General features: G+C 72.3%; 51 protein-coding genes, 2 tRNA genes and 1 pseudogene (1 of these 54 running past the window's edge). 13 read left to right on the top strand and 41 right to left on the bottom strand.

The window, feature by feature from the left end; translation table 11 throughout:
- Positions 1 to 101, top strand: partial view of a 6,7-dimethyl-8-ribityllumazine synthase gene (gene ribH, locus QT381_RS11480; protein ID WP_289249081.1) — the end only. 373 nt of this gene lie to the left of the window's left edge; the window shows 101 of its 474 coding nt (coding positions 374-474); its start codon lies beyond the left edge, outside the window; the stop codon is at positions 99 to 101.
- Positions 102 to 419: 318 nt separating this feature from the next.
- The gene (locus tag QT381_RS11475; protein ID WP_289249080.1) at positions 420 to 1,814 is read left to right on the top strand and encodes an MFS transporter; all 1,395 of its coding nucleotides are present in this window, start codon (positions 420 to 422) and stop codon (positions 1,812 to 1,814) included.
- 450 nt (positions 1,815 to 2,264) lie between these two features.
- On the opposite strand, the gene QT381_RS11470 is transcribed toward QT381_RS11475, so the two are convergent.
- The 7 genes from QT381_RS11470 to QT381_RS11440 all read right to left on the bottom strand — a co-directional run bounded on the left by QT381_RS11470 (position 2,265) and on the right by QT381_RS11440 (position 9,286).
- Complete coding sequence (locus tag QT381_RS11470; RefSeq protein ID WP_289249079.1) at positions 2,265 to 2,867, bottom strand: alkylhydroperoxidase domain protein; 603 nt, start codon at positions 2,865 to 2,867, stop codon at positions 2,265 to 2,267.
- Positions 2,868 to 3,080: 213 nt separating this feature from the next.
- Positions 3,081 to 3,677, bottom strand: coding sequence for a CMD domain protein (locus QT381_RS11465; protein ID WP_289249078.1), 597 nt, complete (start codon positions 3,675 to 3,677; stop codon positions 3,081 to 3,083).
- On the bottom strand, positions 3,670 to 4,710 hold the full coding sequence (locus tag QT381_RS11460; RefSeq protein ID WP_289249077.1) for a putative FMN-dependent luciferase-like monooxygenase: 1,041 nt from the start codon (positions 4,708 to 4,710) through the stop codon (positions 3,670 to 3,672). Before QT381_RS11460 ends, QT381_RS11465 begins: the two co-directional genes overlap by 8 nt.
- Positions 4,707 to 5,444, bottom strand: a complete 738-nt coding sequence (locus QT381_RS11455) for an ABC transporter ATP-binding protein (RefSeq protein ID WP_289249076.1) — start codon at positions 5,442 to 5,444, stop codon at positions 4,707 to 4,709. Before QT381_RS11455 ends, QT381_RS11460 begins: the two co-directional genes overlap by 4 nt.
- Complete coding sequence (locus QT381_RS11450) at positions 5,441 to 6,316, bottom strand: ABC transporter ATP-binding protein (protein WP_289249075.1); 876 nt, start codon at positions 6,314 to 6,316, stop codon at positions 5,441 to 5,443. Before QT381_RS11450 ends, QT381_RS11455 begins: the two co-directional genes overlap by 4 nt.
- A complete protein-coding gene (locus tag QT381_RS11445) occupies positions 6,313 to 8,115 on the bottom strand; it encodes an ABC transporter permease (RefSeq protein ID WP_289249074.1) in 1,803 nt (600 codons plus the stop codon). The genes QT381_RS11450 and QT381_RS11445 overlap by 4 nt, the downstream gene beginning before the upstream one ends.
- Before the next feature lie 4 nt (positions 8,116 to 8,119).
- Positions 8,120 to 9,286, bottom strand: a complete 1,167-nt coding sequence (locus tag QT381_RS11440; RefSeq protein WP_289249073.1) for an ABC transporter substrate-binding protein — start codon at positions 9,284 to 9,286, stop codon at positions 8,120 to 8,122.
- Positions 9,287 to 9,472: 186 nt separating this feature from the next.
- Here QT381_RS11440 and QT381_RS11435 point away from each other — a divergent pair, with 186 nt between their 5' ends.
- The 3 genes from QT381_RS11435 to QT381_RS11425 all read left to right on the top strand — a co-directional run bounded on the left by QT381_RS11435 (position 9,473) and on the right by QT381_RS11425 (position 12,559).
- Positions 9,473 to 9,685: a hypothetical protein gene (locus QT381_RS11435; protein ID WP_289249072.1), complete on the top strand. Its 213-nt coding sequence runs from the start codon at positions 9,473 to 9,475 to the stop codon at positions 9,683 to 9,685.
- Between the two features lie 137 nt (positions 9,686 to 9,822).
- A complete protein-coding gene (locus QT381_RS11430; protein WP_289249071.1) occupies positions 9,823 to 11,820 on the top strand; it encodes an ABC transporter ATP-binding protein in 1,998 nt (665 codons plus the stop codon).
- A 349-nt stretch (positions 11,821 to 12,169) separates the two neighbouring features.
- Entirely contained in the window at positions 12,170 to 12,559 is a 390-nt protein-coding gene (locus QT381_RS11425) for a RidA family protein (RefSeq protein WP_289249070.1), read from the top strand.
- A gap of 109 nt (positions 12,560 to 12,668) precedes the next feature.
- Here the strand turns inward: QT381_RS11425 and QT381_RS11420 are convergent, their stop codons facing one another.
- Entirely contained in the window at positions 12,669 to 13,127 is a 459-nt protein-coding gene (locus QT381_RS11420; RefSeq protein WP_289249069.1) for an Lrp/AsnC family transcriptional regulator, read from the bottom strand.
- A 93-nt stretch (positions 13,128 to 13,220) separates the two neighbouring features.
- Here QT381_RS11420 and QT381_RS11415 point away from each other — a divergent pair, with 93 nt between their 5' ends.
- Positions 13,221 to 13,649: a rhodanese-like domain-containing protein gene (locus QT381_RS11415; protein WP_289249068.1), complete on the top strand. Its 429-nt coding sequence runs from the start codon at positions 13,221 to 13,223 to the stop codon at positions 13,647 to 13,649.
- Between the two features lie 147 nt (positions 13,650 to 13,796).
- Here the strand turns inward: QT381_RS11415 and QT381_RS11410 are convergent, their stop codons facing one another.
- The gene (locus QT381_RS11410) at positions 13,797 to 15,053 is read right to left on the bottom strand and encodes a D-alanyl-D-alanine carboxypeptidase/D-alanyl-D-alanine-endopeptidase (protein ID WP_289249067.1); all 1,257 of its coding nucleotides are present in this window, start codon (positions 15,051 to 15,053) and stop codon (positions 13,797 to 13,799) included.
- A gap of 205 nt (positions 15,054 to 15,258) precedes the next feature.
- On the opposite strand from QT381_RS11410, the gene QT381_RS11405 reads away from it, so the two are divergent.
- The gene (locus QT381_RS11405) at positions 15,259 to 15,648 is read left to right on the top strand and encodes a DUF6855 family protein (protein ID WP_289249066.1); all 390 of its coding nucleotides are present in this window, start codon (positions 15,259 to 15,261) and stop codon (positions 15,646 to 15,648) included.
- Positions 15,649 to 15,785: 137 nt separating this feature from the next.
- Here QT381_RS11405 and QT381_RS11400 read toward each other — a convergent pair whose 3' ends face one another.
- From QT381_RS11400 to QT381_RS11375, 6 genes are all read right to left on the bottom strand, one after another.
- Positions 15,786 to 16,586, bottom strand: coding sequence for a TrmH family RNA methyltransferase (locus QT381_RS11400; protein WP_289249065.1), 801 nt, complete (start codon positions 16,584 to 16,586; stop codon positions 15,786 to 15,788).
- Positions 16,587 to 16,845: 259 nt separating this feature from the next.
- Positions 16,846 to 17,421, bottom strand: coding sequence for an isochorismatase family protein (locus tag QT381_RS11395; protein WP_289249064.1), 576 nt, complete (start codon positions 17,419 to 17,421; stop codon positions 16,846 to 16,848).
- A gap of 234 nt (positions 17,422 to 17,655) precedes the next feature.
- Complete coding sequence (locus QT381_RS11390; RefSeq protein ID WP_289249063.1) at positions 17,656 to 19,062, bottom strand: D-alanyl-D-alanine carboxypeptidase; 1,407 nt, start codon at positions 19,060 to 19,062, stop codon at positions 17,656 to 17,658.
- 129 nt (positions 19,063 to 19,191) lie between these two features.
- The gene (locus tag QT381_RS11385; protein ID WP_289249062.1) at positions 19,192 to 20,181 is read right to left on the bottom strand and encodes a Gfo/Idh/MocA family protein; all 990 of its coding nucleotides are present in this window, start codon (positions 20,179 to 20,181) and stop codon (positions 19,192 to 19,194) included.
- 131 nt (positions 20,182 to 20,312) lie between these two features.
- A complete protein-coding gene (locus QT381_RS11380; RefSeq protein WP_289249061.1) occupies positions 20,313 to 20,912 on the bottom strand; it encodes a CueP family metal-binding protein in 600 nt (199 codons plus the stop codon).
- Positions 20,913 to 21,014: 102 nt separating this feature from the next.
- Positions 21,015 to 21,090 (bottom strand) — tRNA-Thr (locus tag QT381_RS11375).
- Between the two features lie 231 nt (positions 21,091 to 21,321).
- Between QT381_RS11375 and QT381_RS11370 the strand changes: the two genes are divergently transcribed.
- Positions 21,322 to 24,183, top strand: coding sequence for a nidogen-like domain-containing protein (locus QT381_RS11370; protein WP_289249060.1), 2,862 nt, complete (start codon positions 21,322 to 21,324; stop codon positions 24,181 to 24,183).
- A gap of 11 nt (positions 24,184 to 24,194) precedes the next feature.
- On the opposite strand, the gene QT381_RS11365 is transcribed toward QT381_RS11370, so the two are convergent.
- The 10 genes from QT381_RS11365 to QT381_RS11320 form a co-directional block, all read right to left on the bottom strand.
- A complete protein-coding gene (locus QT381_RS11365) occupies positions 24,195 to 25,727 on the bottom strand; it encodes an alpha/beta hydrolase (RefSeq protein ID WP_289249059.1) in 1,533 nt (510 codons plus the stop codon).
- A gap of 49 nt (positions 25,728 to 25,776) precedes the next feature.
- Positions 25,777 to 27,393, bottom strand: a complete 1,617-nt coding sequence (locus QT381_RS11360) for an alpha/beta hydrolase (RefSeq protein ID WP_289249058.1) — start codon at positions 27,391 to 27,393, stop codon at positions 25,777 to 25,779.
- A gap of 28 nt (positions 27,394 to 27,421) precedes the next feature.
- Positions 27,422 to 28,603, bottom strand: coding sequence for a DNA polymerase III subunit delta' (locus QT381_RS11355; protein ID WP_289249057.1), 1,182 nt, complete (start codon positions 28,601 to 28,603; stop codon positions 27,422 to 27,424).
- A gap of 10 nt (positions 28,604 to 28,613) precedes the next feature.
- Positions 28,614 to 29,237: a dTMP kinase gene (gene tmk, locus QT381_RS11350; RefSeq protein ID WP_289249056.1), complete on the bottom strand. Its 624-nt coding sequence runs from the start codon at positions 29,235 to 29,237 to the stop codon at positions 28,614 to 28,616.
- Positions 29,238 to 29,239: 2 nt separating this feature from the next.
- Positions 29,240 to 31,969: a type I DNA topoisomerase gene (topA, locus tag QT381_RS11345; protein ID WP_289249055.1), complete on the bottom strand. Its 2,730-nt coding sequence runs from the start codon at positions 31,967 to 31,969 to the stop codon at positions 29,240 to 29,242.
- Between the two features lie 125 nt (positions 31,970 to 32,094).
- Entirely contained in the window at positions 32,095 to 32,391 is a 297-nt protein-coding gene (locus tag QT381_RS11340; RefSeq protein WP_289249054.1) for a helicase, read from the bottom strand.
- Positions 32,392 to 32,504: 113 nt separating this feature from the next.
- Positions 32,505 to 32,864, bottom strand: a complete 360-nt coding sequence (locus QT381_RS11335) for a TadE family type IV pilus minor pilin (protein ID WP_289249053.1) — start codon at positions 32,862 to 32,864, stop codon at positions 32,505 to 32,507.
- A 3-nt stretch (positions 32,865 to 32,867) separates the two neighbouring features.
- Positions 32,868 to 33,056, bottom strand: a complete 189-nt coding sequence (locus QT381_RS11330; RefSeq protein ID WP_289249052.1) for a DUF4244 domain-containing protein — start codon at positions 33,054 to 33,056, stop codon at positions 32,868 to 32,870.
- 94 nt (positions 33,057 to 33,150) lie between these two features.
- The gene (locus tag QT381_RS11325) at positions 33,151 to 34,113 is read right to left on the bottom strand and encodes a type II secretion system F family protein (RefSeq protein WP_289249051.1); all 963 of its coding nucleotides are present in this window, start codon (positions 34,111 to 34,113) and stop codon (positions 33,151 to 33,153) included.
- Entirely contained in the window at positions 34,110 to 35,216 is a 1,107-nt protein-coding gene (locus QT381_RS11320; RefSeq protein WP_289249050.1) for a TadA family conjugal transfer-associated ATPase, read from the bottom strand. The genes QT381_RS11325 and QT381_RS11320 overlap by 4 nt, the downstream gene beginning before the upstream one ends.
- 421 nt (positions 35,217 to 35,637) lie before the next feature.
- Between QT381_RS11320 and acs the strand changes: the two genes are divergently transcribed.
- Positions 35,638 to 37,653, top strand: a complete 2,016-nt coding sequence (gene acs / locus QT381_RS11315) for an acetate--CoA ligase (RefSeq protein WP_289249049.1) — start codon at positions 35,638 to 35,640, stop codon at positions 37,651 to 37,653.
- Positions 37,654 to 37,912: 259 nt separating this feature from the next.
- Complete coding sequence (locus QT381_RS11310; protein ID WP_289249048.1) at positions 37,913 to 40,561, top strand: transglycosylase domain-containing protein; 2,649 nt, start codon at positions 37,913 to 37,915, stop codon at positions 40,559 to 40,561.
- Positions 40,562 to 40,965: 404 nt separating this feature from the next.
- Here the strand turns inward: QT381_RS11310 and QT381_RS11305 are convergent, their stop codons facing one another.
- Both QT381_RS11305 and sp36 read right to left on the bottom strand, forming a co-directional pair.
- On the bottom strand, positions 40,966 to 41,424 hold the full coding sequence (locus QT381_RS11305) for a RidA family protein (protein ID WP_289249047.1): 459 nt from the start codon (positions 41,422 to 41,424) through the stop codon (positions 40,966 to 40,968).
- The gene (sp36, locus tag QT381_RS11300; protein ID WP_289249046.1) at positions 41,421 to 41,594 is read right to left on the bottom strand and encodes a Sp36 family protein; all 174 of its coding nucleotides are present in this window, start codon (positions 41,592 to 41,594) and stop codon (positions 41,421 to 41,423) included. The genes QT381_RS11305 and sp36 overlap by 4 nt, the downstream gene beginning before the upstream one ends.
- Before the next feature lie 67 nt (positions 41,595 to 41,661).
- On the opposite strand from sp36, the gene QT381_RS11295 reads away from it, so the two are divergent.
- The 3 genes from QT381_RS11295 (at position 41,662) to QT381_RS11285 (ending at position 45,368) form a co-directional block, all read left to right on the top strand.
- Entirely contained in the window at positions 41,662 to 44,304 is a 2,643-nt protein-coding gene (locus tag QT381_RS11295) for a transglycosylase domain-containing protein (RefSeq protein ID WP_289249045.1), read from the top strand.
- Entirely contained in the window at positions 44,304 to 45,269 is a 966-nt protein-coding gene (locus QT381_RS11290) for a metallophosphoesterase (RefSeq protein WP_289249044.1), read from the top strand. Before QT381_RS11295 ends, QT381_RS11290 begins: the two co-directional genes overlap by 1 nt.
- Before the next feature lie 25 nt (positions 45,270 to 45,294).
- A tRNA-Pro gene (locus tag QT381_RS11285) sits at positions 45,295 to 45,368 on the top strand.
- A gap of 107 nt (positions 45,369 to 45,475) precedes the next feature.
- On the opposite strand, the gene QT381_RS11280 is transcribed toward QT381_RS11285, so the two are convergent.
- The 14 genes and pseudogenes from QT381_RS11280 to QT381_RS11215 all read right to left on the bottom strand — a co-directional run.
- Complete coding sequence (locus QT381_RS11280) at positions 45,476 to 45,919, bottom strand: MarR family transcriptional regulator (protein ID WP_289249043.1); 444 nt, start codon at positions 45,917 to 45,919, stop codon at positions 45,476 to 45,478.
- A 66-nt stretch (positions 45,920 to 45,985) separates the two neighbouring features.
- Positions 45,986 to 46,183: a hypothetical protein gene (locus QT381_RS11275; RefSeq protein WP_289249042.1), complete on the bottom strand. Its 198-nt coding sequence runs from the start codon at positions 46,181 to 46,183 to the stop codon at positions 45,986 to 45,988.
- A complete protein-coding gene (locus QT381_RS11270) occupies positions 46,180 to 46,440 on the bottom strand; it encodes a hypothetical protein (RefSeq protein WP_289249041.1) in 261 nt (86 codons plus the stop codon). Before QT381_RS11270 ends, QT381_RS11275 begins: the two co-directional genes overlap by 4 nt.
- 107 nt (positions 46,441 to 46,547) lie before the next feature.
- Positions 46,548 to 47,213 (bottom strand): thymidine kinase, encoded by a 666-nt coding sequence (locus QT381_RS11265; RefSeq protein ID WP_289249040.1) that lies wholly within the window; start codon positions 47,211 to 47,213, stop codon positions 46,548 to 46,550.
- Positions 47,213 to 47,872, bottom strand: a complete 660-nt coding sequence (locus QT381_RS11260) for a response regulator transcription factor (protein ID WP_289249039.1) — start codon at positions 47,870 to 47,872, stop codon at positions 47,213 to 47,215. The genes QT381_RS11265 and QT381_RS11260 overlap by 1 nt, the downstream gene beginning before the upstream one ends.
- Positions 47,862 to 49,016, bottom strand: a complete 1,155-nt coding sequence (locus QT381_RS11255; RefSeq protein WP_289249038.1) for a hypothetical protein — start codon at positions 49,014 to 49,016, stop codon at positions 47,862 to 47,864. Before QT381_RS11255 ends, QT381_RS11260 begins: the two co-directional genes overlap by 11 nt.
- Entirely contained in the window at positions 49,013 to 50,188 is a 1,176-nt protein-coding gene (locus tag QT381_RS11250) for a sensor histidine kinase (protein ID WP_289249037.1), read from the bottom strand. Before QT381_RS11250 ends, QT381_RS11255 begins: the two co-directional genes overlap by 4 nt.
- A gap of 95 nt (positions 50,189 to 50,283) precedes the next feature.
- Complete coding sequence (locus QT381_RS11245; protein WP_289249036.1) at positions 50,284 to 51,813, bottom strand: malate:quinone oxidoreductase; 1,530 nt, start codon at positions 51,811 to 51,813, stop codon at positions 50,284 to 50,286.
- 3 nt (positions 51,814 to 51,816) lie between these two features.
- Positions 51,817 to 52,389, bottom strand: coding sequence for an SGNH/GDSL hydrolase family protein (locus tag QT381_RS11240; protein ID WP_289249035.1), 573 nt, complete (start codon positions 52,387 to 52,389; stop codon positions 51,817 to 51,819).
- 5 nt (positions 52,390 to 52,394) lie between these two features.
- Positions 52,395 to 53,144, bottom strand: a complete 750-nt coding sequence (locus tag QT381_RS11235) for an SGNH/GDSL hydrolase family protein (protein ID WP_289249034.1) — start codon at positions 53,142 to 53,144, stop codon at positions 52,395 to 52,397.
- A 41-nt stretch (positions 53,145 to 53,185) separates the two neighbouring features.
- Entirely contained in the window at positions 53,186 to 54,250 is a 1,065-nt protein-coding gene (locus QT381_RS11230) for an aspartate-semialdehyde dehydrogenase (RefSeq protein WP_289249033.1), read from the bottom strand.
- 115 nt (positions 54,251 to 54,365) lie between these two features.
- Positions 54,366 to 55,631, bottom strand: coding sequence for an aspartate kinase (locus tag QT381_RS11225; protein WP_289249032.1), 1,266 nt, complete (start codon positions 55,629 to 55,631; stop codon positions 54,366 to 54,368).
- A 148-nt stretch (positions 55,632 to 55,779) separates the two neighbouring features.
- Positions 55,780 to 56,382 carry a recombination mediator RecR gene (gene recR / locus QT381_RS11220; protein ID WP_289249031.1) on the bottom strand — a complete coding sequence of 201 codons (603 nt, stop codon included), beginning with the start codon at positions 56,380 to 56,382 and terminating at the stop codon, positions 55,780 to 55,782.
- A gap of 14 nt (positions 56,383 to 56,396) precedes the next feature.
- Positions 56,397 to 57,671, bottom strand: a pseudogene (locus QT381_RS11215) (hypothetical protein); the annotation flags it as partial.

Raw genomic sequence — 57,671 nt, 5'->3', positions numbered from 1 at the left:
TCGACCGGGCCGGCTACCCGGACTCGACGGAGGACAAGGGGGCCGAGGCCGCCTACGCCGCGGTCGCGACGGCTGTGTCGCTGCGCGGCATCCGCGGCTGACCCGAAAACGAAGGAGAACCGTGCCGAGGGCGCGGTATCCACCCCGTTTCTCGCGCGACCACCCGGGTTCTCCTTCGTTTTCGGGAACGCCGCGAGTCCGCCCCGCTCCGGGCGCGACCCGGGGCGGACTCGCCCGGCCCCGCGCATCCGGCGGTCGGCGGATTGGTTAACATCTGCGTAACATAGGTGGGTGCACCCGGCCACGAACCGGGGCACGTCGGCCCCAGCGCGGTGGCACCCCGCGCATCCGCCGGCCCTCCACCTCGGGCTTTCGCGGATCTCGCGCCCATCGTTCCCCGTCTCCTCCGGAGTTCTCCCATGTCCGCTGCGGTCGCATCCGCACCCCCTTCCCCCGTCAACCCGCGCTCGCGCGTGCTCATCGCGAGCCTCATCGGCACGTCGATCGAGTTCTACGACTTCTACGTCTACGCGACGGCGGCCGTGCTCGTGTTCCCGAGCCTGTTCTTCCCGAACCAGGACGCGACGACCGCGCTCCTCGCCTCGTTCGCGTCGTTCGGCGCCGCGTTCGTCGGTCGCCCGCTCGGCTCGATCGTGTTCGGCCACTTCGGAGACCGCGTCGGCCGCAAGACGACCCTCATCGCGGCGCTGCTCACGATGGGCATCGCGACGTTCCTGATCGGATGCCTGCCGGGTGCCGCGACGCCGGGCTGGACGTTCCTCGCACCGGCGCTGCTCACCGTGTTCCGCTTCGCGCAGGGCATCGGCCTCGGCGGCGAGTGGAGCGGGGCGGCCCTGCTCGCCACCGAGAACGCCCCGGCCGGCAAGCGCGCGATCTTCGGCACCTTCCCGCAGCTCGGCGCGCCGATCGGCTTCATCATCGCGAACGGCCTGTTCCTCGTGCTCAACCTGACGATGAGCGCGGAGGCGTTCGCCGGGTGGGGCTGGCGCATCCCGTTCCTGGCGAGCGCGCTGCTCGTGATCGTCGGCCTGTACGTGCGCTTCCGCCTCATCGAGGCGCCCGCGTTCACCGCCGTCAAGGAGCAGGGCGCCATCGCGCGGATGCCGCTGGGTCGCGTGTTCCGCACGAGCTGGCGGCAGCTCATCCTGGGCACGTTCATCATGCTCGCGACCTACGTGCTCTTCTACCTCATGACGACGTTCACCCTCACGTTCGGCACGACCGCCGCGTCGGTCGAGACGGCGCAGGCCGCGGCGGATGCCGCCGGCAAGCCCTTCAACGCGGCCGCCTTCGTGCCCGGGCTCGGCTACACGCGCACCGAGTTCCTCGTCATGCTCATCATCGGGGTCGTGTTCTTCGGCATCTTCACGCTCCTCGCCGGTCCGCTCGCCGAGCGCTTCGGACGCCGCGCCATGCTCTCGGTCGTGACCGCGGGCATCGTCGTGTTCGGCCTGCTGTTCGTGCCCCTCGCCGGCGGCGGCATCGTCGGCGTGATGGCGTGGCTCATCCTGGGCTTCACGCTCATGGGGCTCACCTTCGGCCCGATGGGCGCGACGCTGCCCGAGCTGTTCGCGACCAACGTGCGCTACACGGGTTCCGGCATCAGCTACAACGTGTCGAGCATCATCGGCGCCGCGGTCGCGCCGTTCATCGCGGTGGCGCTCTGGCAGGCGGCGCACGGCAGCGTGTTCTTCGTCGGCCTCTACGCCTCGGTCGCCGCGGTGATCACCCTCATCGCGCTGCGCCTGTCGAAGGAGACCCGCGACTCGGACTACGCGACGATCGTCGAGTGACCCGACCCGGGGCGCCCGTTCAGCGCGGGCGCCCGGTGCAGAACTCCGGAGAAGCTGACGTCACGGGGCCGACCGCCGCCGTGGATTCCGCGGATTCGTGCCGATCTCGCGAGTCGCCGACCCGCGTTTCTCCGGAGTTCTGAACGCGGAAGACGGTGAGCGCGCGGTTCTCCTTCGTTTTCTGCAGCGTCGACCACGCCCGGGAGCGCGAACGGCGGGCCACCCGCGGCGCCGGCCGCGGCGCCGTTCAGAACTCCGGTGGAATCGACGCGACGCCGCGGCCCGCCCGCGGAACGACAGCTGCCGCGGCCAGGTCGGTGCGCGACCTACAGGAGTTCTGAACGAGAACCGACCGACAGAACCCGCACCGAGCCCACAGCGCGCGCTCCTTCGTTTTCGGGGACGGAACAGCGAGACCGCGCCAGCGCGACCCGGGCCGGCGCGACCGGCTCAACGGCGGGGCGGCAGCGGCTCCCCGATCGAGAGCATGAGGCGGTTGGCCCAGTTGAAGAAGCCCGCGGACTGGATGACGTCGACGATCGCCTGGTCGTCGAGCCCGGCGGCGCGCAGCGCCTCGACGTGGGCGGGTCCGAAGAACGACGGCGTCGCCGTGAGCGCCGCCGACGCCTCGATGATCGCGGTCCAGCGCTCGTCCTGCTCGGCGTCGATGCCCTCGTCGAGCAGGCGCTGCACGTCATCGCGCCGGCCGGACTGCTCGATCGCGAAGCGGGCGTGCACCGACGCGCAGAACAGGCACCCGTTGGTGCGACTCGCGGCGGCGGCGGCGAGCTCGCGCTCGGCGCGGTCGAGCCCGCCCTCGTCGTTTGTGAAGATGTCGATGTCGGCCCGGGTGCGGGCGCCGAGCACGATCGGGTCGCGCACGAGCACGCGAAAGTACGGATCGGTGACGTCGCGCCCCTCGAGCGCGTGACGGTCCTCGGCGGTGAGGTCATCGACGGGCTTCGGCTCGAGCCAGGGGCGCCAGCCCAGCCGCTCGGCCGTGAACGCGTTCGGGCGCACGACGCCCGGGTAGCGCACGATCTGGTCGGTCATGTCAGTTCTCCTCCGCAAACACCGCGAACACCGCGAACACCGCGAACACGGTGAAGCCCCCGACGAGCCCGGGGCGGCGCACGATCTGGTCGCTCATGTCAGTCCTCCTCCGCGTGCGCCGCGAACACCGCGAACACCGCGAACACCGCGAACACCGCGAGCACGGTGAAGCCCCCGACGAGCCCGGGGCGGCGCACGATCTGGTCGGTCATGTCAGTCCTCCTCCGCGTGCGCCGCGAGCACGGTGAAGCCCGCGACGAGCCTCAGTTGGAAGTGGACGAACGCGATGAGCTGCGAGAGCGTCACGATCCCGTCGGTCGTCCAGCCCGCGTCGAGCAGGGCCTGCAGGGCGTCCGGCGAGGCGTCGCGCGGCCGGTAGGTGACGAGGTGCGCGTGCTCGAGGGCGGCGGCCAGGCGCGGGCCGCCCGCCGCGGCGATCCCGGCGGGCGCGCTCCACTCCGGCGCCGCCTCGTCCTCGACGCTGAGCGGGCCGGGCGGGTAGCTGCCGACGGGACCGGTCGTCGTCGCGGCGGGCAGCGCCGCGTCGATCGCCGCGAGGACGTCCGGGTCCAGGCCGGCGAGCAGGCCGCGGTAGTGCTCGGCGAGGCGCGCGGCGCCGCTGAGCGCGGCGACCCAGTAGGCGACGGCGATCCGTTCCGCCGCGCTCGCCCGCCCGAGGTCGCGCGGGTCGGCGATGAGCGCGTCGTAGCTGGCCTGCACGTCGCGGCGAGCGGTGGGGCGCCGCGAGCGCAGCACGTCGAGCGGGCTGCCCGGCGCGATGCCGGCGAGGTCGTCGATGAGGTCAGACACGGGAATCCTCCTTCGGAGCATGGGCGGCCGGCGTCCAGCCGAGCGCGGGCGCGACGCGCGTCGCGATGAGCTCGAGCGAGCGCAGCAGCACGTCGTGCGGCGGGTCGACCGGATGCGATTGGAACACCAGGTCGGTCGCCCCGAGCAGCACGCTGTCGTGGCTCAGCTCCTCGACGACCCGTTCGGGCGTGCCGACGTGGAGGTCGAACAGCGCCCGCAGCTCGTCGGTCGTCGCCCCGGACGGCACGTCGACGCCGAGGGCGCGGGCGGCCGGGATCGAGCGCTCGATCCCGCGCTGCACGAGCCGCTCCGCGGTCGCCTCGTCGTCGACGACGACGAGGTTGCGCGAGCCGAACACGCGCGGCGGCACGCCCGCGGGCAGGGCCGCTCGGTGGGCGTCGACGAGCGGGCGCTGGGTCGCGGAGAGCGCGCCGGGGCCGGCCGGGGCATCCGCGTCGTGCGGCTGCGTCTTGGACAGCATGAGACCGGATGCCGCGGCGCCGATGCGCCCGGCACCGGCCGCCGAGAAGGTCGCCTCCCAGATCGTGTCGAGCAGGCCGGGTGCCGCGGGGTACAGGCCGCCGCCGTCGCTCGTGAGCACGTCGCCGCGCAGCGCGGCCCGCAGCTGTGCGGCGTGCCGGGCGTAGATCACCGGGCGGTCGGCGGGGTCGTGCCCGAACGGGCCGAACGAGCTCGGCGTGCCCCCGCTGCCGATGCCGAGCTCGAACCGCCCGCCGGAGAGCAGGGAGAGCACCGCGGCATCCTCCGCGACCCGCAGCGGGGCCTCGAGCGGCAGCGTGACGATGCTCGTGCCGAGCACGATCCGGCTGGTGCGGGCGGCCGCGGTCGCGAGCAGCACGAGCGGCGACGGCAGGCCGCCCTCGTCGCCGTGGAAGTGGTGCTGCGCCACCCACGCGGTGTCGAAGCCGACGGCCTCGGCGTGGGCGATCTGCTCGATCGCGAGCCGGTAGCGCTCGGCGGGCGCGACCTCGTCGAGCACGCGGGTGAAGAATCCGAGTCGTTGACGGGTCACGGGGTCCCGCTCCTTCCGAGATAGGCCTCCTGGATGCGCGGGTCGTCGAGCAGGTCGCGCGCCGAGCCGGCGACCGTGATCTCGCCCGTCGCGAGCACGTAGCCGCGGCTGGCGATCGACAGGGCGAGCTCCGCCTGCTGCTCGACGAGCAGCACCGCGACACCGAGCTCGCGGTTGATGCGGGCGATTTCGTCGAGCACCTGGTCGACGAGCTTCGGCGACAGGCCCATCGTCGGCTCGTCCATGCAGACCAGGCGCGGCCGGCTCATGAGCGCCCGCGCGAACGCGAGCATCTGCTGCTCGCCGCCGGAGAGCGTCCCGGCCTCCTGACGACGACGCTCGGCGAGGCGCGGGAAGTGCTCCCGCATCCGCTCGAGGTCCTCGGCGATGCCGGCCCGGTCGTGGCGCGTGTAGGCGCCGGCGATGAGGTTCTCGTCGACGGTCATCTGCGGGAACACCCGGCGCGCCTCGGGAACGGATGCGATGCCCGCCCGGACGCGCGCCGCCGTCGGCCGCGTGGTCACGTCGTGCCCCGCGAGGCTGATCGTGCCGGAGCGAACCCGGTTGAGCCCGAGGATCGTCTTCATGGTCGTCGACTTGCCCGAGGCGTTGCCGCCGAGCAGTGAGACGATCTCGCCCGCGCCCACGTCGATGGACACCCCGCGCAGCGCGTGGAAGTGGCCGTAGTAGACGTCGACGGAGTCGAGCCGCAGCAGCGGCTCCGCGGCCGTCATGACGCCTCCTCTTCGCCGCCGAGGCCGCGCCGGCGGCCCAGGTAGGCCTCGATGACGACCGGGTCGCGCCGCACGGCCTGCGGGTCGCCCTCGGCGATGATGCGCCCGCCGTCCATCACGATGACCCGGTCGGACACGGTCAGGACGAGGTCGAGCTTGTGCTCGACGAGCAGGATCGACTGTCCCTCGGCCTTGAGCTCGAGCAGCTGCTGCAGCACCTCGGCGGTCTCCGACTGGTTCATGCCGGCGGTCGGCTCGTCGAGCACGAGCAGCCGCGGGGCCGGCGCGAGCGCCCGTGCGATCTCGGTGCGGCGCCGGTTCGCGTAGCTGAGCGAGTAGGCGGGCTCGTCGCGTCGCGGCCCGAGGCGCGCCTCGAAGCGGTCGATCTCGGTGGCGATCGTCGCGTCGATCTCCCGTCGCTCGCGGCGCGCCGCCGGTGTGCCGACGATCGCGACGACGAGCTCGCCGAGCAGCGGGATCCAGCGCACCAGGAAGCGCGAGCCGATCCGCCGGAACGGGCGCGTGGCCCGCAGCGTGGAGTGGATGCCGACCTCGATGTTGTCCGCGACGGAGAGCGTCGCGAACACCCGCCCGTTCTGGAACGTGCGGGCGATGCCGTGCTCGGCGATGCGCACCGGGTCGGCGCCGTCGATGCGCACGCCGTCGAGCTCGATCGTGCCGCCGTGCGCCGGGATGGTGCCCGTGACGAGGTTGAGCGTCGTCGTCTTGCCCGAGCCGTTCGGGCCGATGATCGACACCACCTCGCCCGGCGCGACGGCGAACGAGATGCCGTCGACGGCCGTGAGGCCCGCGAATCGGCGGGTGAGGCCCGCGACCGCGAGGAGCGGGGCATCCGTTGCGATCGCGGTCATGCGTTCCTCACCAGCACCCCTCCGGGACGGAACCGCACCACGAGGATGAGCACGAGCCCGTAGACGATGATGCGCAGCTCGGGCGTGAAGCGCAGCAGCTCCATGGCGCCGATGAGCACGATCGAGCCGACGACCGCGCCGTACGGCAGGCTCACCCCGCCGAGGATGACGATCGTGACGACGAGCAGCGACATGAGCATCGTGAAGATGCTCGTGTCGATATAGGTGTACTGGTGCGCGAGCAGCGAGCCGCCCACCCCCGCGAAGAACGCGGAGATCGCGAACGCGAGCGCCTTGTAGTCGCGCACCCGCACGCCGGCGGCGAGCGCCGCGACCTCGTCCGAGCCGACCGCGGAGATCACCCGCCCGAGGTGCGAGCGACGGATGCGCCCGGTCACCACGAGCGTGAGGATGAGCACGACGACGTCGATGAGGTAGTACGCGAGGGGCGTGTTGAGCGCGATGCCGCCGATCGAGGGCACCGGGATGCCGTAGACCCCGTTCGGGTAGACGAGCTGGATGACCGCGACGATCGCCACCCCGAGCCCGAGCGTCGCGATCGAGATGTAGTGTCCGCGCACCCCCCAGATCGGCGAGGCGAGCACCGAGGCGACGATCGCCGCGACGAGCCCGGACAGCGGTAGGGCGACCCAGAACGGCAGGTGCACGACGAGCGTCAGCACGGCCGACGCGTAGGCGCCGATCGCGATCGGGCCGGCCTGGCCGAGCGCCACGACGCCGGCCTGTCCCGCGGTGACGGTGAAGCCCGCGGCGATGATCGCGTAGACGAGCACCTGGGTGCCGGTCGTGAGCACGTAGCGGTTCCCGAAGATCGGCACGAGCACCGCGATCACGACGGCGCCCGCGATCCACCCCCAGCGCGGGATGCGGAACGGCCGCCCCTTGCCGAGGAACGTGCCGGTGAGCGGCTCGGTCGAGAGCAGCGGCACACGCCCGAGCAGGCCGCCGGGACGGATGATGAGCACGAGCAGGAGCACCACGAACACGATGATCTGCCGGGCGGTGTCGCCGAAAAGGTAGATGCCGAACGCCTCGAGCGTGCCGAGCAGGAAGCCGCCGATGACCGCGCCGACGAGCGAGCCGAGCCCGCCGAGCGTCGCCGCGACGAACGCGGTCATGCCGATGTTGAGGCCCGACGTGGGGTTCACGACGCCGATGTAGATGGAGAAGAACACGCCGGCGAGCCCGCCGAGCGCGGAGGCGACCACGAACGACACGTGCTGCACGCGCGCCACGGGGATGCCGACCTGGAGGGCCGCCTCCGCATCCTGCGCCGTCGCACGGATGCCGCGGCCGAGCTTGCCGTACTTGAGGAACAGGGTCATGCCGATCATCACGGCGGCCGTGATGCCGAGCATGACGAGGTCGGACGTGCCGAAGCGCATCGCGCCGATCCGGAGGTTCGTGGTCGGCAGCACGGCCGGGAACACCCGGAACTGCGCGCCGAAGGCGAGCTGCGACGCGTTGTCGAGGATCTGCGAGACCGCGTACGTCGACAGCATCGCCGCGAGCGGCAGGAACCGCGCGAGCGGGCGAACGACCGCGAGGTTGATCACGAGCCCGAGCGCGGCGCACACGACGAGCACGAGCGGCAGGGCGAGCCAGAACGACATGCCGAGCCGCACGATGAAGAACCAGGCGAGCATCGCGCCGAGCCCGAAGAACGAGAACTGCGCGAAGTTGACGACGTTCATGACGCCGAAGACGAGCGAGATGCCGACCGCTCCGAGGGCGTAGACGTTCCCCCGGAGCAGGCCGGCGATCAGAGTGTCGAGCACGGAATCAGCCCTGGTACTCGGCCCACTTCCCGTCGGTGAGGATCGTGGGCGTGAGCTTCGGCGAGGCGACCCGGCGGGTCGTCGGGTCGAACGTGATCGTGCCGTAGACGAGGCTCGGCACGTCCTTGAGCTTCTGGAAGCCCTCGAGGATGCCCGCCCGCGTGATGCCGCCGACCTTCGCGGCCTCGACCGCGACGTGCAGCGCGTCGTAGGCGCCCGCCTCGAACAGGGTCACGCCGGTCTCGTCCGGGTACTTCTTGGTGAACGCCGAGACGAAGGCCTGCACCGCCGGGTCGGTGCTGTCGGCGACGAACTCGCTGCCGATGATCGAGCCCTCGGCATCCGGGTTCGTGTTGAACGACTCCTCGTCCTGGCCGCCGTAGAAGGTGCCGTCGTAGCCGATCGCGCGCAGTTGCGTGACGATCTTCGAGGCGTCCGGGCCGTAGCCGATCTCGACGAACGCGTCGGGGTCACCCGCGACGGCCTTGGTGAGCGAGGGGCGGTAGTCGTCGGAGGTCGCGTCGACGCCCTCCGCGTCGGTGATCGTGAGCCCGATCTTGTCGGCCTCCGCCTTGAACGCGTTGTAGGCCGGGATGCCCCAGTCCGAGGTGTTGAGGTAGGCGACGCCGACCGAGTCGACGCCCTGGTCCTTGATGTAGTCGGCGGTCCAGGTGTAGTTCGCGTCGGTCGTGATCGCGGTCGACCACTGGTACTCGGAGCCCTTCGCGGTGAAGTCGGGGTTCGAGTTGTTGTAGCCGTACTGCACGAGCTTGCCGGCCGTGTAGATCGGGCTCGCGGGGATGGACGCCGACGACGAGTAGTCGCCGAACGCGAGGATGACCTGCGGGTCGTCGACGAACTTCTGGGCGACCGTGACCGACTGCTTCGGGTCGGACTGGGAGTCCTCGTACTTGAGGGCGACCGGGTGGCCGTCGATGCCGCCGTCCGCGTTGACCTCCTCGACCGCGAGGTCGAAGGCCTCCTTGAACTGCTTGCCGTACTCCGCGTAGTCGCCCGTGGTCGCGGACGAGACGCCGAAGTAGACGGTGCTGCCGTCGGAGGCGGCGTCGCTCGGGGTGCCGCCGTCACCGGCCAGGCTGCAGCCGGCGAGGGCGGCGGTGACGGTGATCGCCAGTGCGGCGATCGGCGCGATGCGGGCGGGACGGATCATGGCGGGGACTCTTTCTCCGACTGTGCGACAGCCGGGGCTGCGATGCCGGGCGCCCGCCGAGCGAGGCGCCGCGGGCTTGCAGCGAGAATAGGAAAGTCCGGCGCCGGGCGGCGACTCGTGTGACGCTCGATGACGGCCTGTCAATGCGGGTTGACACTGCGGCATCCGTCAACTACGGTTGAACACATGACGGATGCGATGCGAACCCTGACCGCGGAGGCCGGCGACGAGAACCCGCTCGCCGCCCTGCACGCGGTGGCCCGGATGCGCGCGGAGCTCGACCGGCACGAGGCGGCGCTCGTGCGGAAGGCCCGCAACCTCGGCATGAGCTGGCCGATCATCGCGACCGCGCTCGGCGTCACCCGCCAGGCCGTGCACAAGCGCTACGGCAAGGCCTGACGCCGCGCGCGCCGCGAGCGCCGCGAGCGCCTGACGCCGCGCCCCGGCGATCGCCCCGAGCCGGCGCGAGCCGACCGCGTGATGACTCCTCGCGGAGTACGGATGCCGTGCCCCGCCCCAGCAGACTGGATACCGCTATGAGCTCCGCCGCGTCATCCTCCCGCACCTCCCCACGCCGGGCGAGTGCCGCATCCGCCGACCGCCGCACGCCACCCGGGCGCCGCACGCCACCCGCCGGCCGTCGGTCGCCATTCGGCCGCCGTACGCCGCAGGAGGGTCCGCGCGCGAGCTTCCGCCAGCTGCTGCCGTTCCTCCTCGAGCACCGGACGGCGCTCGTCGTCGCGCTCGTGCTGAGCCTTGTCTCGGCGGGCATGTCGCTGCTGCAGCCCGTGCTCGTGTCGAGGGTCATCGCCGACGTGCAGTCCGGCGCCGGTCTCGGCGGGCTGGTCTGGGCGCTCGTCGCGCTCGTCGCCGTCGGCGGCGTGATCAGCGGCGTGCAGCACTACGTGCTCCAGCGCGCGGGCACGAGCGTCGTCTACTCCGCCCGGCGGCGGCTCGTGACACGGATGCTGCACCTGCCGATCGTCGAGTACGACACGCGCCGCACGGGCGACCTGGTCTCGCGCGTCGGCAGCGACACGACGCTGCTCTACGCGGTCATGACCCAGGGGCTCACGGATGCGCTCGGCTCGGTCGTGCTGTTCGTCGGGGCGCTCGTCGCGATGCTCATCCTCGACCCGGTGCTGCTCGGGCTCACCGTGCTCGTGATCGCGATCACCGTCGCGGTCGTGCTCGTGCTCTCCGGGCGCGTGCGCCGGGCGAGCGCCGAACAGCAGGCGCGCGTCGGCGACCTCGCGTCATCCGTGGAACGCGCGCTCGGCGCCATCCGCACCGTGCGCGCCGCGAACGCGACCGACCGCGAGGTCGCGAGCATCGACGCGGATGCCGAGCGCGCCTTCCGCGCGGGCGTCAAGGTCGCGAGCGCCTCGGCCGTCATCGTGCCGCTGTCGTTCATCGCGATGCAGGTGTCGTTCCTCGTCGTGCTCGGCGTCGGCGGCTACCGCGTCGCGAGCGGCGCGATCACGATCGCGAGCCTCGTGGCGTTCATCCTGTTCCTGTTCATGATGATCATGCCGCTCGGCCAGGCGATCGGCGCCCTCAACTCGGTCAACCAGGCGCTCGGCGCGGTCGGCCGCATCCAGGAGATCATCGAGCTGCCGAGCGAGACGGAGGGCGACGCGGCCGCGCAGCCGACGATCGAGACGCCCGCAACGGGGCCGACGGATGCGGCGATCGCGTTCGACGACGTCGCTTTCGCCTATCCCGTGCCCGCCGGTGCGGATGCCGCGGGCGCCGAGCTCTCCCGCAGCGAGCGGGCCGCGATGCTGCGCGAGCTCGGCGCGGAGGCCGGGAGCGAGGGGCCTCCCGAGGTCGTTCCGGCCGGACAGCGGGACGACGGCGTGCTGCACGGCGTCTCGTTCACGGTGCCGCGCGGGCAGCGTGTCGCACTCGTCGGCCCGTCCGGTGCGGGCAAGTCGACGATCCTCGCGCTCATCGAGCGCTTCTACGATCCGACCGCGGGCGCGGTGCGGCTCGGCGGGATCGACATCCGTTCGATCCCCCGGGACGAACTGCGGGCGCAGATCGGCTACGTCGAGCAGGACGCGCCCGTGCTCGCCGGCACGATCCGCGACAACCTGCTGCTCTCAGCGCCCCAGGCCACGGACGAGCAGTGCCTCGCGGTGCTCGCCGCGGTGAACCTCACGGGCGTCGTGTCGCGGTCGGGGCTCGGCCTGGACGCGCAGGTCGGCGAGGACGGCATCATGCTCTCCGGCGGCGAGCGCCAGCGGCTCGCGATCGCGCGGACGCTGCTCGCGGCTCCCCCGATCCTGCTGCTCGACGAGTCGACGTCGTCGCTCGACGGGGTCAACGAGCAGCTCATGCGCGAGGCGATCGACGCGGTCGCGAGCGATCGCACGCTGCTCGTGATCGCGCACCGCCTCTCGACCGTCGTCGACTCCGACCGCATCGTCGTGCTCGAGGCCGGCCGCGTGGTCGGTGTCGGCACGCACTCGGAGCTCGTGCGCTCTACCCCGCTCTACGCGGAGCTCGCGAAGCACCAGCTCCTGGTCTGACCCTGCGCGCCCTCCCGCCCTCCCGCGCTCGCGCCCTCCCGCCCTCCCGCTCTCCCGAAAACGAAGGAGTTCGGGGCAGCGGGCGTCCGTCGGGGGCGTTTTCGGGCCGAACGGATGCCGTTCTCCTTCGTTTTCGGGGAACCGCGCCGGGGTCGCGTCGGGGTCGCGGGGTCGCGGCCGGCCGACCAAGTTCGGCCGGTCGCGTTCGGCCGGTCGCGCTCGGCGGGACGCGGCGTGCGGCGTGCGGCGTGCGGCGCGCGGCGCGCGATCGTCGGGGGCGGGGAGCAGACTCGGCGGCATCAGCCGTCCGCCGCCCCGGCGGGTGGCGCCGAGCGAACGGATGCCGCCCATGACCGCCCTGCCCACCCCGATCGATCCGCCCGAGCTGTTCACGAGCCCCGCGTTCCCGCAGGGCATGATCGCGCCGGCCGGCCGCACGCTCTACGTCGGCGGCCAGAACGGCGTCGACGAGACCGGCGCCCTGGTCGAGGGCGGACTCGGCGCCCAGACCGAGCGCGCCCTGCGGAACGTGCTCGCCGTGCTCGCCGCCGCCGATGCCGCCCCCGAGCACGTCGTCAAGCTCACGATCTACCTCGACCCGGGCGTCGATCCGACCGAGGCGTATGCCGCGAGCCGCGCCGTGTGGACCGCGCGCACGTGCGTCACGGTCCTCGGCGTCGCGCCGTCGAACCCGGGCGCCCTCGTCGAGATCGAGGCGATCGCGGCGCTGCCGGACTGACCCGGGGTCGGGCCGGCGCGAACTGCCGGACTGACCCGGGGTCAGGCCGGCGCGAGGTGCCGGACTGACCCGCGGTCAGGCCGGCGCGAGGTGCCGGACTGACCCGCGGTCAGGCCGGCGCGAGGTGCCGCGACGGGACCGGACTCGAGTACACGACGCTCGTCGTGATGCCGCCGAGAGTCGCGAGCCGACCGGTGATGCGCTCGAGGTCGCGCATCGAGCGCGCGTGCACCTTGATGATGAAGCAGTCCACGCCCGTGACGTGGTGGGCCTCGACGATCTCGGGCGTCGTCGTGACCAGGTCGTGGAACGGCTTGTAGTTGCCCGAGGGGTACGCGAGCCGCACGAACGCGGTGACCGCGTAGCCGAGCGCCTCGGGATCGACGGTGATCGAGTAGCCCGTGATGACGCCCGCATCCGTCAGCCGTCGCACGCGCTCGGCGGTCGCGCTCGCCGACAGCGAGACCTCCCGGGCGAGCTGGGCGACGCTCATCCGTCCGTCCGTCTGGAGCTGCGCGATGATCGCGTGATCGGTGGCATCGAGATCGAGGCGCGGATTCGACGGCATGAGCGTCAGGTTACCGCGCGTTCGGCGGCGCAACCCGCACGATGCCGGGCAATGCCCCTTCTGCCCGTGGCGCGCGCCCGCTTCGATGGAGGCATGCACACGACCCTCAGCGCGGCCGACTTCTTCGCCGCCAAGCTCGCCTACGAGACCGACCCGTCCGACCTCGCCGCGGCTCGCGCCACCGGGGTCGCGCCCCTCGTGATCGACGTGCGGGCCCACGACGCCTGGCGTCAGGGCCGCATCCCGGGCGCGATCCACGTGCCGAACGCCGAGCTGGCGTCGCGCGCGGCGGAGGTCGTCCCCGACCTCGACGCCGAGATCGTCGTCTACTGCTGGGGTCCCGGATGCAACGGCAGCACCCGCGCGGCCCTCACGCTCGCGACCCTCGGCTATCGCAGCGTGCGCGAGCTCATCGGCGGTTTCGAGTACTGGGCGCGCGAGGGGCTCGCGGTCGTGACGGATGCCGGCCGCACCCGCCGGCCGCCCGACCCGCTCACGGCACCGGTCGCATCCGTCGCCTGACCGCCGACGTCCGGCCGCATCCGTCGCCTGACCGCCGGCGTCCCGACCCGGGGCGCCCGAAAACGAAGGAGATCCGAGCGGATCGGCGCCGAAACGGCCGGATCCGCGCACCGGACGCCCCGAACTCCTTCGTTTTCGGGAACCGCGTCAGGACAGCGCCGCACCGCAGCGATAGACCCCCGCGACGAGCGCGTCCAGCGCCCGCTTCGCGGCGGGACGCACCCGCGGGCCGATCGCGTAGAACGCGAACGCCTGCGTCGAGCCGTCGCGGGCGTGCACGATCCCCGCGAGGGAGTACTCCGTGTCGAGCCATCCGGTCTTCGCGAGCACGCGCCCGCGGGCGATCGCGGACGAGCCGGTGAACCGGGAGGCGAGGCCGCCCGTGCGCCCGGCGATCGAGAGCCCGCGATACACGGCGCGCAGGCGAGGCGGGCCGGCGCGGAGCTCCCGCAGCAACCGCGTCACGAAACGCGGCGAGACCGCGTTCCTCGTGCTGAGCCCCGACCCGTCGTAGACGCGCACGTCATCCGTCGGCAGTCCGTACCGCGCGAGCGACGCGGTCACGACGTGGTCGAGCGAGCGCCGCGAGCCGTCCCCGCCCGCGGCGAGCGAGGTCAGTCGCGCGAGGGACTCGGCGATCGTCCCGTCGCTCGCGCGCAGCATGAAGCGCACGAGGGCGCCGACGGGCGCCGACCGCACGACGCCGAGTCGCCGCGCTCCGGCGGGAGCCGTGCCCCGCACGACGGTCGCGTTCGGCACCCCGAGCGCCCGGGCGAACCAGCGGCCGGCCCGGGTGTCCGGATGCGTGCCGCGCGGGCTCACGCTCGCACGCGGATCGTTCCGGTCGCCGTCGACCTGCAGCGCGCTCGTCTCGCCGAGGTAGCCGATGCGCCGCTCGCTGGGCTTCCAGGTTCGGTCCCACGCGTCGGCGTCGCCCCACAGGGTCGCGTCGACGACGACCTTCCGGATGCGCTGGCCGCGCATCGCCTGCCGCACCTGCCTCGCGAGCGACGACAGCCGCGCGGCCCCCGGGTAGTACCCGTTCGCGACCCGGCTGAGCGTGGGATCGCCGCCCCCGACGAGGACGACCGTTCCGGGCTTCGTGCCGCGCACGACGGTCGTCGCGATGCGGTGCTTCGCGCCGAGCACGTCGATCGCGGCCGTTCCGGTGAGCAGTTTCAGGATGCTGCCGGTGCTCCGCGGCGTCGCGCCCCGCTGGCTGAACAGCTTCGTCCCGGAGTCGGCGTCGACGACGTACCCGCTGAAGCTCGCGAGCCGCACGTCCTTCGCGAGCCCGTCGATCGAGCAGGCCGCGACGGCCGGAGCGCTCCCGCCCCCGACGACCGCACCGAGCCCGAGCAGTGCCGCGAGCACCGCGGCGAGAAGGCGGGGGCGGCGCGGCATCCGTTCACCCTAGTTCGAGCGCGAGCGGGTCCGAGCGGGAGCGGCGCCCGAAAACGAAGGCGCCCGAAAACGAAGGAGAAGCGGCTCGGATGCGGCGAACGGCGGCCGACTCGGCCCCGATCGCGCGCAGGCTCCTTCGTTTTCGGACACCGCCGCGTCGGGCGCGTGATCCGGGCGCGGGCCGGCGCCGCGGTACCGTGTGGGCATGACCGACGGCACCCCCGATGACCCCTGGCAGCTGACCACCGCTCCCGGGTCGAGCGCGTACACGATGCACCGCGACGGCGAGCTGCTGGTGTGCCGGGTCGGATCCACGAAGCTCACCTACCTGGCCCGCGCCGTCGATGACCTGCACGCCTGGCTCGTCGAGCGGGCGGACTGGGTCGACCTCGGCGCGGCCGACGAGAAGAAGGATGCCGCTCCCGGCACCGTCGAGGCGTTCGGCCGCGACCCGGGGAACCCGGTCGGCGGCTGGTACGGACAGCGTAACGGCTATCGCGGCCGGTTCGGCATGTACCTGCCGCCGCTGCTCGAGCGCCTCGGACTCGTCGAGCTCACGCACGACCCGCGCAACAACCGCGTCCGCGCGATCTGAGCCGCCGCATCCGCGCGCATCGCGCCCGCGCGCCGCGCTACGCCGCATCCGCGCGCATCGCGCCACCCGCGCCGCGCCACCCGCGCCACCCGCGCCACCCCACCCGCCGCGCCACGCCACCCCACGCCCGCGCCGCGCTACGCGAGCGCGTACATCGCGACGGCCGACGCCGCCGCGACGTTGAGCGAGTCGATGCCGTGCGCCATCGGGATCATGACGACCGTGTCGGCGGCCGCGATCGCCTCCTCGGTCAGGCCGTAGCCCTCCGCGCCGAGCACGAGTGCGACGCGCTCGGGGGCGGACGCCGCGAACGCACGGAGCTCGACCGCGTCGTCGGACAGCGCGAGAGCCGCGATGTGGAACCCCGCGTCGTGCAGCAGCTCCCGCGTGGACGGCCAATCGCCCACGCGCGTCCACGGCACCTGGAGCACGGTGCCCATCGAGACCCGGATCGCGCGCCGGTACAGCGGGTCGGAGCAGCGCGGCGCGATGAGCAGGGCGTCGGCGCCGATCGCCGCGACCGACCGCACGATCGCTCCGACGTTGGTCGGATCGGCGACGTCCTCGAGCACGACCACCCGGCGCGCGCCCTCGAGCAGCGACGACGGCGCGGGCAGTGCGGGCCGCTCCATCGACGCGATGAGCCCGCGGTGCAGCACGTAGCCGGTGAGCGACGCGAGCATCTCGCCGGGGCCGGAGTACACCGGCACCTCGTCGCCGACGAGTGCGACGGCGTCGTCGACCGCGCTGCCGAGGGCGAGCACCGCGCGGCACCGGTGCCCGGCGGCGAGAGCCCGACCGAGTACGAGCGCCGACTCGGCGATGTAGATGCCGGGACCGCCGCGCCCGTCCGCTTTCTTGAGGGCGACATCCGTGCGATGCGCGAAGTCGACGAGCCGCGGGTCGTCGAGCGAGTCGACCGCGATGACCGGGCTCACAGCGCGCACCCCGAAAACGAAGGCGTTCGCCGCGAAGACGACCAGCGCCGCGAAGACGATGCGCGCGGGGAACCGGGCGCCGCGCGTCTCGAACCGGACGCCGCGCGTCCCGAAAACGAAGGAGTTCGATACGGATGCGGCCCGAACTCCGCCAATGAAGGCGCGTCCGGCGCGGATCTCCTTCGTTTTCGGGTCGCCGAGAGCGATCGTCGGGAGCCGGGCGCACCCGCACCGCCCACGCCCACCCCGGGCGCACCGGTCACGACGGGACGATCTCGGCCCCGGCCGCCCGCAGCTCGTCGAGCGCCGCCGCGCTCGACTCGGGGGCGACTCCGGCGACGAGGTCGGTGAGCACGCGCACCCGGCGTCCGGCGGCCAGGGCGTCGAGCGCCGAGGCCCGCACGCAGTAGTCCGTCGCGATGCCGACGACGTCGACGTCGCTGATCTCGAGCGCGTCGAGCGCCTCGGTCACCGTGCCGCCCTGGTCGGTGATGCCGTCGAAGATCGAGTAGGCGGGCTCGCCCATGCCCTTGCGCACGTGCACGTCGATGTCCGAGGTGTCCAGGCCCGGGTCGTACTCGGCGCCGGGAGTGCCCGAGACGCAGTGCACGGGCCACGAGTCGACGAAGTCCGGGGTGCCGTGCGCGAAATGCCCGCCGTTGTCGTTGTCGCCGTCGTGCCAGTCGCGCGAGGCGAACACGTGGTCGTAGCGCTCCGGATGCGATGCGAGCAGTCGCGAGACGCCGACCGCGACCGCGTCGCCGCCCTCCACGCCGAGCGCGCCGCCCTCGGTGAAGTCGTTCTGCACGTCGATGATGAACAGCGCCCGGGCCATGCCCCCAGTGTAGAAGCGGGTCCCGGGGCGGATGCCAGCAGCGCCACCAGCACCAGCACCAGCACCAGCACCAGCACCAGCACCAGCACCGCCGTCACCAGCACCAGCACCGCCGTCACCAGCACCGCCGCCACCGGCGCGAGCACCAGCACCAGCACCGCCGCCACCGGCGCGAGCACCAGCACCGGCACCGCCGCCACCGGCGCCGCCGTCACCGGCGCCGACACCCCGGCGCTACTTGTTCGTGAGGTTGGCGCCGCACTGGGCGATCGCCGCGATGAGCCTCTCGAACCCGGCATCGGACGTCTTGCCGACGCCCTTGCCGGTCGCCGTGAACGCGAACGCCAACGACGTGCCATCGCCCGCGTCGAGCAGGCCCGCGAGCGTCCGCTCGCCGGGGATCGCGGTCGCGATCCCGCGCAGGTGGGCGCCGGCGGCCGAGGTCGCGTCGCTCGCGAAGCGCTTCTCGAGGGTGCCCGGTTCGCCCGGCACGCTGAGCGAGTTGTACAGCACGTCGAGGTCGCCGGTGCCCGAGCGGGCGGCCGCGAGCAGGTGCGCGAAGAACGCGGGCGTCACCGCGTTCTTCGCGCTCGTTCCGGAGCCGTCGTAGAACGTCTGACCGGTGGCGTCGATACCGGCCTGGGTCAGCGCGCCGGTGTAGATCGCCTGGATGGACGCGCGCGAGCCGTCGCCGCCGCTGACCTTCGAGCTCGCCCGCGCGAGCGACTCGGCGAGGGTCGCATCGCCGAGCTGGAGCATCGTCTTGACGAGGCTCGACACGGGCTGCGACCGCACGGAGCCGAGCTCGGCCGCCCCCGGCGGTGCCGTGCCGAGCTGCAGCGTCGCGGCCGGCACGCCGAGCGCCTTCGCGAAGCGCAGCCCCGCTGCCATCACCGGGTCGTCGCTGCGCACACTCTTCGGATTGGCCGGGTTCTTGCGATCGCCGTCGGTCTGCAGCGCGGTCACCTCGGAGAGGTAGCCGTCCGAGCGCAGGCTCGTCGGCCACGAGTCGTCCCACGCGTCGTCCGAGCTCCAGTAGCTCGAGTCGAGCACGATCGTCGTGATGCCGGCGACCCCGTCGCCGAGCGCCGTCCTGACCTGCGCCGCGAGGTCGGCGAGCGTCGGCGCGTTCGGGTAGACGCTGGCCCCGGCGGCCACGCGCGACAGCGTCGGGTCGCCGCCGCCGACGAGCACCACGGATGTCGCATCCGCTCCGGCGAGCACGCGCGTCTCGAGCGTGTAGTCGGGTCCGAGCACGGAGAGCGCGGTCGCCGCGGTCGCGAGCAGCTGGGTGCCGCCGGGGGCGGCTCCGACGCGGCCGTCGCGGGAGAGCGGAGCGTCGCCGGTCGACGTGTCGATCGCGATACCGGCGAAGTCGGCGAGTGCCTCGTCCTTCGCCTGCGCGCTCACGCTGCAGGTCGGGAACGCGATGTCCCCGGGCAGGGTCGCGGGGCGCGCGCGGGCGGCCGGGGCGGCATCCGTCGTCCGTCCGTCTCCCGGTGCGGTCGCGGCCGGGGTCGCGCTCGAGAACCCGACGGCGAATGCCCCGCCGCCGAGGGCGACGATCGCGACGACGACTCCGGCGACGACCGCGATGATGCGTGCGCGCGCCGATCGCGGAGCGGTCTCGGGCGAACTCACCCGACCACTATATGGGCGCCGTGATTCGGGCGGACTCGACGGCATCCGTGCGCGACGGGCGCCCCGCCGGACGATCCGCGCGCCGCACGCCTCGCGCTCGCCACGCGCGCCGCGCGCGGCACGCACGCGTCACTCGCCCGGGTACGCGAGCCCGATCTGCCGACGGATCTCATCGAGCGTCGCGAGGATGGCGACCGACTCGGCGGGCGGCAGGACGTCCCCCGCCGTGAGCCCGGCCCGCACGAGCCGCTCGAGCTCGGCGGCCTGGAAGTGCATGCCGCGCCCGGTCACCTCGCTCGTGCAGCGCTCGAGCACGGTGCCGTCGGTGGCGTAGACGGTGAACGAGGTCGGCTCGTAGAACACGCGGTCGATCTCGATCCAGCCCTTCGTGCCGACGATCGCCGCCCGGTTCGGGCCCGCAGCGTCGAGCGAGGTGGTGAGCACCGCCGTCGCGAGTGAGTCGTAGCCGAACAGGATCGAGGTCTGCCGGTCGGCGCCGGTCGGCGTCTTCGTCGCGATCGCGGTGACGGATGCCGGCGCGCCGAGCACGTCCCACGCGAACGACACCGGGTAGATGCCGAGGTCGAGCAGGGCGCCGCCGCCGAGCTCCAGGTTCTGGATCCGGTGCGCAGGATCCTGCGGGAGCGACTGGGTGTGGTCGGCGATGACGGTGCGCACGTCCCCGATCGTGCCCGCGCCGAGGATCTCGCGCAGGCGCACGCTGTGCGGCAAGAATCGCGTCCACATCGCCTCGAGCACGACGAGTCCGTTGTCGGCGGCCACGTCGGCGAGCTCCTGCGCCTGCACCGCGTTGAGCGTGAACGCCTTCTCGACGAGCGCGTGCTTGCCGGCGCGCAGCGCGAGCAGCGCATCCTGGTGGTGGAACGCGTGCGGCGTCGCCACGTAGACGATGTCGACCTCGGGGTCGGCGACGAGCTCCTCGTAGCTGCCGTGCGCGCGCGGGATGCCGAACTCGTCGGCGAACGCCCGGGCCTTCTCCAGCGAACGGCTCCCGGCGGCAGCCACCGTGAACCCGTTGACGAGCAGATCGCTCGTCAACATGCGCGCGATCCCGCCCGTGCCGAGGATGCCCCAGCGCAGCTTCTTCTCGTCCGCCATGTGCTCCCCTTCGAACGCCCGGGCAACGGATGCCGCGGCCGATCCAGCCTAGCCAGTGGACGGATGCCGCGACGCACCCCAGCCGCGGCCGCAGGGTCAGCCCAACCGCAGCGTCATGTGCAATCGCAGCGTCAGTGCAACCGCAGCGTCGTGACGCAGGTCGGATCGTCCGCGCCGGTGCCGACCCGGGCGACGGCGGAGTGCCTGCCGTCGTCGACGGTCAGCGTGAGCTCACGGCCGGCCGGCAGCCACTGTTCGACGTACCCGTTCGCGAAGGTCGTGACGTCGTGGTCGACGAGCACCGTCCCGCGTGCAGCGTCGGCGATCCTCACGTGCAGGCGGGTGTCGCCGAGCTCCCCCGTGCAGGTCGTGAGCGAGTGGTAGAAGCAGTCGTGCGACCGCGTGAGGTACGGCGCGACCGAGAGATGGAACTCGCCCGCCGGCAGCGGCACGGCGGTCCGCATCGAGCCGTCGCCGAGCGTGAGCGCGTCGACCCCGACGGATGCGGTGAGCCCCTCGGGACGGTCGGCCACCGGTAGCGCCTCGAGCCGGGTGATCAGCTGCTTCGCGCTCGCCGGAGGCGCGATGCCGAACTCCGCGAGGACGGCGTCGGCCTGAGCACCGAGCGCGGAATGCGACGCCGAGGGCGTCGGAGCAGGGGCGGCGGAGCAACCGCCGAGGGCGAGCAGGATGAGCGCGGCGAGCGGCACCGCGAGCGTGGCACGGATCATGCGAGAAGCGTGCTCCGCGGCGACGCGACCGGACAGTGCCGTTGGTCCTGCGCCGTTGGTCCTGCGCCGTTGGTCCTGCGCCGACGGCGCCGGGACCTGTGCTGGAGCCGCCTGTCAGAATCGAACTGACGACCTTCTCATTACGAGTGAGATGCTCTGCCGACTGAGCTAAGGCGGCGTGCGCGACCGGGGTCGGACACGAGTGACGATGTTACCCCATGAGGAACGTCCGATGCGACGGCGGCGACGGATGCCCGGGTCGGACGGCCCCATCCGGCCGCGGCCGCTACGTGCCCACAACTGGGGTGAGCTTGAACGCGAAACTCGCGGGATACTCACATGAAACTCACCGCTCGCCACCCTGACGCCCGACTCGCGCGGGCATCCGCTAGAGGAAGAGGCACCAAGGATGAAGTCCCACCCTCTGCGCCGGGCAGCAGCCGTGCTCGCTCTCGTCGCGCTGTCCCTCTTCGGCATGTCGCTTCCCGCGGCGCATGCCGCGGGGGACGCCACCATCACGGGCACCGTGCAGGCCGCACTCGGCGGACCCCTGGGCGACGTGCGCGTCGGGCTGTATCCCTGGAACGCCTCCACGGGCGCGTTCTCGCGCACGGCCAGCGCTTCCGCGCTCACGAACGGAAGCGGCAACTACACGTTCACCGGAGCGGATTCCGCGGCGACCTACGCGCTTCGATTCGGGCGATCCGGCTACAGCGTGGTGTGGCTGGGCGGCAGCACCGACGAGCCCACGTCGATCGATCCGGCGACCTCCGTGTCGCCGCGCACCTCTCCCACGATCGTTCCGACGGTGACCCTCGCCGCCGGCATCCCCTACCAGGGCTTCGGGACCGGGGCGGTACAGGACCTGTCGTACTGCCAGGCGAATACGCTTCAGGCGAATGACGACGACTCCACCGGGGCAGTGCCGCTCGGGTTCGCGATCGACTTCTACGGGCGCCAGTTCAGTTCCCTGTACGTGAACAACAACGGCAATGTCACGTTTGGCGCGAGCGACTTCACGTACACCCCGTACAACCTGACCTCCCCCGATCAGCTGCCCCGTCTCGCTCCCCTGTTCTCGGACGTCGATACGCGGGGTGCCGGCTCGTGGCAGGTCACCTATGGCCGTTCACCCGATTCGACCGCGTTCTGCGTCAACTGGGTCGAGGTCGGCTACTACGGCTCCCACGACGACAAGCTGAACTCGTTCCAGCTCATCATCACCAGCAGGAGTGGTGCGCCGGGACGCACGAGCGGGGACTTCGACGCCACCTACAACTACGACTCGATCGAGTGGGAGACCGGCGATGCGAGCGGCGGCGTCGGAGGCTACGGCGGCTCGGCGGCAGCCGTCGGATACACCGTGGGGACGGGCGACCCGGGCACGTACTTCCAGCTCGCCGGATCGCTGAGTCCTCGCTCCTTCCTCGATGGCGGGGAGCACGCGCTCGCGAGCAACAGCCGGAACTCCGGGACACCCGGCCGATACGTGTACTCGATCGAGAACGCCTCGGCCCGGGCGTCGATCGGAGCGATCACAGGCGTCGTCCATACGGCGGATAACCACCCGGTGGCCGGTGCTGTCGTCAACGTGTGCCGGGAGGACTCGGCCTCCAGCTGCTACTACACGACCACGGATGTCAACGGCCGCTACCTCTTCTCGGCGGTGGCGGCGACGGACGCGCCCGGCACGAGCTATCGTCTCGTCGTATCTCCGCCCGACAGCACGCTCTTCGGAGCATCGACATCGGCCGTGGTCGTCGCGGGACAGTCGACCGCCGTGTCGGCGATAGTGCTCGACGCGCCGATCCCGCCGCCGCCGGGCACCTCGATCACGGGGCGCACGTCACCCGGTTCGTCAAGTTCGTCCAGCGGCATCCCCACTGTGAACTGGGCTGAGACACTGCATCTGCAGACGGTGGGACCGGCTGGACTCACCGCCACCTACTCGGTCACATTCGCCAACTGCCCGACGCCAAGGACCGGCACGCTCGCCGAGGCTCCGGCCGGCATCTACAGCGTCGACCTGGCTGAGCTCTACCCATGCCACGGACCGGCGACGGTCGTGATCGTGTTCGACGCAGCGGCGGGGTCGAACGTGACTCCCCCGGCACCGGTCATCTTCGACATCTACATCGACCCGAGCGGGGGCGCCTTCGACCGTTGGGGCTCGCCGCTCGCCGGCGCGACAGTCACCCTCTCGAGGGCGGACAACGAAGGAGACGTCTACACGATCGTCCCCAATGGGTCGCCGATCATGTCACCCGGAAATCGCGCCAACCCGGACACGACAACGGCCGAAGGAGGGTTCCACTGGGACGTCAGCCCGGGCTGGTATCGAATCACTGTGTCGAAGTCGGGGTACGACACCCTGCACGCAGGACCGTGGCAGGTCTACGAGGGCCATCCGGTGACCGACCTCCAACTCGTCGTGCAGGGCGGCGCAGCTCCGGCGCCCGTCGTCGCCCCGGAGGTCAGCGGCACGCTCGCAGTCGGCCAGCCATTGGCCGTGAGTGACGGCATGTGGCCGAGCGGACTTGCCGTGACCGGTCGTGAATGGGCTCGAGATGGGGTCCCGATCCCGGGCGCCACGGCCAACGCCTACGCTCTCGTCGGCGCCGACGCGACACATTCGATCTCGGCCACGATCACTGCCGCGCGACCCGGGTTCGCGGCAACGAGCTACACCGTGCAGGCGGGTGTCGTGCCGGTCCCGCCGCTCTCCGCTCCAGTGCTCAAGTCGTTCGGTCAGGTATCCGCGCCCGGAATCACCGGCACGGTGGGAGTGGGCCAGCGGCTCAAGGTCGCGAAGGCGGCGTGGCCGAAGGGCACGCGACTGGCCTACGTCTGGAAGGTCGGCGGGAAGAAGCGGGGCTCGGCAGCGAGCTATGCCATCCGGAAGCGAGACCTCGGCAAGAAGATCAGCGTGACGGTCACCGCATCGCTCGCCGGCTACGCGTCCGTCACACTGACCTCGAAACCGACCGCCCGCGTCGCCAAGTCGTTCACGAAACATCCGAAGCCCCGGATCTCGGGCGCTGTCAGGGCGCGCGCCAAGGTCAAGGTCACGGTCGGCTCCTGGCTGCCGGTGAAGGGCGTGCACTTCACCTACCGATGGTTCGCGAACGGGGTCGCGCTCGCACACGCGACGAAGGCGACGTACACGATCCCACGGTCCCTCAAAGGTCGAAAGCTTGTCGTGGCGGTGACGGCGAAGCTTACAGGCTATGCCCGCACGACCGTCACGTCACGGGTGACGATCGTGCGCTAGCCGCGCGCCGCTCAGCACTGCGGGTCGGATGCCGGCACGGTCCCGTGCAGCAGATATGCGTCGACGACCCCGTCGACGCACGTGCTGCCGCCGTTGTACGCCGTGTGCCCCTCGCCCGTGTAGGTCACGAGGTGCCCGTGCGCGAGCTCGCCGGCCAGGTCGACCGCCTCCTGGTACGGCGTCGCGGGGTCGCCCGTGGTGCCGATGACGAGGATGTCGCTCGACCCCGGCGCCGTGATCGGCGCCGGGGTGCGGGTCGCGGCGAAGGGCCAGCCGTTGCAGCCCATCGCCGCGTAGCCCGGCTCGTCGTCGGCGAACAGGTAGGAGTTGGTGTCGGCCGCGATGTCGGCGCGCACCCCATCCGGCGTCGCGGTCGACGGGTAGTCGAGGCACATGATCGCGGGGAACGCGACCATGAGGTTCGACGTGTAGTGCCCGGAGTCGTCGCGGTCGTTGTAGTAGTCGGCGAGCCGGAACGGGTAGTTCGCGTCGCCCTCGAACGCCGCCCGGAATCCGTCGGACAGGTACGGCCAGTTCTCCTCCGCGTAGAGCATCGCGTCGACGGCGGTGCGCATGGTGTCGGCGCCGAGCTCGCGTCCGTCGTCGGCCGTCAGCGGATGCGCGTCGAGCGCGTCGTAGAGCTTCTGGATGTCGGCGACGGCGTCGTCGACCGTGCCGGTGAACGGGCAGGCGTCCTGCCCGAGGCACCAGGTCAGGTAGGACCGCAGTGCCTGCTCGAAGCCCTTCGTCTGGTTCGCGACGGACTGGACGATGCCCACGCTCGGGTCGATCGCACCGTCGAGCACCAGGCGCCCGGTGCGCTGCGGGAACAGCTGCGCATAGATCGCGCCGAGCAGCGTGCCGGCCGAGTAGCCCACGTAGGTCAGGTGTTCGTCGCGCATGACGCCGCGCAGCAGGTCGAGGTCGCGCGCGGAGTCGGTCGTCGAGATGTGGCCGAGCAGGTCGCCGGTGCCGTCGAGACAGGCCTGCGCGAAGGCGCCGTCCTGCTGCTCCTGCCAGGCGAACCAGGCGTCGGTGCCGAGCTCCGGCTCCTCGGGGTGCACGTCGTAGAAGAAGTGGTCGAGCTCGGCGTCGCTGCCGCAGTTCACCGCGGATGACGCGCCGGCCCCGCGCGGATCCCAGCTCACGACGTCGAAGCTCTCGGCGACCGCCGGGTTCACGGCCGCCGACGCCCCGTTCTCCAGCCACTGAACGCCCGACGCCCCGGGTCCGCCCGGGTTCACGAACACCGTGCCGATCCTCCGGCCGGTCGCGCGGGCGCGGATGACCGCGAGGTGGATGGTGTCGCCGTCGGGCTTCGACCAGTCGAGCGGTGCGGTGAGCGTCGCGCAGTCCAGGGTGGGCGCGTCGGCGCACGCCGACCAGTGCGGCGCCTGCTCGTAGAACGCGGAGAGGCCCGGGTCGTCGTACAGGGGCGCCCCAGGCGAGGGGATGAGCGTGCATGCCCCGAGGGACGCGACGCTGAGCGGCAGGACGACGACGAGCGCGGCGGCCACGGCGGCGCGGCGGACGGAATGGAGCACGGGGGCCTTTCACGAGCGGGATTCCACTATGTCAGGCGCGCGCCTCCGGTCAGCACCGCGGGTCGGTCGCGGGCACGGTGCCGTGCACGACGTACGCGTCGACCACCCGGTCGACGCACGCGCTCGATCCGTTGTACGCGGTGTGCCCCTCCCCGGTGTAGCTCACGAGGTGCCCGTGCTCGAGCTGGCCCGCGAGCGCGACCGCCGACGCGTACGGCGTCGCCGGATCGTTCGTCGTGCCGACCACGAGGATGTCCGAGCTTCCGGATGCGGTGATCGGGTGCGGCTGGAGCACGGCCGGGTAGGGCCACACCGCGCACGCGTTGCCGTTGTACGGCTCGCCGGAGAGCGGCCCGAGCCAGCGGCCGAGCACGGGGGCGGCCGCCTCGATGGTCGCGGCCTGCGCGGTGAGCTGGGCGGCATCCGCGGGCTCGCCGCCGTCGAGGCAGCTCGTGGCGAAGAACATCTCGATGAGGTTGCCGCCGTAGCGGTCGGCCGACTGGCGCTCGTAGTACGAGTCCGCCAGCGCGAAGGCGACCGACGGGTCGCCCCGCTCGAGCGAGGCGAACAGCTGATCGAGGTTCGGCCACGCCGCGCGCGAGTAGAGCGGGGTGATGATCGCCGTGAGCGCCGTCGCCCCGCCGAGCTCGCGGCCGTCCGCCGCGCGCAGCGGGCTCGCGTCGAGGCGCTCGAGCAGCTCGTGCACGTCGCCGAGAGCAGTGGCCACGGTGCCGGAGAGCGGGCAGCGCTCTCGCGCGAGGCAGTCGGTCACGTAGGCGCGCAGTGCGCTGTCGAACCCGGCCGCCTGCCGCGCGGCGCCGTCGGCGAACGACTCGGACGGATCGACCGCGCCGTCGAGCACGAGCCGGCCGGTGCGCTCGGGGAACGTCTCGGCGTAGACCGAGCCGATGAAGGTGCCGTACGAGTAGCCGAGGTAGTCGAGCTTCGCCTCGCCGACGAGCGCGCGCAGCAGGTCGAGGTCGCGCGCCGTGCTCACGGTGTCGACGTGGGCGATGAGGTCGCCCTGGCTCGCGGCGCAGCGCCGCGCGAACGCGCGGGCGCCGTCGAACACGCTCGAGAACCAGGCGTCGCTGCCGACCTCGCCCGGCACGATCCCGAAGTAGAAGTCGTCGAGCTGGGCGGGGGTGCCGCACGAGATGGGCGTCGAGCGGCCGACGCCGCGCGGGTCCCAGCTCACGACGTCGAAGCGCTGCGAGAGCTCGGCGTCGACGGCCGACCCGACGCCCGAGGCGAGGAAGTCGTACCCGGACGCGCCGGGCCCGCCGGGGTTCACGAACAGCGAGCCCTGCTTCGTGCCCGTCGCCGGCGAGCGGATGAGGGCGAGCTCGATCCGCTCGCCCGCCGGATCGGCCCAGTCGAGCGGCGCCTGCGCCGTGGTGCACTGCAGGTCGTTCTCGCACGCGTGCCAGACGAGCGTCTGGCCGTAGTACGGCAGCAGCTCGGCGGCCACACCGCTCGTGTCCGGCGTCGAGGTCGCGTCCGGGCGCGGCAGCGGCAGCAGGCCGCACGCGCCGAGACTCGCGACGAGCGCGACGGATGCCGCCGCTGCGATCGCGACGCGCGCGCGGGCGCGCCACGGCATCCGTCCCTGGACCGCGCCCGCCCGCTCCGCGCTCGCGCGCGGTTCGCGGCCGTCTCGCGTCACGCGCGTCCCCGCCGCACGCCCGTGCCGCTCACGCGCGTCCCCGCCGCGCGCGCATGAGCATCGCCTCGAGCGCGAGGGCGGGCGCGACGTTGCCCTCGATGCGCTCGCGCGCGGTGCCGATCGCGTCGAGGGTCTCGAGCGTGCGCTGCGGTGTCGCGAGTAGGGCGGCCTCGTCGAGTCGCGGCCGGATCGTGGCGTTGACGAGCCCCGAGTCGCCGACGCCGAGCTGCAGCAGGAGCACGTCGCGGTACAGCGAGAGCAGGTCGACGAGGATGCGGTCGATCCCGTCGCGCAGGCTGCGCGTCGCGCGGCGCTTCTGGTCCTCCTCGAGGACCTTCAGCTGGCCGCGCAGCGCGGCGGGCACCGTGCCGCCGGGCTCGACGCCGAGCGAGCGCAGTGCGCTCTCGCGCTCCTGGGCCTCGCGCTCCTGCGTGATCGCCTTCGCGTCGTCGCCCGCGATCTCCAGCAGCCGGGCGGCCGCCGCGACCGCCTGGGCGGTGGTGCGGATGCCGAGCGCCACCTCGAGCGTCTCGGCGCGGCGGGCGCGGGCCTCGTCGTTCGTCGCGAGGCGGTGCGCCATGCCGATGTGCGACTGCGCCTCGCGCGCGGCGATCGTCGCGGTCTCGAGCGGCACGCCGTCGCGCCGCGCGATGAGCGCCGCGACCTGGTCGACATCCGGAACCCGCAGCCGCACGGTGCGCACCCGCGAGCGGATCGTGGGCAGCAGGTCGGCGTCGCTCGGCGCGCACAGGATCCACACCGTGCGCGGCGGCGGCTCCTCGAGCGCCTTGAGCAGCACGTTCGACGTGCGCTCGGCCATGCGGTCGGCGTCCTCGATGATCATCACGCGGTACCGGCTGACCGCGGGCGAGAACTGCGAGGACTGCACGAGCCGACGCACCTCGTCGATCGTGATGACGACGCGTTCCGTCGTGAGCACCGCGAGGTCCGGATGCGTGCGCGCGTCGACCTGCGCCCGCGTCGCCTCGAGCGAGGCCGCGCTGCCGCCGGCGAGCAGCGCCGTCGCGAACGCGAACGCGAGGTTCGACCGCCCGGACCCCGGCGGGCCGGTGATGAGCCAGGAGTGCGTCATCGCCGACGGGTCGCCGGATGCCGCGGCCTTCACCGCAGCGATCGCGTCATCCTGTCCGGTGAGCTCGTCCCACAGGCCACCCGAGGCGGCGGCGGAGACGGACTCGGGCGAGGGCATGTCGGCGAGTCTAGGCAGTGCCGAGGACGCTCTCGACGCGCGCGCGGATGAGCCGAGCGATCTCGTCGGCCGGCAGCGTCGCGTCGACGACCAGGAAGCGGTCGGGCTCGCGCTCGGCGATGTCGAGGAACGCCTGCCGCACGCGAGCGTGGAAGTCGTCGCCGGCCGCCTCGAGCCGGTCGTACTGCGTGCGCTCGCCGAGTCGCTCGCGCCCGACCTCGGGCGGCAGGTCGAGCAGGATGCTGACGTCGGGCAGCAGTCCCTCGGCCGCCCACAGCGAGATGCCGCGCACCTCGCCCGGGTCGAGCACGCGACCGGCTCCCTGGTAGGCGACGGACGAGTCGAGGTAGCGGTCCTGGATGACGACCTCGCCACGCGCGAGGGCCGGGCGCACCTTCTCGGCGATGTGGTGGGCGCGGTCCGCGGCGTAGAGCAGCGCCTCGGCCCGCGGCGAGATGTCGCCGCGGCGGTGCAGCACGATGTTCCGCAGCTCGACGCCGAGGTCGGTGCCCCCGGGCTCGCGCGTCTCGACCACGGTGCGACCGGCATCCGTCAGCCACGCGCTCAGGCGCGCGCTCTGCGTGGTCTTGCCCGCGCCGTCGCCACCCTCGAGCGTGACGAAGAGTCCCGCCACCGCTACTTCTTCGCGGCCGGCTTGCGCGCGGTCGTCGTCTTGCGGGCGGTCGTGCGCTTGGGCGCCGGGCCCTTCGCGCGCTTGTCGGCGAGCAGCTGCACCGCACGGTCGTGGTCGATCTCCTCGATCGTCTCGCCGCGCGGGATCGTCACGTTCGTCGTGCCGTCGGTGATGTAGGCGCCGAACCGGCCGTCCTTGATCCTGATCGCCTTGCCGCTCGCCGGATCGGGCTGCTCGAACTCCTTGAGCGCGCTCGACGCGGCGCGGTTGCCGTACTTCGGCTGGGCGTAGATCTCGAGGGCGCCCGCGAGGTCGATCGTGAAGATCGCGTCCTCGCTCGGCAGCGAGCGCGAGTCGGTGCCGCGCTTCATGTACGCGCCGAAGCGTCCGTTCTGGGCGGTGATCTCCTCGCCCGACTCGGGATCGACGCCGACGACGCGCGGCAGGCTGAGCAGCTTGAGCGCCGTGTCGAGGTCGATGGTCGCGAGGTCCATGTCCTTGAACAGGGATGCGGTGCGCGGCTTCTCGGCGGGCGCCTTCTTCTTCGGCTTGACGAGCTTCACCTCGCCGGTCTTCTTGTCGAGTCTCTCGACGGGCGCGGCCTCCGGCTCCTCCGGGATGACCTCGGTGACGTACGGGCCGTACCGGCCGTCGCGCGCCGCGATCTCGCGACCGTTCTCCGGGTTCACGCCGATGATGCGGTCGCCGATGACGGGCGCCTCGATGAGCGCGCGGGCCGTCTCGGCGGTCAGCTCGTCGGGGGCCAGCTCCGCCGGGATGTTCACCCGGCGCGGCGACGCGCCCTGGGCGTCCCGGCCCTCGGCGGCGGGCGCCTCGAGATACGGGCCGTACTTGCCGATGCGCAGCGTGATCCCGTCGGCGATCCGCACGGAGTTGATCTCCCGCGCGTCGATCTCGCCGAGGTTCTCGATGACGTCGCGCAGGCCGCGGTGCTTCGTGTTGCCGAAGTAGAAGCCCGTGAGCCACTCCACCCGGTTCGCCTCGCCGCCCGCGATGCGGTCGAGGTCGTCCTCCATGCCGGCGGTGAAGTCGTACTGCACGAGCTCGGCGAAGTACTCCTCGAGCAGCCGGACGACGCTGAACGCGATCCAGTTCGGCACGAGCGACTGGCCGCGCGGCGTGACGTAGCCGCGGTCGATGATCGTCGAGATGATCGCGGCGTACGTCGACGGGCGCCCGATGCCGAGCTCCTCGAGCGTCTTGACGAGGCTCGCCTCGGTGTAGCGCGGCGGCGGGCTCGTCTCGTGGCCCTTCGCGTCGAGGTCGGCTACGACGAGCGGCTGCCCCTCGGTGAGCGGCGGCAGCTTCGCCTCGGCCGCGTCGGCGTTCGCCTCGCGCTCCTCGTCGCGGCCCTCCTCGTACGCGTTCAGGAAGCCGCGGAACGTGATCACGGTTCCGGATGCCGCGAACTCGGCGCGCGCGCCGGCATCCGTCGGGCCTGCGGCGATCGTGACGGTCGCGGTCGACCCCTTCGCGTCGGCCATCTGGCTCGCGACGGTGCGCTTCCAGATCAGGTCGTAGAGCTTCCAGTCGTTGCCGCGCAGCACGCCCTGCAGCTCGCTCGGCGTGCGGAACACGTCGCCCGAGGGGCGGATGGCCTCGTGCGCCTCCTGCGCGTTCTTCGACTTGCTCGCGTACACGCGGGGCTTGTCGGGCACCGTCTGCGCGCCGTAGAGCGCGGCAGCCTGCGAACGTGCGGCCTGCACCGCCTGCGACGACAGGTTGAGCGAGTCGGTGCGCATGTAGGTGATGTAGCCGTTCTCGTACAGCCCCTGCGCGACGCTCATCGTCTGGCGGGCGCTGAACCGCAGCTTGCGCGCGGCCTCCTGCTGCAGCGTCGAGGTGGAGAACGGCGCCGCGGGACGCCGCGTGTATGGCTTCGACTCGAGGCCGCTCACGACCACGTCGACGTCGGGCCGCTGCAGCGCCTCGGCGAGCGCGGTGGCCGCCGCCTCGTCGAGCGCGACCACGTCGCCCGTGATGGCGCCGGTGTCGTCGAAGTCGCGACCGGATGCCACGCGCTTGCCGTCGACGCGCGTGAGCCGCGCCTCGAAGCGCTGGCCGTCGGCGCTCGGCGCCAGCTGCGCGGTGATGTCCCAGTAGGAGGCGGTGACGAACGCGAGACGCTCCCGCTCACGGTCCACGACGAGCCGGGTCGCCGCGGACTGCACGCGTCCCGCGGACAGTCCCGGGCCGACCTTGCGCCACAGCACCGGGCTGACCTCGTAGCCGTACAGCCGGTCGAGGATGCGGCGGGTCTCCTGGGCGTCGACGAGAGCCTTGTCGAGCTCGCGCGGGTTGTCCTTCGCGGCGTTGATCGCGTCGCGGGTGATCTCGTGGAACACCATGCGCTTGACGGGCACCTTGGGCTTCAGCTCCTGCAGCAGGTGCCACGCGATGGCCTCGCCCTCGCGGTCCTCATCCGTTGCGAGGTAGAGCTCGTCGGCGCCCTTGAGCGCGCGCTTCAGGTCGGAGACGGTCTTCTTCTTCGCGTCGCTCACGACGTAGTACGGCTCGAAGTCGTTCTCGACGTCGACGCTGAACTTGCCGAGCGAGCCCTTCTTGAGCTCCGGCGGCAGGTTCTTCGGCTCGATGAGGTCGCGGATGTGGCCGACCGAGGCGAGCACCTCGTAGTCCGAGCCGAGGTACTGACCGATCGTCTTCGCCTTGGCAGGCGACTCGACGATGACCAGCTTCTTGGTGCCCGGCACGGGTGCTTCCTCTCCCCGGGCCCGGCGTGCGGGCCTCGATTCGGCGCGATGGCGCGCCCCCAGGGGGACAAGATACACACGTGCCGCCCGCCCGTGCTCACCGGCAGCTCCGAGCGAGGATCGCCTTACCGGGTGCCGGGCGGTCCCGCGGTCGCCGCGACGGCGACCGCGAGGCCCCCGATCGACGCGGTCGCGCGCACCGTCACGACGAGTCCGTCGACCACGCACGCGTCGAGCCGCGCACCGTTGCCGCGCGCCACGCTCTTCGCCGCGGTGCACGGCTCGCCGGCGATCGCGCCGGATGCGGCATCCGCTGCGGCGAGCGCCGAGGCGTCCGCCGTGGCCGCGATCCGGCTGCGCCCGGCGAGCACCGTATATAGAGGTACCGCGAGCGCCAGCAGGGCGACGGATGCCGCGACCACCCCGACCGCGAGAAGCGAGCCGGCGCCGCGCTCGGCGCTCGAACGCGGTCCGCGGTCGGGCGGCCGGCCTCCGGGCGGTCGGTCACCAGGCGGTCGCCTCGGCCCGGCCGCGGTCATCGCCCGCCGTCGAGGGCGCAGCTGCGCGCCGCGAGCCGCACGCGCAGCAGCGCGCCCGCCGCCGCGGAACGCGCGGACGCCGTCGCGCACACCAGGTCGCCGTCGTGCCCGATCGCGATCCGCGCCCCGGGCACCGCGGCGGCCGCACGGGCCGACGCCGACGCGCCGTCCTCCCCGCGCGCCGCGCCGCGCGCGGCGATCCCCGCGGCGTCCTGCAGGCGCACGGTGTCGCCGACGAGCTGCAGCCCGGCGAGGCAGCCGACGAGCAGCAGCACGACGGCCGGGAGCGCGGCGGCGAACTCGGCGGTCACGCCGCCGGCATCCGCTCGCCGCCCCTCCCGGCCGATCGTCCGCACGACTCAGCCGCCGTACGAGAGCGCGTTCTGCACGAGATCGGTGAGCAGGCCGCGCACCTGGTCGCTCTTCATGATCACGACGAGCAGCCCGGCGAAGCCGACCGCCGCCATGATCGTGATCGCGTACTCGGCCGTGGCCGCGCCCTCCTCGCGATCGCGCAGCTCGCGCAGTCGCATCCGCAGGTCTCTCATCGGTGTGTCCTCATTCCCTCGTGATGGTCGTCGGCGCGAGCGGGACCAGGATGCGCGCCCGCACCGACGCCGCGGGACGCGATGTGGAAACCGGTCAGAAACTCCCGACTGTGGACGAGATGACGGCCGCGAGCAGCGGCACCACCCCGAGCGCGATGAACGCGGGCAGCACGCAGAGCCCGAGCGGCAGCATGAGCGTCACGCCGAGGGCGGCCGCGCGGCGCTCCGCCTCGGCGCCCGCCGAGCGCCGCGCCTCCTCGGCCTCGGCGCGCAGCAGCTCCGCCGCGGGAACGCCCGCGCGCTCGGACAGGGCGAGCACGTCGCCGACGACCGATGCGTCGTCGGCGATGCCCACGCGCTCGAGCGCTGCGTCGACGCGCGCGACCGCGGCGCTGAGCGCCCCGCCGCCCGAGACGGCGATCGCGACGAGCTCGCAGCGCAGTCCGGGCGTCGCGTCGGCCGGACGCGCCCGCCGCACGAGCGCGCGCATCCACGCCCACGCCGCCACGAGCAGGCCGAGTCCGATCGCGAGGCAGGCCCACCCGAGCGGCGAGCCGACGAGGACGCCGAGCGTGTCGAAGCCGAGCACCACCCCGAACAGCACGCCGATCGCGGGCAGCACGAGCACGATGCGCGCCGTCGCGATCGGGCCGGCGAGCGCCGTCCGCACCTGCCGCTCGGTCTGCGCGAGGCCCCGCAGCGCCGCAGCGAACTGCCGCAGCGCGCCCGCGAGCGGCGCCCCGCTGTCGAGCGCGACCGACCAGGCCGCGGCGAGGCCGCGCAGCGCGCTGACGGACGCGGCGTCCGCTCCGGGCAGCCCGGTGAGCGCCGCGCTCACGTCGCCGCCGCGCGCGGCCACCGGAGCGACGGATGCCGCGGCCGGCCCGTCGAGGTGGCGCCACGCCGCGGCGGGCGGCACCCCCGCTGCGAGCAGCACGCTGAGCCGGTGCACCGTGCGGGCCAGATCGTCGAGGGCCGTGACCGGCTCCGCGGACCGGCCGCGGCGGCGGAGGCGGTCGACGAGCGACGGGCTCCCCCGGCGCGGCGACCGGCTCACGTGAGCTCGCCGATCGCGAGGCGGCCGCGGCCGTCGAGCTCGAGGCGGCCGGCCGCGACGAGCGATCGTCGGCCGCCGACGCGTTCGAGGTGCAGCACGGCGTCGATCGCGCTCACGGCCTGGCGCGCCACCGCGACGTCGCCGAGCCCCGCTATCGCGCCGAGCGCCTCGAGCCGCGCGGGCACGTCGGCGAGCGAGTTGGCGTGGATCGTGCCCGCGCCTCCGTCGTGTCCCGTGTTGAGCGCGGCGAGCAGCTCCCGCACCTCCGCACCGCGGCACTCGCCGAGCACGAGCCGGTCGGGCCGCATCCGCAGCGCCTCCCGCACGAGGCGCGCGAGACCGATCTCACCCGCCCCCTCGAGGTTCGCCTGCCGCGCTTCGAGGGACACGACGTGCGGGTGGTCGATGCGCAGCTCCCCGACGTCTTCGAGCACGACGATGCGCTCGGTGGGCGCCGCGCGAGCGAGCATCGCGGCGAGCATCGTCGTCTTGCCCGTTCCGCCGGCGCCGGAGATGAGCACGTTCGCGCGGCGGTCGACGAGCCGGCGCACGCGGTCGATCCCGACGGCGGCGAAGAAGCCCTGGGCGTCGAGGTCGGCGAGGGTGAGCCGCTCCAGGCGCGGCAGACGCACCGAGAGCAGCGGGCCCGAGGTCGACACGGGCGGCAGCACGGCGTGCACCCGGATGCCGTCGGCCAGTCGCGCGTCGACGGCCGGCGAGGCCTCGTCGATGTGTCGGCCGCCGAGGGCGAGCAGGCGAACGGCGAGCTCTCGCGCGTCGGACTGCTCGAGCGCGAGCTCGGCATCGTCCGCGCGCACGAGTCCCGCCCCGCGGTCGACCCAGACCTGCGCGCCGTTGACGAACACGTCCGTGACGGCGGGGTCGGCGATGACCGGCGCGAGCGGGCCGAACGCGTCACCCGCGCGCCGCACGGCGGGCGGGGCCGCGGCATCCGTGCCGGCCACGGGAGCGTCGGGCGCCCAGATCGAGCGGGCCGCGTCCGCGCGCGAAGCACCCGCCGGACCGCCCGGGGCAGCACCCGGCGAAGCGCCCGGGGGGCGGGCGACGAACCGGGGGCGATCGGCGGATGCGGTGTCGAGCATCCCGGCACGATAGGCAGCCCCGCGGGGGCGCTCGCCGCCCGTGGCCGAAGCCGGCGACCGGCACCCCGTGGGGAGGAGCGGAAGGCCGACGACGCGATTGAAGAAGCGGTTAAAGAGGGGCGGCGCCCGTTGGGGGGAACAGGCGCCGCCACGGCAGCGCAGATTGGGGGGAATCGATGCGCGCTGCCCGTCAAATATGGGAATTCGACGGCCTTCAGTGTACCTCGATGCTCGCGCGACGCAACGAAGAGCACAGCCGGTTCTGAGGGTCCGCACACGGGGCGCACACGGAGCACGGGGGGACGGCGCGCTCCCCCGCGCCCGGTGCGCGTCACACCCGCCCGAGCGTCCTAGGATCGGCATCGCCGGCACCGACACCGCGGTCGCCCGGCTCCCGCGCTCGAACGCCACGAGGATGACGATGTCCACCGATTCGATCGACAGCCTGCTCACCGAGAACCGCCGCTTCGCGCCCGATCCCGCGTTCGTCGCGGACGCCGTCGCCACGCCGGAGCTCTACCGCGAGGCGGCCGACGACCGCCTCGCGTTCTGGGAGCGCCAGGCACGCGAGCTGGTGAGCTGGCACGTGCCGTTCACCGAGGTGCTCGACTGGACGAACGCCCCCGTCGCCCGCTGGTTCGGCGACGGCCGGCTCAACGTCGCCTACAACTGCCTCGATCGTCACGTCGACGCGGGCAACGGCGACCGGGTCGCGTTCCACTGGGAGGGCGAGCCCGGCGACACCCGGACGATCACGTACGCCGAGCTCACCGCCGAGGTGAAGCGCGCGGCGAACGCGCTCGCGGCCCTCGGCGTCGGGCAGGGCGATCGCGTCGCCATCTACCTCCCGCTCGTGCCGGAGGCCGTCGTCGCGATGCTCGCGGTGGCGCGGCTGGGCGCCGTGCACTCGGTCGTGTTCGGCGGCTTCAGCGCCGAGAGCATCCGGTCCCGGGTCGACGACGCGCAGGCGAAGGTCGTCATCACGGCCGACGGCGGATGGCGCAAGGGCCGGGTCTTCCCGCTCAAGCCCGCCGTCGACGCAGCACTGGCGGGCGCGACATCCGTCACCGACGTGCTCGTGGTGCGCCGCGGCGAGAACGAGGTCGAGTGGGTTCACGGCCGCGACCACTGGTGGCACGACGCGCTCGACGCCGCGGACCCCGAGCACGAGGCGCAGGGCTTCGAGGCGGAGAACCCGCTGTTCATCCTGTACACGTCGGGCACCACGGGCAAGCCGAAGGGCATCCTGCACACCTCGGGCGGCTACCTCACCCAGGTCGCCTACACGCACAAGAACGTGTTCGACCTGCACCCGGAGACGGATGTGTTCTGGTGCACCGCCGACGTCGGCTGGATCACCGGCCACTCCTACGTCGTGTACGGTCCGCTCGCGAACGGCGCGACCCAGGTGCTCTACGAGGGCACGCCCGACACGCCGCACCCGGGCCGGTGGTGGGAGATCGTCGAGAAGTACGGCGTGTCGATCTTCTACTCGGCGCCCACGGCCATCCGCTCGGCCATGAAGCTCGGCCGGCAGATCCCGCAGGGCTTCGACCTGTCGAGCATCCGCCTGCTCGGCAGCGTGGGCGAGCCGATCAACCCCGAGGCGTGGATCTGGTACCGCGACATCATCGGCGCCGGGACCGCGCCCGTCGAGGACACCTGGTGGCAGACGGAGACGGGCGCGATCATGATCGCCGCGCTGCCCGGCATCACGACCCTCAAGCCGGGCAGCGCGCAGACCGCGCTGCCCGGCATCCGGGTCGACATCCTGGACGAGAACGGCGGTCGCGTCGCGCCGCCGCGGGGCGGCCTGCTCGCCGTGACCGAGCCGTGGCCGTCGATGCTGCGCGGCATCTGGGGCGACCACGCGCGCTTCGTCGAGACCTACTGGTCGAAGTTCAGCGACCCGGATGCCGGGCGCTGGATCTACTTCGCCGGCGACGGCGCGCACGTCGACGCCGACGGCGACATCACCCTGCTCGGCCGGGTCGACGACGTCATGAACGTCGCGGGTCACCGGCTCTCGACGCAGGAGATCGAGTCGGCGCTCGTCTCGCACCCGATCGTCGCCGAGGCCGCGGTCGTCGGCGCGAGCGACGAGATGAGCGGCCAGGCGGTGGTCGCCTACGCCATCGTGAAGGAGCGGCACCGCGCCGAGCACAGCGACGCCGAGTTCGAGACGGTGCTCAAGCAGCACGTCGCGAGCGAGATCGGGGCGATCGCCCGGCCGCGGCAGATCTACTTCGTCAGCGAACTGCCGAAGACGCGCAGCGGCAAGATCATGCGGCGCCTGCTCCGGGACGTGGCCGAGGGCCGTCCCATCGGCGACACCACGACCCTCGCCGATCCTGCGGTCATGAAGCTCATCGAAGACCTGAGCGGCTCGCCCGCGACGACCTCGATCACGACCACGGTTCCGACGCGAAAGACGTGACGCGCCGTCGGAATGGACGGGCTGCTCTCGCTGCCACGGCGTCTCCTCCACGCATGCACGTCGCGAGCGAGATCGGGGCGATCGCCCGAGCGCGGCAGATCCGCTTCGTCGGCGAACTGTCGAAGTCCCGCAGCGTCACGACGAGCATGACCAGCGACAGCCCTCGTCGGACACCGCGCGGATAACGATCGGCTGTGTCCCGGCCGTGGTCGAGTGGACTCCCGGATCCGGACGCGACTCGTCGCGTACGATTCCCGTCGTGCCTCGTAGCGACCGGTCCTCACGCCCCGGACGATCGACCGCGGCGGCGCGCACGCGTTCGGTCCGCCGGCGCGTCGGCGTGCCCGCCCTCGTGGCGATCGCGGTCGCGATCATCGCGGTGCCGGCACTCGTCGTCTCGACGGGGGTGGCATCCGCGTCGCTGCCGATCTTCTCCGACGATTCCGACGACTACGAGATCGGCGCCCAGCCGCAGCAGAACCGGATCGTGGCGTACGACGGCGACCGCGAGGTCACCATCGCGTGGGTCTACAGCCAGAACCGCCAGGAGATCTCCTGGAACGACGTGACCCCGGCGCTGAAGGACGCCGTGCTCGCCGCCGAGGACCATCGCTTCTACCAGCACGGCGCGATCGACCCGCAGGGTCTCGTGCGTGCGGTGCTGTCCACCGCATCCGGCGACACGCAGGGCGGATCGACGCTCACGCAGCAGCTCGTGAAGAACATCTGCATCGCCGACGCGTTCAAGAAGTACCCGAACTCCGGGCAGGACAAGGAGGAGTTCGCGAAGTACCGCGCCGCGGTGACCGCGTGCCAGGCGCAGTCGGTCGATCGCAAGCTCACCGAGATGAAGTCGGCCGTCGAGCTCGAGAAGAAGTACACGAAGAACGAGATCCTGCTCGCGTACCTCAACATCGCGAACTACGGCGGCACGGTGTACGGCATCCAGGCGGCGGCGCAGCGCTACTACGACAAGGACGCCAAGGACCTCAGCACCGCCGAGGCCGCGAGCCTCATCGCGACCGTGCAGACGCCGGACAAGCTGCGCCTCGACGAGAAGGCCAACTACGCGGCGAACACGAAGCGCCGCGACGTGATCCTCGACAACGAGCTCGCGTACGGCTACATCGACCGGGCCGAGCACGACAAGGCGAAGGCGATCGTGATCGGCAGCAAGAACGACTCGCTGAAGATCACCACGCCCCGCAACGGATGCGTCGCCGCGAACAAGTACGCGAAGCAGTTCTGCGACTACGTCGTCAAGAACGTGAAGAACTTCGCGATGCTCGGCAAGGACGCCGACGAGCGCGAGTACAACTGGCGGGTCGGCGGCTACACGCTCTACACGAGCCTGAACATCCCGCTGCAGAAGGTCGCGCAGAACGCGGTGCAGCAGTACGCGCCGGCGAACGAGACCCGGCTCGACCTCGGCGCCTCCGCCGTCACGGTCGAGACCGGCACCGGGCGCGTGCTCACGATGGCCCAGAACAAGACCTTCGACGACACGGGCACCGGCGACGACACGACGAGTGCCGTCAACTTCAACACCGACCGGGAATACGGCGGATCGAGCGGATTCCAGGTCGGCTCGACCTACAAGGTCTTCACCCTGCTCAACTGGCTCGAGCACGACCACGGGCTCGACGAGTACGTGAACGGAAACCCGCGCACGGTCGACCAGCACCTCTTCGTCGACACCTGCCCGTACCCGAAGAAGCTCGTGTCGAACCCGGACAGCGAGACGCCGTTCACCGGCACGTACCAGTTCCGCAACGACCCGGGCTCCGGCGGCGGCAACATCTCCGTGCGGTCCGCGACCGCCCGCTCGACGAACGGCGCGTTCATCTCGATGGCCCTCCAGCTCGACCTGTGCGACACGTCGAAGATCGCCACGTCTCTCGGCGTGCACCGCGCCGACGGCGACGAGCTGTGGAACAACCCGTCCTCGGTGCTCGGCGTCAACGAGATCGCCCCGCTGACGGTGGCCGCCGCGTACGCGGCGATCGCGAACGACGGCGTGTACTGCGCGCCGATCGTGCTCGACAAGGTCGTCGACCGCACGGGCGCCGACCTCGGCGGCCAGACCGCTGACTGCTCCCGTGGCATCCCGGAGCCGGTCGCGGTGGCCGCGCAGTCGGCGCTCAAGGGCGCCATGGCGGCCTATCCGTCGAACCCGCGCGACGGCACGCAGCTGATCGGCAAGACGGGCACGACGAACGACTCGAGGCAGACCTGGGTCACCGGCGCCTCGACGCGCGCCGCGACGACCGTCTGGTACGGCAACATCCAGGGCGATTTCCCGATCCGCACGTATTCCGGCGGGGGCACGTACGGCGGCAACCAGCGGCACCTCATCGAGCGCGCCATCCTCGCGAAGATGGACCAGCTCTACCCGGGTGGCGAGTTCCAGCAGCCGGAGCCGATCTACAACACCGGCGTCAAGGTGCCGGTGCCGAGCTACATCGGCATGACCGAGGCGAAGGCCGCAGCCAAGATCGTGGCCGATGGCTTCACGTACGACCCGAGCTCGGTGATGACGAAGACCGGCACCGAGCCCAAGGGCACCGTGATCGATCAGGCCCCGAAGGGCACCGGCTCGCCGCACGCGCTCATCACGCTCACGATCAGCGATGGAGCGGGCATCGAGGTCGAGGACTACACCGGCATGACCCAGGCCGACGCCCAGTCCGAGATCTCCTCCGCGGGGCTCACCGTGGGGGTCTACTGCGTCGCCTCGGGCGACACCACAGCGCAGGATGCCGATGGTGACGGCCTCATCGACGGCACGACCACGCCGGTCACCGTCGGCGAGCCCACGGGTACGGTCGTCGACCAGGCGCCCGACCCCGGAACCGTGAAGGCGAAGGACGGCCTCGTGCGCATCGGCGTCGCCCAGCCCACCTGTTAGCGACCAACCCGCTGGTCGAGGAGCCCGCGAGCACAGCGAGCCGGCGTCTCGAGACACGAACTCGCTACGCTCGTGCGCTCCTCAACCACCGGCGTGTGACGCCGGCGCTCCTCCTCCGGGCGCTCCGCCCAGCCCGGCTCCACCGCGGAAACCCTCCCCTCGATCACGGAAATGCAGGAGCACCCGAGCGTCACCGCAGAGACGCTCGCGTGATACCGGGGCGGGCTTCACGCGCGCCGCGCCACGCTCCTGCATTTCCGTGATGTCGGCGCTCGACCGTGGCCGCGTTCGACCGTGCGGCTGGTGGTTTCGAGACGCGAACTCGCTACGCTTGTGCGCTCCTCAACCAACGGAGGGCAGCGCAGCGCTCGTGCGCTCCTCAACCACCGGAGGGCGGGGACGGGCTACGCGAATTCGACGATCAGCTCCACCTCGACGGGCGAGTCCAGCGGCAGCACTGCGACGCCCACCGCGCTGCGCGCGTGCTTGCCCGCTTCGCCGAAGACCTCGCCGAGCAGCTCGGAGGCTCCGTTGATGACGCCCGGCTGGCCGGTGAACGACGGGTCGGATGCGACGAAGCCGACGACCTTGACGACGCGCGTGACCCGGTCGAGCGAGCCGATCGCATCCGCGACGGCCGCGAGCGCGTTGAGGGCCGCCGTGCGGGCGTAGGCCTTCGCGTCATCCGCTGCGACCTCGGCGCCGACCTTGCCGGTCGCGGGCAGCACGCCCGAGGCGAACGGCAGCTGACCGGCGGTGTAGACGAGCGAGCCGGTGACGACCGCTGGCAGGTACGCCCCGGCGGGCGCGGAGACTGCCGGCAGCTCGAGGCCGAGCTCGGCCAGCCGCTCGGCGACGCTCACTGAGCCCCCTCCGCACTCGACGCGACCGGACGCTTCAGATAGGCCACGAGGCCGCCCTCGGGACCGGTGACGATCTGCACGAGCTCCCAGCCCTGCGCGCCCCAGGTGTTCAGGATGGCCGTCGTGTTGTGGATCAGCAGGGGCGTGGTGACGTATTCCCAGGTGGTCATGTGGGCCGTTCTCGTGTCGGGCTCGCGCTCAGAGTGTCGCCGGGGGTGCTCGGGTACCCTCTAGCCTATGGCTGCCGGAACCAGACGCCCCTCTGCCGCGTCCGCACTCCTCGGGGTCGTCGGGCTCAGCGCCATCGCCGGTCTGCTCGCCTCCGTCGCCCTCGTGCCGGGGCTCGCCGTCGCATCCGTCGCCGCCAGCAACGCGACCGACATCTTCGAGAACCTGCCGTCGTACGTCGCCCAGGCGACGACCCCGCCGCAGCAGAACCGGATCATGGCGATCTCGGGCACGAAGGACGACGGCACGCCGAAGTACACGCAGATCGCGACCGTCTACTTCCAGAACCGTATTGCGATCCCCGAGAGCGAGGTCACCGACCTCATCAAGCACGCCACCCTCGCCGCCGAGGACGTGCGCTTCTACCAGCACGGCGCGGTCGACCCGCAGGGCATCCTTCGCGCCCTCGTGGCGAACGTCGGAGGCGGCGACCTGCAGGGCGCGTCGACGCTCACGCAGCAGCTCGTCAAGAACCTCTGCATCACCGACAAGGTCACGGAGTACCCGGAGGCGAGCCAGGAGGCTGAGAAGAACAAGGCCATCCGGGAGGACTGCCAGGACCCGTCGATCGATCGCAAGCTCAAGGAGATGAAGAGCGCGATCGGGCTCGAGAAGTCACTCTCGAAGGACGAGATCCTGCTCGCCTACCTCAACATCGCGGGCTTCGGCGGCAACGTCTACGGCATCGAGAGCGCGGCCGAACGCTACTACTCGACGACCACGGACAAGCTCACGGTCGCACAGGCCGCGAGCCTCGTCGGCATCGTGCAGTCGCCGGGCGAGCGCAGCCTCGACAACCCCGCCCACTACGAGGCGAATCAGGCGCGCCGCGACCACATCATCCGCGTGATGGCCGATCAGGGCTGGATCACGACGGCCGAGCGCGACGAGGCGCTCGCGACGCCCGTCGACGACGACAGCGTGCACCTAGCCCCGGCGACCAACGGATGCATCGTCGCCAACCAGTACGCGCGCCAGTTCTGCGACTACATCACCCGCAGCGTCAAGGACTTCACGTCGCTCGGCGACTCGGTCGAGGAGCGCCAGGCGAACTGGAAGATCGGCGGCTACACGGTCTACACGACGCTCGACCTGCGCCTGAACAAGACCGCGCAGGGCATCCTGCGGCAGTGGGCACCCATCAAGGAGACCCAGTTCAAGCTGGGCGCGAGCCTCGTGTCGATCGAGCCGGGCACCGGTCGCATCCTCGCGATGGCGCAGAACAAGAAGTTCGACAATCGCGACAAGGCCGACGGCGGCGGCGGCCCGGGAACGAGCGCGATCAACTTCAACACCGACTTCGCCTACGGCGGTTCGAGCGGGTTCCAGCCCGGCTCCGGGTACAAGCTCTTCACCCTGCTCAACTGGCTCGAGCAGGGCCACGGCCTCAATGAGATCGTCGACGTGACTCGCGTGAGCACACCGCAGGCCGACTTCACCGACTCGTGCAACGGCCCGTACACCGCGGGCAGCTACTCGCCGAGGAACGACAGTAACGAGTCCGGCTACTACTCGGTGCGTGATGCGATGGCCCAGTCGATCAACGGCGGCTTCGTGCAGATGGCGCTGCAGCTCGACCTGTGCGAGACGCGTCGGATCGCCCTCGCCCTCGGCATGCACCGGGCCGCCCTGCTGCCCAAGGACCGCGCCTACACCGACATGGACGAGGCGACCGACCTGCAGGCGCTGTCGACCATTCCGGCCTCGATCCTCGGCGTCGACGAGGTGGCCCCGATGACCCTCGCCGCTGCCTACGCGACGATCGCCGCGAACGGCACGTTCTGCGAGCCGATCGCCGTCGACAAGTTCGAGCGCGCCGGCCAGGAGCTGCCCGGGCAGGCGCAGGACTGCACGGTCGCGGCGGTCGATCCCGAGGTCGCGGCGGCAGCGGCGTCCGCCATGCAGACCGGCGCGTCTCGCTACGCGGGCAATCCGCACGACGGCACGCCGCTCATCGCGAAGACCGGTACCACGAACTCGTCGAAGCAGACCTGGCTCACCATGGGCTCGACGAAGCTCATGACGACCATCTGGTACGGCAACATCTCGGGCAATTTCCCGATCCGCAGCTACTGCAGGCTCGGCTGCGGCGGCCAGCAGCGGCACCCCATGATGAAGGCCTACCTCACGGTCGCCGACAAGATGTACGGCGGCGACGCGTTCCCCGAGGCTCCCGAGCGTCTGCTCAAGGGCATCAATGTCAAGGTCGGTGACTACGTCGGCATGAGCCCGGAGGATGCCAAGGCCGCCATCGAGTCGCTCGGCATGGTCTACTCCGAGGAGGACGACACGGTCGCCTCCGCGGAGCCGGCCGGCACCATCGGCAAGCAGCTGCCGCCGGAGGGCTCGTCGCTGTCGAAGGGGCAGAAGATCCGCGTCTTCATCAGCGACGGCTCGAAGTCGACCGTGCCCGACCTGCTCAGCACGCCGACGGATGAGGGCGCCGCGGACGCCGCGATCACTGCGGCCGGGCTCGTGCCGGTCTCGGTCTGCCGGGCGACCCCGACGCAGGTGATCGATCCGGCCACCGGCCAGCCCAACGACCCGAACCTGCCCACCGAGGGCCGGGTGGTCGATGTGAGCACGGCCGCCGGCACGGTGCTCACCAAGGGCAAGACGGTGACCATCACCGTCGCGCACGCGGCCTGCTGATGGGTGCCGCAACGCGTCGCGCCCTCGGCGCGGGTCTCGGGGTCGTCGGCGGACTGGCGGGCGTCGCCGCGCTCTGGGGCACCGTCATCGAGCGCAACCTGTTCGGCGTGCGGCACGAGCGACTCGCGGTGCTGCCGCCCGGCGCCGCGAGCATGCGCGTGCTGCACCTCAGCGACATCCACCTCGCGCCGTGGCAGCGCCACAAGATCGACTGGATCCGCTCGCTCGCCGAGCTCGAGCCCGACCTCGTCGTGAACACGGGTGACAACCTCGGTCATGCGGAGGCCAACACGGCGCTCGAGCACGCGCTCGCCCCGTTCGCGGGGATGGCCGGGGTCTACGTCGACGGATCGAACGACCATTTCGGCCCGGTCGCGAAGAGCCCGTTCAGCTACTTCGGCGGCCCGTCCGTGAAGCCGAAGCCCGATCCCGACCTCGACACCGCGCGACTGCACGACTATTTCGAGTCGATCCTCGGCTGGACGAGCCTCAACAACCAGGCGGCGACGACGAGCATCGCGGGCAGCCGGGTCGAGCTCTTCGGCACGAGCGACGCCCACCGCGGCTGGGACCGGCTCGACGTGCTCCCCCGGGTCGTCGACGACATGCGCGAGCACGTCGCCGACCTCGACGACGGGGTTCCCGTGGCGCTGACCATCGGCGTCACGCACGCGCCCTACCGGCGCGTGCTCGACGCGTTCGTCACGCAGGGGGCGGATGTCGTGTTCGCCGGGCACACGCACGGCGGCCAGGTGCGCATCCCGTTCCGGCCGGCGCTCGTCACGAACTGCGACATCCCGCGCGGCCAGGCGAGCGGCCTCTCGCTGTGGCATCACGCGGGTCGGACGGCCTACCTCGAGGTGTCCGCGGGCATCGGCAACTCGATCTACGCGCCGGTGCGATTCGCGACGCCGCCGGAGGCGGTGCTCGTGGAACTCACGAGCGTGGATATCGGCTATCCTTGACGAGGTCCGCGTTCCGGCGCGGCCGCGGGGTGTGGCGCAGTTTGGTAGCGCGCTTCGTTCGGGACGAAGAGGTCGTGGGTTCAAATCCCGCTACCCCGACAGAAAAAGGCCCGGTCAGACCGATAATCTGACCGGGCCTTCGTCGTCCTCGCCGCCGGTGTGGGGCAGCACGGTTGCCGCGGCCCTCTTCAGCACTGCGCGAGCGCTCAGTCGCCGGCGCGGAGGCGGGCGGAGATCGCGGCGAGCAGGGCCGCGGCCTGCGCGGCGGCCTGCGGATCGATGTCGGCCATCGCGTCGAGCGTCGCGTCGAGCGCCCTCAGCTCTGTCTCGACCATCTCGTGTCCCAGGTCGGTGAGCTCGATGATCGTGCTCCGGCGGTCGTGCGGGTTGGGGCGCCTGGTCGCGATCCCGCGGTCGACGAGGTGCTCGACGATGACCGTCACCGCGGCGGTGGAGAGCTCCAGCAGGGCGGCGAGCGCCTTGGGCGTGTACGCCAGTCCGGTCGCCACGCGCACCGCGGCGCGCAGCTCGTTGTCGGAGACGTTGTAGGAGGAGCCGACCCGTCCGCGGAGAGCGGCGACCGCATCCGCGACGTCGATGATGGACCGCGCGAGCGTGCTCATCTCCGTGGACGTGCGCACGATGGCCACCTGTCCTCCTCCGCGTGTTCGGGCCGCCCGGGATCATCCGCCGCCCGGTCGATGCCGGTCAGCGGATCATGCGACGGCTGTCTCGCAGGAATCACACCACCAGCCACCGACCACCTTTGATACCGGACCGAAGCATCCGGTGCAGACAGGCGCGCTGGTGCGGTCGAGTTCGATCCGCACCGGATTCCACTGCTCGCGGGCGGCGGCGCGGGCCTTCTCGGCTCCGTGCCACTCGTACAGCCGATGTGCCGGCGTGCTGGTCATGCTGCCGCCCCCTTCGCATAGCGCTCACCGAGATCGATGGACTGGGCGGCGTGGAGCGCGCGCTGCGCCTCGCCGAGCGTGTCGAACTCGCCGGCCACGACCCCGCGATCGTCGATCGCTCGGTACACCGCGCCGACGCGCTCGACCATCCCGTGGTAGCACCCGTCGGCGGTCGCGACCCAGAGCCCGCGGTCGGGGCTCGCCCACGCCGAGGCGTGAAGCTCAGCCGATCGATCGTGTCCGAGGAGTGCGTCCACGCGACCCGTCCCTCCCGGCACCCCCCGAGCGGGGGTGTTCTGCTACGGGAAGTGTGACATCTCGTGAGTGGTTCGGCAAGTGTTACACCTACCGTATTTTCTGGCAATCAGGTGAAATCGGCATCCGGGCCGGACTGGTAGCTGAACCCGCCCCGGATGCGACGCCCGCTGTTGAGCACGCCGCCGCTCTCCTCGAGGTAGCACGTGCCGCACAGCGACTCATAGGTGACGTCGACGCCGTCGATCGCCACCTGATCGCCGTCGAAGATGTAGTCATCGCCGATGCGTCGCGCGTTGAACACGGCCTTGCGTCCGCAGCGGCAGATCGTCTTGAGCTCCTCGAGCGAGTGCGCCACCTCGAGCAGCCGGCGACTGCCGGGGAACGCGACCGTCTGGAAGTCGGTGCGGATGCCGTAGGCCAGCACCGGCACGTCCTCCAGGATCGCGATGCGCAGCAGGTCGTCGACCTGCACCTCGCTGAGGAACTGCGCCTCGTCGACGAGCAGGCACGCGACATCCCGGCCCGTGAGCTCGACGGTGCGGGCGCGGTTGCGGGCGAACAGCTCGAGCAGGTCGGCATCCGCTCCGATGGTGAAGTCGACCCGGCGGGTCACGCCGAGACGCGAGACGATCGACGCCTCGCCCTTCGTGTCGATGTCGGGCTTCGCGAGCAGCACCTGCTGGCCGCGCTCCTCGTAGTTGTAGGCCGCCTGCAGCAGCGCCGTGCTCTTGCCCGAGTTCATGGCGCCGTAGCGGAAGTAGAGCTTCGCCATCAGCGCAGGTAGCCGTCCTCCGCCGCACGGCGGATGAGCTCGGTCTTCTTGCTCGCGGGCCGTCCGGCCCGCGCGTACTTCTCGCGCACCCGTCGAAGATACGTCTTCGCGGTCTCGTACTGCACGTCCATGCGCGCCGCGACCTCGGACGTCGAGAAGCCGGAGACGTAGAGGCGCAATGCCTCCTGCTCGCCGGCGCTGAGCCTCGGGCGCGAGCCGCCGAGCGCTCCCGCGACCGGAGCGCGCATGTACCGCTCGGGCGAGCCGCCGACCGGCAGGCCCATCACGCCGCGGGCCACGTCCATGACCTCGCGCAGCGGCTGCGTCTTCGAGGCGAACGCCGCGGCGCCGGCCACGAGGGCACGGTCACGCGACTCCTGGCCGTCGAGGCTCGACAGCACGATCACCTTCGCCCCGGCGGCGCGACACGTGCGCACGCGCGCCTCGATCGACACCGGCTCCCGGAGCTGGAAGTCGAGGATGACGAGGTCGGTCGGGAACTGCTCGGAGTGCACGAGCTCCCGCCACGTGGTCGCGACGAGCACGACGTCGAAGTCGCTCGCGTTCGCGGCGATCCACGTGGCGAGGCTGTCGAGCAGCACCTCGTGATCGTCGAGGATGGCCAGGCGCACCGGCGGGCGCTCTCGTTCAGCGGTCATTCGAGAACCTCACGGTCAGACGCGGTCGCGCGAACGCGACCGACAGGTGGGGGAGGAGGATGCGCAGCATGGCCGCGGACGGCGCCAGCGCCCGGCGCAGCTCGGCTTCGGCGCTATCGAATCGTACGACGACGGCGACCACATGGCGCTCGTCGGCGACGCTCGACCGCACGCGGAGCGAGGCCGGGTCGCACGCCGGATGCTGCAGCAGGGCGGTGAGCGCCGCCCGCAGCGCCGAGCGCTGGTCGACCGTCAGGCGCTCGCCCGCGTGCACCGGGTCGGCGACGGCGTCCGCGGGCACCGTCGCGATGCCGAGCTCGGCGGCCACGTCCGACACGACGGATGCGAGCCACGCGCGATCCAGGTCGGCCACGACGCTCGAGCGCACCGCGGCCGCGAGCGTCCGGGCCTCCTCGGCGTCGGCATCCGTCACATACCCGGATCCGGCCATCCGCTCGAGGAACGGGATGACCCGCGCGTTGAGCCGGGTGACGGTGCGCTGCTGCACGGCGCGCGCGATCCAGGTCTCGTCCTCGTCGGTGAAGACGGCACGCCGGGCCGCTCGCCGCCAGCGCTCGATCTCGCGCACGAGGCGCGCGACGAACGGCACCGCGGCGGCGGTCGCCACGACGACGGGCATCATCTCGACGACGACGAACAGGGTCGCCGGGTGCGCGCCCGCGAACCACGGCGCCGCCACCACCCCGAGGAACCCGAGCAGGATCGCGGACAGTGCGCCGTCGACGGCGAGCTCGCGCGCCGGGCGATACGGAACGAGGGCGACGAGCACGAGCGCGATCGTGCCGCCGGCCCAGTCGTCGCGGGCGAACCGGTTGGTGCCGGCCGTGGCGCCCGCCCAGGCGATCGCGGCGAGCGCCACGAGGGCGAGGGCGAGGCTCGCCGTTCCCGAGCGGAGCGGCGCGCGCTCCGGTCGCGTGCCCACGACGAGCACCGCGACGGATGCCGCCACGAGCACGAGCGCGACGACCGCCAGGGCGATCGAGCCGATCTCGCTCGCGTGCAGCACCGTCATCGCGATCGCGTACCCGGCGGCAGTGGCCGCCGCCAGGACGGCGAGCGGGCGAGCGGCGAGCGCGTGCACCGGATCGAGCTGCTGCAGCGAGCGCTCCCGCGCGCCGTTCACGCGATCGCCCCGGGTCTCGGCACGGTCAGGAGCACCGAGGTGCCGCGGCCCGGCGTGCTGAACACCTGGGCGCGCCCGCCGACCGCTTCGATCCGCTCGACGACCGAGTGGCGCAGTCCGAGACGGTCGGGCGGCGTCGCCTCGACCGCGAAGCCCCGGCCGTCGTCGACGACCATGATCGTCACCTCGCCGGGCGACCCGTAGACGACGAGCTCGGCGGCGTCCACCCCGGCGTGCCGCACGACGTTCGCGAGGCACTGCCGCGTGGCGAGGGCGAGGGCGAGGGCCGCGGGGGCGGGCACCTCGGCGATCAGTGCCCGGTCGCCGCTGACGCTCAGCTCGAGCCCGAGGGCGCGGGCCTCCGCGACGATCCCGTCGAGCACGGCGGTGTCCGGCGGCGTCGACGGCGCCTCCTCCGCGAGCCAGTCGCCGCCCACGATGAGCGCGATGTCGTCGCGGATCGTGCCGACCAGCGCGGGGCTCAACCGCTCGCCCGGCGCGGCCGAGATCGCCGCGAGGTGCCCGAGCACGGTGTCGTGCACGAGCGCGGTCGCACGCACCTCGAGGCGTCGCCGCGCCCGGGCGAGGCGCTCGGCCCGCGCGGCGCGCACGAAGGCCGGCTGCGCGACGACGGTCGCGCGCGGCAGCGCCCGCAGCACGAGAGCGCCGGCCGCGATGACGACGAGCACGCCCGTCGTCGTGGCGTCGGGCTCCCAGGCACCGCCCGCCTGCCACGCGGCGGCGGCCGCGGAGAGCTCCGCGACGACGTACCCCGCGACGGCCCAGGCGATGACGCTCGGTGCGCCCCGCCCCGCCCCGACGAGCACGAGGGCGAGCTTCGCGAGCGTGACGCTGATCGTCGAGGTCGTCGCCGCGAGGGTGAACTCCGCGGTCGCCGCGATCGCGAACGCGTACACGCACGCGCCGCCGACCGCCAGGTAGGCGACGGCCGGCAGCAGCCCCGGCCGGCGTTCCACGAGCGCGAGCAGCGCGACGGGCGGTGCGAGGGCGAGCACCGCGGGGGCGGTCGAGAGGTGCTGCTGGCCGCTCTGCACGCTCAGCACGACGGCGGCCGAGAGCAGGATGCTCGCGAGCGCGGCCACGTGACTGCCGTGCGCATAGGCGCCGAGCACGCTCCGCGCGGCGAGGTGGCGCGGCAGTCCCAGCGGCACGGTGCACCTCCCGTCGGCGATGTCCCGTCAGTATCGCAACGGCGGCCGGCCGGCCGTACCCCGCTTTCGCGTCACGCGTACCCCGCGCTCGCGCGTCAGGCCGTGAGGTGCAGCGCCTCGGCCGTGCGCGCCATCGTCGCCGCCGCCAGCTCCGGGTCGGCGGCGAGCTGCCTGCCGTAGGTCGGCACGATCCGCTCGATCGTCTCCCGCCAGCCCGGGAAGCGGTCGGGGAAGCAGCGCGCGAGCAGCGCGAGCATGATCGGCGGGGCCGTCGAGGCGCCCGGGGAGGCGCCGAGCAGTCCCGCGATGCTGCCGTCGGCGGAGGCGACCACCTCGGTGCCGAACTGCAGCACGCCGCCCTTCGCGGCATCCTTCTTGATCACCTGCACGCGCTGGCCGGCGACGATGCGGTACCAGTCCTTCGGGTCGGCACCCGGGAAGAACTCGCGCAGCGCCTCGAACTTCGCCCGCTTGGAGGCGGCGAGCTGGCCGACCAGGTAGCCGACGAGCGGCAGGTTGGACAGGCCGGCCGCGATCATCGGGATGAGATTGCCCGGCCGGATCGACGCGAACAGGTCCGCGTAGCTGCCGGTCTTCAGGAACTTCGGGCTGAAGCCCGCGTACGGACCGAACATGAGGCTCGCGCGGCCGTCGACGATGCGGGTGTCCAGGTGCGGCACCGACATCGGCGGCGCGCCGACCGCCGCCTTGCCGTAGACCTTCGCGCTGTGCCGCCTCACGACCTCGGGGTCGTCGGTGCGCAGGAACTCGCCGCTCACCGGGAACCCGCCGAAGCCCCTCGCCTCGGGGATGCGCGCCTTCTGCAGCAGGCCCAGCGCGTATCCGCCCGCGCCGACGAACACGAACCGCGCCCGCACCGTGTGCGGCGTCATGCCGATGAGGCGCTTGTAGTCGACCCGCCACAGGCCGTCCTTCTCCCGGTGCAGGCCCGTCACCCTCGTGTCGGTGTCGAGCTCGGCACCCCCCGCCACGAGCCCGTCGAGCAGCGCGCGGGTCAGCGCGCCGAAGTCGACGTCGGTGCCGGCGAGGCTGCGGGTCGCCGCGATCGGCTGCGACCTGGCGCGACCCGGGATGAGCGCCGGTGCCCACTCGCGCAGCTCACGGGCGTCCTCGGTGTACTCGATGCCCGCGAACAGCGGGTGGTCCCGCATGAGCTCGAACCGCTTGCGCAGGTAGGCGACGTTCTTCGCGCCCCAGACGAACGAGATGTGCGGCGTCGAGTTGATGAACGACTCGGGCTCGGGCAGCAGCTGCTCGCCGACGAGGAAGCTCCAGAACTGCCTCGACACCTGGAACTGCTCGTTGACCTTGATCGCCGAGGAGATGTCGACCGACCCGTCGGCCCTCTCGGGTGCGTAGTTGAGCTCGCACAGCGCCGCGTGGCCGGTGCCCGCGTTGTTCCACGGGTTCGAGCTCTCGAGGGCGGGCTCGCTCAGCCGTTCGAACACCCGGATGGTCCAGTCCGGCTCCACCTGCCGGATCAGCGTGCCGAGCGTCGCGCTCATGATGCCGCCGCCGATGAGGACCACGTCGATGGGTTCAGCCACGATTCTCGAGTTTATCCCCGTCGAACCGTGCGCTCCCAGGCGGACGGGCCGCGGCATCCGTCACAGGCCCAGCGCCGCGAGCGCGGCGTCCATGCGGCGGGCCAGCTCGGCGTATCCCGCGTCGTTCGGATGCAGGCCGTCACTCGCCATCCACTCCGGGCGGCCCTCGATCCAGCGGCTCGCGCCCGGCACCCAGTCGGCGCCGACCGCGGCCGCCGCCGCCCGCACCCAGCCGATGATCACCGGCACCGACTCGGGGCGCTCATCCGTGTACCAGAACGGCTCGACGACGATGAGGCGCGCGTCGGGCAGGGCGGAACGGATGCGGCGGAGGTCGCGTCCGATCTGCTCGCGGATCGCGGCGGGCGTCAGCGGGTAGGCGAAGTTGTCGTTGAGCCCCATCGTCACGACGACGATGTCGGGACGGGCGTCGATCGTCTGCTGCACGGTGTCGCGATCGCCGAACTCGACGCGATTGCGCACGAAGCCGAGCCCGTTGACGCTCACGTTGTGCTCCCGCCAGCCGCGGGCCGCGCAGACGATCGTCGACCAGCGCAGCGACGGATCGCTCGCCCCGATGCCCTCGGTGTAGGAGTCGCCGTAGAAGGCGACGGTGGCGGTGCCCGGCGTCATCCCGGTCAGGTCCCGTTCGCGTCGAGCGCGCCCTCGAGACGCAGCGCGATCTGCGCGTAGCCCGCGTCGTTCGGATGCAGCCCGTCCGAGTAGAACCAGTCCGGATGGTCGTCGAGCCAGTGACTCGCCCCCGCGACGAACAGCCCGTGCGCCCGCACGGTCGCGGCCCGCACCAGGTCGATCACGGTCTGCAGTCCCGGCGGGCGCTCGGCCTTGAACCACATCGGCTCGACGACGACGAGCCGCGCGCCGCTCGCGCGCTGGTAGGCGCCGAGCCGGTCGATGTCGGACGCGATGCGCTCGGCCACTCGCGGGTCGTCCCCGTATCCGCCGAGCACGTCGTTGAGCCCGAGCATCACGACGACCGCGTCCGGCTTCTCGGCGATGATCGCGTCGACGCGATCGCCCGCCCCGAAGCTCGGCCGGTTCAGCAGGAAGCCCAGGCCGCCCTGAGCGTCGTTCAGCTCGATCCAGCCGCGATCGGCGCACAGCAGCGTCGACCAGCGCAGCGACGGATCGGTCGCTCCGAACCCGACGGTGTACGAGTCCCCGTAGAACGCGACCCGGCTGCCGCGCGGGATCGCCGTCGATGCGGGCGTCGGCGTGCCGCTCGGGGCACCGGATGCGGGCGGTGCGCTCGTCTCCGGCGCCGCGGTCGTCGGCGCGGCGGCGCAGCCCGCGAGGGCGAGGGCGGCGAGCACGGAGACCGGCCACAGCGCACGCGCGAGCCGGCGCGACGGACGCGGGTGCGGCATCCGCTCCCCCGCCCTGATCGCGACCGCCGTGACGACCGGGACTAGACCGCGACCGTCGACGCCGTCAGCCGCGCCGCCAGCAGTTCCGCGATCTGCACCGCGTTGAGCGCGGCGCCCTTGCGCAGGTTGTCGTTGGAGATGAAGAGCGCGAGCCCGCGATCGCCGGGCACCCCCTCGTCCTGACGGATGCGTCCGACGTACGACGGATCGGTGCCGGCGGCCTCGAGGGGCGTCGGCACGTCGGTCAGCACGACGCCGGGCGCGGCGGCGAGCAGCTCCTTGGCGCGCGCGACGCTCAGCGCGTCGCGGAACTCGGCGTTGATCGCGAGCGAGTGGCCCGTGAACACCGGCACGCGCACGCAGATGCCGCTCACGCGCAGCTCCGGCAGCTCGAGGATCTTGCGGCTCTCGTTGCGGAGCTTCTTCTCCTCGTCGGTCTCGAACAGGCCGTCGTCGACGAAGCTGCCGGCCTGCGGCACGACGTCGAACGCGATCGTCTTCGGGAACGCGGATGCGGCGGGGAACTCGACCGACGAGCCGTCGTGCACGAGGCCGATGGCATCCTGCTCGACCGCGGCCCGCGCCTGCTCGAGCAGCTCGACGCCGCCCTTCAGGCCCGCGCCGGAGACCGCCTGGTACGTGCTCACGATGAGGCGTTCGAGGCCCGCCTCGGTGTCGAGCACCTTGAGCACCGGCATGGCGGCCATCGTCGTGCAGTTCGGGTTCGCGATGATGCCCTTGCGCACGTCGGCGAGCGCGTGCGGGTTCACCTCGCTCACGATGAGAGGCACGTCGGGGTCCATGCGCCAGGCGGACGAGTTGTCGATGACGGTGACTCCCGCGTCGGCGAACCGCGGTGCGAGCGAGCGCGAGGCGGTGGCACCGGCCGAGAAGATGGCGACGTCGAGACCGGTCGGGTCGGCCAGCGCGGAGTCCTCGACGACGATCTGCTCGCCGCGGAACGCCAGCGTCGTGCCCGCGCTGCGCGCCGACGCGAAGAAGCGGATCTCGGAGATCGGGAAGTCGCGCTCCTCGAGGAGGCGGCGCACGACGACGCCGACCTGACCGGTGGCGCCGACGACGCCGATGCGGATTCCGTTGCTCATGTCTGTTCCTTGGCTCGCGAGGGGGATCAACCGATCTTAGAGGCGACGCGGTCGTGCGCGCCCGGACCGAATCATCCGTTTCGCGACGTCTCACGACGCGCGCGGCGCCGGCGGGTCAGCGGCCGGTGCCGCCGTGCACCTGCGCGGCCTCGGCGGCGTCGAGGCCGAACGCCGTGTGCACGACGCGGGTCGCGTCGGCGAGGGTGTCCGCGCGCGTGACGACCGAGATGCGGATCTCGCTCGTCGAGATCATCTCGATGTTGATGCCCGCGTCGGAGAGCGCCGTGAACAGCTTCGCCGAGACGCCGGCGTTCGTGCGCATGCCCGCGCCGACGACGGCGAGCTTGCCGATCTGGTCGTCGTAGAGCAGGTTGGCGAAGCCGGCGGCATCCTTCTCGGCGTTCAGCGCGGTGAGCACGCGCTGGCCCTCGGCCTTCGGCAGCGTGAAGGAGATGTCGGTGAGGCCCGTCGCTGCGGCCGACACGTTCTGCACGATCATGTCGATGTTGGCGCCGGCCTTCGCGACGATCGTGAAGATCTCGGCGGCCTTGCCCGGGATGTCGGGAACGCCCACGACCGTGATCTTCGCCTCGGTCAGGTCGCCGGCGACGCCCGTGATGATCGGCTCTTCCACTGACTCCCCCTCCGCAGGGTTGTAGACGAGGGTGCCCTCGTTGTTGTTGAACGACGAGCGCACGTGCAGGGTGACGCCATGACGGCGCGCGAACTCGACGGCGCGGATGTACAGCACCTTCGCGCCGGCCGCCGCGAGTTCGAGCATCTCCTCGCTCGAGATGCGGTCGATCTTGTGGGCGAGCGGCACGACGCGCGGGTCGGCGGTGTAGACGCCGTCGACATCCGTGTAGATCTCGCAGACCTCCGCGTCGAGTGCCGCGGCGAGGGCGACGGCGGTGGTGTCCGATCCGCCGCGGCCGAGCGTCGTGATGTCCATCGAGTCGCGGTTGAAGCCCTGGAAGCCAGCGACGATCGCGATCGCGCCCTCGTCGAGGGCCTCGCGCACCCGCACCGGGGTCACGTCGACGATCCGCGCCGCGCCGTGCTGCGCATCCGTGATCATGCCGGCCTGGCTGCCGGTGTAGCTGCGCGCCTCATAGCCGAGGGTCTTGATCGCCATCGCGAGCAGCGCCATCGAGATGCGCTCGCCCGTCGTCAGCAGCATGTCCATCTCGCGCGCGTCGGGGATCGGAGTGACCTCGTGCGCCAGGTCGATGAGCTCGTCGGTCGTGTCGCCCATCGCGCTCACCGCGACGACGACGTCATTGCCGGCCTTCTTGGTCTCGACGATGCGCTTCGCGACGCGCTTGATGCTCTCGGCGTCGGCGACGGACGACCCGCCGAACTTCTGCACGATGAGGCTCACGGGTGGCTCCTGGGGACTGCGGATGCGGCGCGACGCGCCCCCGAAATGCTACCGGGCGGAGCGCGGCCGGGTGCGCTCGCGACGTTCGATGAGATCGGGGACGACTCCTGGGGCGGCGCGGGGCCGGGCGGCGCGGGTCGGGGAGCAGCTAGGCGTCGACGACGCGGCGGCCCTCGAAGGCTCGGCCCAGGGTGACCTCGTCGGCGTACTCGAGGTCGCCGCCGACCGGAAGCCCCGAGGCCAGGCGCGTCACCCGCAGGCCGGGCTGAACGAGCAGCCGGCTGAGGTACGTCGCGGTCGCCTCGCCCTCGAGGTTCGGGTCCGTGGCGATGATCACCTCGGTGACCGTGCCGTCCGCGAGGCGCGTCAGCAGCTGACGGATGCGGAGGTCGTCCGGCCCGATGCCGTCGATCGGCGAGATGGCGCCGCCGAGCACGTGGTACAGCCCCCGGAACTCGCGGGTGCGCTCGATCGCCGCGACATCCTTCGCCTCCTCGACCACGCAGACGAGCGCCGGATTGCGGCGCGGGTCGCGGCAGATCGAGCACTGAGCCTGCTCGCTGACGTTTCCGCAGATCTCGCAGAACCGCACCTTCTCCCGCAGGCCGCTGAGCAGCTCGGAGAGCCGCTGGACGTCGAAGCTCTCGGTCTGCAGGATGTGGAACGCGATGCGCTGCGCCGACTTCGGCCCGATGCCGGGCAGGCGTCCGAACTCGTCGATGAGGTCCTGCACGATGCCCTCGTAGGCCACTCAGCTCACCCCGCTCATTCGGGCCTCGGGACGACCCGCGGCGTGTACTTCTGCTCCTCGATGAACTGCGCCTGCAGGATCTCGCGCACGACCGCCTCACCGTAGCGCGGCCCGCTCCCCGGCGCCGCGGTGGTCGGGGCGCGGCGGGCCGGGGCGGCCGGACCGGAGCCGGCCGTGGGAGCCGGCGCCGACGGCGCGGCGGCCGGGTCGGGCTCCGCGTCGTCCGCGCCGTCCTCGTCCGCGGCATCCGGTGCCGCGGCGGCCGCGGCGTCTCGGGCCGGCCGGGGCGCCGCCGCGACCTGCGATCCGCGCACGATGCCGGGGATCGCGGTCGCGTCGATCTCCTCGCGCGGCGGGGCCCCGTCCGCCCAGCCGAGGTCGCTCATCGGAACCGCCCAGCCCGGCTCACCCGGGTCCTCGGGCGGCGGCGGAGCGTCGTCGATCGGCGGCTCGTCGGCCGCGGTCGGGATCGCGGCGACCGCCCAGGTCGTGACGGGCCCGGCGCCCGGCACCGGCCCGGACGGGGCCGGACGAGCGGATGCGGCTCCCGCCGGCGGCCGCGCGGCGCTCGCCGGCCGCGCGGCGCTCGCCGGGTGCGCAGCGCTCGCCGGGTGCACAGTCGTCGCCGGGCGCACGGAATCCTCGGGGCGCGCGGAACCCGCCGGTCGCGGGTCGGCGCCCGGACGCGACTCGGCGCCGCCACCGGCGCTCGGACGCGGGGCCGGGTCGTTCCGCGGGCCCTCGGCATCCGCCCGCGGGCTCTCGGCGCGCGCGACGTAGCGCACCCGCACCCCGAGCACGGTGACGATCGCCTCGCGGAGCGCCTCGCTCACGCTCACGCCGTCGCCGTCCGAGGCGGAGCGCTTGAACTGCGCCACGTCGTTCTCGCTCGGGAAGCCGAGCGTGAGGATGTCGCCGTCGCGCAGGTCGATGACGCGCGCGGTGACCGCGACGACCCAGGCCCGGCGGTCCTCCTCCTCGAGCGCCTCGAGCACCTCGGGCCAGGCGTCGCGCACGTGCTGCAGCGTGAGCTCGCCGACGGGCCGCACGGTGGGCTCCGGCGTCGGCTCGGGCGTCGTCGTGCTGCTCGCGGAGGTGAGCGCCGCCGGCTCGGCGTCGTCGTGCGGCCGCGACGGCGCGTCGACGGGCCCCGCGGGCGCGTTCACCGACCCGGCGACGGGACGGGCGGATGCCGCGGCCGGCCCGGCGCCCGGGCTAGCGGATGCCGCGGCCGGCTCCGCGGGACGCGCGAGCGCCGCGGCGGCGGCCCTGACCGCGGCGGCCGGGTC

Source organism: Galbitalea sp. SE-J8 (assembly GCF_030345695.1).
Taxonomy (GTDB): Bacteria; Actinomycetota; Actinomycetes; order Actinomycetales; family Microbacteriaceae; genus JAUASV01.
This window is presented reverse-complemented; position numbering and strand designations above follow the sequence as displayed.

Coding starts and splice junctions, on each gene's coding strand:
- QT381_RS11475 (WP_289249080.1), top strand. CDS start 420: ATGTCCGCTGCGGTCGCATCCGCACCCCCTTCCCCCGTCAACCCGCGC.
- QT381_RS11470 (WP_289249079.1), bottom strand. CDS start 2,867: ATGACCGACCAGATCGTGCGCTACCCGGGCGTCGTGCGCCCGAACGCG.
- QT381_RS11455 (WP_289249076.1), bottom strand. CDS start 5,444: ATGACGGCCGCGGAGCCGCTGCTGCGGCTCGACTCCGTCGACGTCTAC.
- QT381_RS11450 (WP_289249075.1), bottom strand. CDS start 6,316: ATGACCGCGATCGCAACGGATGCCCCGCTCCTCGCGGTCGCGGGCCTC.
- QT381_RS11440 (WP_289249073.1), bottom strand. CDS start 9,286: ATGATCCGTCCCGCCCGCATCGCGCCGATCGCCGCACTGGCGATCACC.
- QT381_RS11435 (WP_289249072.1), top strand. CDS start 9,473: ATGACGGATGCGATGCGAACCCTGACCGCGGAGGCCGGCGACGAGAAC.
- QT381_RS11430 (WP_289249071.1), top strand. CDS start 9,823: ATGAGCTCCGCCGCGTCATCCTCCCGCACCTCCCCACGCCGGGCGAGT.
- QT381_RS11425 (WP_289249070.1), top strand. CDS start 12,170: ATGACCGCCCTGCCCACCCCGATCGATCCGCCCGAGCTGTTCACGAGC.
- QT381_RS11420 (WP_289249069.1), bottom strand. CDS start 13,127: ATGCCGTCGAATCCGCGCCTCGATCTCGATGCCACCGATCACGCGATC.
- QT381_RS11415 (WP_289249068.1), top strand. CDS start 13,221: ATGCACACGACCCTCAGCGCGGCCGACTTCTTCGCCGCCAAGCTCGCC.
- QT381_RS11410 (WP_289249067.1), bottom strand. CDS start 15,053: ATGCCGCGCCGCCCCCGCCTTCTCGCCGCGGTGCTCGCGGCACTGCTC.
- QT381_RS11405 (WP_289249066.1), top strand. CDS start 15,259: ATGACCGACGGCACCCCCGATGACCCCTGGCAGCTGACCACCGCTCCC.
- QT381_RS11395 (WP_289249064.1), bottom strand. CDS start 17,421: ATGGCCCGGGCGCTGTTCATCATCGACGTGCAGAACGACTTCACCGAG.
- QT381_RS11385 (WP_289249062.1), bottom strand. CDS start 20,181: ATGGCGGACGAGAAGAAGCTGCGCTGGGGCATCCTCGGCACGGGCGGG.
- QT381_RS11380 (WP_289249061.1), bottom strand. CDS start 20,912: ATGATCCGTGCCACGCTCGCGGTGCCGCTCGCCGCGCTCATCCTGCTC.
- QT381_RS11370 (WP_289249060.1), top strand. CDS start 21,322: ATGAAGTCCCACCCTCTGCGCCGGGCAGCAGCCGTGCTCGCTCTCGTC.
- QT381_RS11355 (WP_289249057.1), bottom strand. CDS start 28,603: ATGCCCTCGCCCGAGTCCGTCTCCGCCGCCGCCTCGGGTGGCCTGTGG.
- QT381_RS11330 (WP_289249052.1), bottom strand. CDS start 33,056: ATGAGAGACCTGCGGATGCGACTGCGCGAGCTGCGCGATCGCGAGGAG.
- QT381_RS11320 (WP_289249050.1), bottom strand. CDS start 35,216: ATGCTCGACACCGCATCCGCCGATCGCCCCCGGTTCGTCGCCCGCCCC.
- acs (WP_289249049.1), top strand. CDS start 35,638: ATGTCCACCGATTCGATCGACAGCCTGCTCACCGAGAACCGCCGCTTC.
- sp36 (WP_289249046.1), bottom strand. CDS start 41,594: ATGACCACCTGGGAATACGTCACCACGCCCCTGCTGATCCACAACACG.
- QT381_RS11295 (WP_289249045.1), top strand. CDS start 41,662: ATGGCTGCCGGAACCAGACGCCCCTCTGCCGCGTCCGCACTCCTCGGG.
- QT381_RS11290 (WP_289249044.1), top strand. CDS start 44,304: ATGGGTGCCGCAACGCGTCGCGCCCTCGGCGCGGGTCTCGGGGTCGTC.
- QT381_RS11275 (WP_289249042.1), bottom strand. CDS start 46,183: ATGACCAGCACGCCGGCACATCGGCTGTACGAGTGGCACGGAGCCGAG.
- QT381_RS11265 (WP_289249040.1), bottom strand. CDS start 47,213: ATGGCGAAGCTCTACTTCCGCTACGGCGCCATGAACTCGGGCAAGAGC.
- QT381_RS11260 (WP_289249039.1), bottom strand. CDS start 47,872: ATGACCGCTGAACGAGAGCGCCCGCCGGTGCGCCTGGCCATCCTCGAC.
- QT381_RS11245 (WP_289249036.1), bottom strand. CDS start 51,813: ATGCCGCGGCCCGTCCGCCTGGGAGCGCACGGTTCGACGGGGATAAAC.
- QT381_RS11240 (WP_289249035.1), bottom strand. CDS start 52,389: ATGACGCCGGGCACCGCCACCGTCGCCTTCTACGGCGACTCCTACACC.
- QT381_RS11235 (WP_289249034.1), bottom strand. CDS start 53,144: ATGCCGCACCCGCGTCCGTCGCGCCGGCTCGCGCGTGCGCTGTGGCCG.
- QT381_RS11230 (WP_289249033.1), bottom strand. CDS start 54,250: ATGAGCAACGGAATCCGCATCGGCGTCGTCGGCGCCACCGGTCAGGTC.